Origin of the sequence: Sphingomonas eleionomae (assembly GCF_049889035.1) — a bacterium.
Taxonomy (GTDB): domain Bacteria; phylum Pseudomonadota; class Alphaproteobacteria; order Sphingomonadales; family Sphingomonadaceae; genus Sphingomonas.
The window spans coordinates 1-57,214 of the sequence record NZ_JBLTWP010000005.1 but is presented as its reverse complement, the minus strand read 5'-3'; the positions used below and the strand labels follow the sequence as shown (position 1 = coordinate 57,214).

The following is a 57,214-nucleotide window of genomic DNA, read 5'->3' as shown; positions in this document are numbered from 1 at the left end:
AGCGACACCGGCGCGATCGAGGCGGTGATTGCCGAGGTGCTGGCAAAGAATCCGGGCCAGCTGGAGCAGTATCGCGGCGGCAAGGAGGCATTGTTCGGCTTTTTCGTCGGTCAGACGATGAAGGCGATGGGCGGCAAGGCTAATCCGGCCGTGGTCAACGACCTCCTCAAAAAGGCGCTGGCAGGATGATCGGGCGGCGCGCGCTCCTGATCCTGGCGGCGATGCTGGCCGCGCCTGCCCTGGCGCAGGACGCGCCGGTGGCCCCGGTCGAACCACCGCTGCCCCGCGTCTCCATCGTGACCACGGCAGGTACGATGACGGTCGAGGTCGAGGTGCGGAAGGCGCCGGTCACCGTGGCCAATTTCTTGCGCTATGTCGACCAGAAGAAGCTGGACAGCGTTGGATTTTACCGCGTGGTCAAGGTTCAGAACGCATTAGGTTTCGTCCAGTTCGGCGCGCTGACCGACGTGTCGCGAATCCTGCCGCCGATCAAGCATGAACCGACCAGCCAGACGGGCCTGACCCATATCGACGGCGTGCTGTCCGTCGCGCGGCTGGCGCCGGGCACGGCGCGCGGGGAATTCACGATCATGATCGGCGACCACAGCCACTATATGGATGCGGGCAAGGGATCGCCAGAGGATAATCTGGGCTATGCCGCGTTCGGGCGCGTGGTCGAGGGCCGCGAAGTGCTGCTCAAAATCCTGGAGACGCCCGTCGATCCCGCCAAGACCAGCCAGGGCGCGTTCAAGGGCGAGATGCCCGCGGATCCCGTTCGGATCATCAGCGCGCGGCGGATCGCGCCCGCCGCTGCCCAGGGCCAATGAACACCGTCTGGGATTGGCTGACGCTGATCCTGTTCGCTGTGCTGGCCATGTTGTTTCTTCAGCGGTCGGTGGGTTCGCCACGACCGGGCGACTGCGCCTGGTTCTACCTTCCCCCCGCAATCGGTTGTGCGCTGGCCAATTGGCTGGGCAATGAAGGATGGGGGCTGGCGGCGGGCACTGTGCTGGCGCTGGCGGCGCTGGCGACGGTCCTGATCTGGCGTCCGATCGGCGGCGGCGGGGGGCCTGATCCGGAACAGGGTTAACACTCGTGCAATCATGACAATCCTGTGATAGCGGTCATTCTTGATAATGATTGCGAGTCTGGGCAGCCATGACGATTGATGAACTCCGCACTGCCGAACATCGGTTTCAGCGTAATGCGCTGATCGGCTTCGGCATCGCCTTGCTGATCGCAACACTTGTCTTTTCGCTCGCGCGCGGCACGATGTCGCTGCCCGGCGATGTCGCCGCTGCCTTTACGCCCGCGCCGACGGCCGCCGATGCGGCTCAGCCGTTGGTAACGGGTGGTGGCGGAACCGGCGGCGTGATCGGCGGGGGCGTTGGCGGCCCTGCCCAGGCCGGCCGCAACGCGCTGGCCGGTGCCAATGTCGGAACACCGCCCGCGCTGGGCACGCTGACCACGCCAACGGTGCCCGATGCAGGGGCGCTGGCCGGTGCACCCGCCGACGCGCCGCCGGTAGGTCAGGGATTCCTGCCCGCCGATCCGGGCGTTGGCGGGGGCACGACGCCCGGTGGCGGTATCGCACCCGGCGGCGGCACGCCGGGTTTTGCTGGCGGCACGCCCGGTCTGGGCGGTGGCGGTGGCGCGGGACCGACATCGGAAACGCCGACCGATCCGACGACCCCGACCAACCCAACGACGCCAACCGAACCCACAAATCCGACCAACCCAACGACGCCAACCGAACCCACAAATCCGACCAACCCGACCGATCCGGTCACGCCTGCTCCGGCCGTGCCCGAACCGATGACTTGGATGATGATGATCCTGGGTGTGGCGATTGCCGGTGGCGCGCTGCGCCGGGAACGGGCGCGGTCCGGTCTGGCGATGGGTAAACGGGCGACTGCCTGATCCTGGGGATCAGTGGATCAGCATCCGGTCGCCCTCGATCGTGATCCGCTCCATCCGCTGAAGCGCGCTCTGACCGAGCAGGGAAACGCCAATCCCGTCATCCTCGACGATGGCGACCTCCACATCGCTCAGCCGCCGCCCGCCCATGACCAGCAGGTCCATCTGCGCGAGATCGGCGGCACGTTGGCCGCCCACGGTGCGGAACATCCGCCCGTCGCCTGCCGATGCCCGGATGCCCAGCGCGCGCGCATCCGAACGGGACAGCACGACGATGGACGCGCCCGTATCGACCAAGAACCGGTGTGGGCGATCATTCACCATCGCATCCAAATAGAACATGCCGTCGCCCGCGCGCCGGATTTCGGTGGGTTGACCCGCATCCCGATCCCACCCTTCGTGGCTGTCCGGCGAAGCGGCGGCAGGCGACAGCGGGGCGGTCAGCATGGCCATGGCGCTGTCCCGGCTCAGGTCATGGCATGCATCGAACCACTGCCCCGCCAGCGCCGCAGACGCTGCGAGCAGGAGCGCACCCGTCACGGTGCCGGAGGATAACCGCCAGTGCATGGCCCGGAAATAAGGCCCGGCAACTGAACATCCGGTGCCCGCCATTGGTTAACCCGGCATTGAGCAAGATCGCGTAATGATCGAGTTGTTTCTCGACAAAGCGGTTTCCCGCTCAAATAAACCCGTTCGCACTAAGGAGCCGCTTCAGCGGCGTCTCGAAGTGCCTGGGGCCGTGCTTTGAGACGGGGCTGACGCCCCTCCTCAGCACGAACGGTGTTTCTACCATCACAGGACAGACCTTATGCGGCTGTGGCGGCCGATGGCGTTGTCGCCTTGGCTTCCGGATCCAGCTTGGGGATGCGGCGCGTCTGCCATCGGCCTAGGATGAAGGCGACCAATGCGGCAAACACCAACAGGCTGGCCCCGACCCGATAGGGGAATTGCACGCTGGCGGTGGACCGGCTGAGCAGATAGCGGTCGCGCGCCACGGGCATGCCGTTCGCCCGGTAAACTGCAACGGCGGCACCGGGCACCTGGCCGCGCACGCGCAGCAGCGGGCGGCCCTGTTCCAGGATCGGCGCATCGGCATCGCTCGACAATTCGACGAAATGGCGGATCGGGCCACGATCGCCCGGCTCGATCAGCGGCGCATAGCGCGACTGCCGCCGGAACAGGATCACGCTGCTGGAAACCGTCACGGCGCGGCGGACATCGACCGATCCCGCCAGCGCGCGCGTCCCCGGTGCTGCGCCGTTGCCCCCGATCGTCACCGGGGTGGCGGTACCGGCGATGATCATGCCCCAGATCAGCGTCGCCAGCGCCAGCACGACCAGCACCGCGGCCGTGCCGTCGGCCAGCCGACGGAATCGCAGCGCCTGTTCGCGCCAGCCGGCCACGCTCATCGGCGCGGCCGGTGCCGACTGGCGACGCCGCACGATCAGCCAATAGATCAGCCAGACAGGCGCACTGATCAGCGCGGCCAGCACGGCAAAGGTGATGACGGGCAGCGCATAGCCCAGCCGATCGAACTGCCATTCGTTGATCGCCGCCGAAATCCCGCGATACAGCATGGATTCAACTAGGAAATAGCCAACCCCGATCAGGGTCAGGACAAGCGCCGCCATTCGCCAGCGTTTGCGCCGGGCATCGCCCGATGGCGAAGGGGAAACTGCATCAGCGTTGTCTGTCGTGACGGCCATCGCCCGCATCCCATTCTTGCTAACCGGTTGTCCACCCGTCTATTGCCTTTTTATGGCGCAGAGGGAAGCAACCTCCTTCATGCGATTGGGGGACAACAGGTGCGCGAACTCGCCGCAGTGGCACAGCGCAGGCATTGGGCGATGGCCGACCCCGCCGCCGCCATCGGCGCGGCGGGCGCGCTGGCGGGGATTGCGCTGATGGCGCTGCCCCTGTTGATCGAACAGGCGACCGGGGCATGGCGCACGGATCAGGGCGGGCACGGCCCGTTCCTGCTGCTGCTCGGGCTGTGGCTGCTGGGGCGGCACATGCCGGGTCCGCGCCAGCCGCCCCGCACGGTCTGGCCCGCCGGGGCGGCGCTTGCCGTCACGCTAATCGTCTATCTGCTCGCCCGGCTGGCGGCTATTGAATGGGTGGCATGGGTGGCGATGATCGCGGCGGCGGCGCTGGTCACATGGCTGCTGGGCGGGACTGTCCTGTTGCGTCGCATCGCCTTTCCACTCCTGTTCCTGGCCTTGTTGCTACCCCCGCCGGGCCTAGTCAGCGCGCCGATGATCCTGGCGCTCAGCCTGGCGCTGGCCGATCTGGCGGCGCGCATCTTCTGGCTGGCCGGCGTGGATGCGGCCAGCAGCCAGTCGATGATCTATCTCGGCCCTTATGAGCTTCATGTCGCGGATGCCTGTGCCGGAATGGGATCGCTGGTCGGGCTGTCGGCGATCGGGATGCTCTATCTCCATCTGCGCCATGGCGGCGACTGGCGGCAATGCTGGATCATGGTGCCGGTAATCGTGCCGATCGCGGTCGTCGCCAATCTGCTGAGGATCCTGACACTGATGGTGGTCACGCTGTGGCTGGGCGATTGCGTGGCGCAAAGCTGGGTGCATCCCGCCGCTGGCCTTATCCTGTTCGGTTTTGCCATAGCGATGCTGGTCGCGCTCGACCGACTGATCGTGCGGGACCGCCCGGCATGACCCCGATCGGACGCCGCAGCGTGCTGATCGGCGGCGGGCTGGTCGCGGCGGGGCTGGCGGGCAATCTTTTGCAACCGGCCGCCGCCGCCGATGCGGTGCTGGCCCCCGGTGCGCTGGACGCGCTGATCCCCGACCGGGTGGGGGCGTATCGCGGTGTCGCATCCGATCAGCTAGTGCTGCCCAATGTCGATGCGAAACAGCGCCAATCCTATTCCGATGTGCTGATGCGGCATTATGTCGCGCCGGGGGCGCCGATGGTGATGCTGGTCGCTGCTGCCGGTCCCCGCTCCGGCCCGGTCCTGGGCGTGCACGAACCGCGGCTCTGCTATCTGTCGGCCGGATTTTCCTTCACACTCCAGGCGATGGTCCCCGTTCCGCCGCCTGCGCCACCCGGAGCGGTCGCGCGCACCGCGCTTGCCCTGCGCGCCGATCGCAGCGAGGTGATCTTATACTGGATTCGCATCGGCAACCATTTCGTCACCAGTCCCCTGGAACAGCGCACGACCCAGATCGCCGCCAATCTGCGGGGCGTTCAGCCCGCCGCGCGGCTGATGCGCCTGTCGATGCTGGTCCGATCGGCGGATGAGGTGGAGACGGCGATCCGCCTGCTCGCCGCGTTCAACCGGGCGTTGATGCAGCGCCTGTCGCCAACCGGCCGGGCGCTGGTGATGGGCGGTGCGGCATGATCCGGCGGCTCGCCCTGGTCCCGCTGCTGCTTGCCACCGGCTGCGTCCCGGCGGAACCGGAGGGTCAGGTGCTGGCGACGATCGATGGACAAGAGGTCACCCGGCGCGAAGTGGCGGAACAGGTGCGTGCCACCGGCGGCTCCGTGCTGGATGCCGCGGCCCAGGCGCGCGCGCTGGATCAGGTGATCGACCGCAAGCTGCTCGCACGGGCGGCGCGGGCGGCGCTGGTCGACCGCGATCCCGGCCATCAGATCGCGGTGCGCCGGATGGAAGAGACGATGCTGGTCGATCGTTATCTGCGCCAGGCGATGCCCCCCGCGCCGCCGCCCGTATGGACAGCGATGGCAGCCTATATTCAAGCCCATCCCTGGCGGTATCAGCGCCGATATGCCGCGCTGGTGGCGGGTGATGCCGGGCGCCGGATGATCGACAGCGCGGCATTGACCCCCGACGTCGCCGCGCGGCTGGCGGCGGCGGCACCGGGTGCGTCAATCGAACTGACCGCCGGAGAGACCGTGATGCTGGTCGAACGCCTGCCCCTCACGCTGGCTCCTGTGGATCAACAGCGCGATGCCATGGGCCAGTTGGTCACGGCCCGGCAACAGGCCTTTGCCGCTGCGCTGACCAAGCGGCTGAGGGCAGGCGCGTCGATCCGCCGCTGACGAAGCCGGTCGTCGGCTGCGCTACGGCCGCGCGGCACGCTCTGCGATCGCTTCTTCGGCCAGCGTCGTGATCCGCCCGGCCCAGGCCTGCCAGTTCAGCACGGTTTCATAGCGCGCACGGGCGGCGTGGCACATCGCCAGATGATCGTCCGGCCGGTTCCACAGCGCCAGGATCTGTTCGGCATAGGCCTCTGGCCCCGCCAGCTCGTCCAGCAACAGGCCGGTTCTGCCATGGTCGACGATCGTCGATACGCCGCCCGTTGCCGTGGCAATCGCCGGGCGGCCAAAGGCTGCTGCCTCGCAATAAACGATGCCGTATGCTTCCCGCTCGCTGGGCATGAAGAAGAAATGGGAACGGGCATAAAGCGCGCTCAGGCGGCGATAGTCGCCCTCATCCATCTTGTTCAGCCGCCCGTGCACCGTCACCCCGGCCAGCCCGCGTGCCGACGCGGGATCGGCCCCGACGATATGCAGTTCGGCATTGCCGGTCCGTTCGCGCAGGATGCGCCACGCCGCCAGCACCAGTTCCCCGCGCTTGCGCGCCCAGTTATAGCCGACGAACAACAGTGTCAGCGGCGCGGATCGGTCGACCGGCTGGAAACCGGGGTCCACGTCCAGATTGGCCCCCATCGGCACGATTACCGCCCGGTCGGCGGGCATGCCATAGCGGCGCACGGCATCGTCCATGCCCCATTTGGATGCCATGGCGAACCGATCGACCCGTTCGATCAGGTCATGCTGCGCCGAATTGCCATAACGCAGCTGCAATCCGCTGCGCGCGGAATAATGGCGGTAATAATCGGCCATGCTGGCGAACATGGCATCGGTTGCATAAACCACGGGAAAATCCGGCCGGCTGCGCGCGATCTTGTGCGCGGCGGAAATCGCGACGACGGCGTCGGGCCGGATCGCTGCCAGCTGAGCGTCGATCCGCCGGGCATAGACATTGACCAGCCAGGGGTGTCGCTTGATCGGAAAGCCAAGCCATTCCGCGCGGCGGAACCGTTCGGCCAGCGCATCCAGCCGCGGTGTCGTCACCACCGTGACGTCATGCCCCGCCCCCTGCAATGCGCGCAGCGCATACCATGGGATGCCGCTCCACGAGGAACGGGCATGGGGCGTGGCGATCGAGACAAAGGCGATCCGCATCAACGATCCTGGTGTGATGTCAACGTATGATAGTAGGCGGGGTGCACTGATTCGCTCTTTCCGGCAGAATGTTCGAAAATCGCCATGCCCGCTTCCCTGGTCTCTGTCATCATTCCGGCGCATAATGCCGCGCGTACCCTTGATCAGACCTTAGCATCGGCGCGCGCGCAATCGTATCAATCGCTGGAAATCATCGTGGTGGACGATGGCTCGACCGATGCGACCGCCGAACGGGTGCTGGACCATGCCGCCCGCGATCCCCGCGTCCGGCTGATCCGCCAGGCCAATGCTGGGGTGGCATCGGCGCGCAACCGGGCGATGGCGGATGCCACGGGCGATTACATCGCGCCGCTGGACGCCGATGATCTGTGGCACCCGGAAAAGATCGAGCGTCAGCTGCGCGCGCTCCAGAATGCGGGCGACCGTGCCGCGCTCGCTTATGGCTGGTTCCGCCGGATCGACATGGCCGACCGCGTGATTGCCGGATCGCCCTGTCCCCGGATCGAGGGGCGGGTGCTGCACCGACATCTCGACTGGAACTTTATCTCCAACGGCAGCACGCCGCTGGTCCATGCGTCGGTCGCGCGGGCGGTGGGGTTCGATCCGGTGCTGCACCAGGCGGGCAATCAGGGGTGCGAGGATTATCTGTTCCAGTTGCGGATTGCGCGCGATCACGGCTTTGTCTGCGTGCCGGCCTATCTGACGGGATATCGCATTGCGGACGGTGCCATGTCGGGCAATTCGGCACGGATGATGCGATCGCATGTCCAGGCGCTGGACCTGATGCGACCGGTCGTCGGCCCGGCTGCACGGCGACTGATCGACCGCCGCCGCGCCGCCTATGCCCGGCCGCTGGCCCGGATGGCACTGCGTCAGGGGCGCTGGGGGGACGCCGCCGCTATGGTCGGGCTGTTGCTGCGAGCCGGGCCGGGGGCGCTGCTGCGCCCGCGTAACCGTCCTGTGCCCACTGCCAGCACGACTGACCGGCCATTTGACGATTGGGATGCCGTTGCGGACGACGGCGCGTGGCAAACGGCGCGCAGTGAAGCCTGGATGGCACATCTCGCCCAGTTGGACGCCGCGCTGCCTTGAACCCACCGTGCCAGAGGATCAGGCGCCCAGCCGGACCGGGCCTGGCGCATCCGTGGCCGCCCCTGCCGTCACCTTGTCGCGGAACCAGTCCAGCGTGCGGCTGATCCCTTCTTCATAACTGATATTTGCTTCCCAACCGGGCAGGATTTTGCGGCACAGCGTCAGATCCGGGCGGCGGTTCGTAGGATCCTGCGGGATTGGAGGACAGATTTTCAGCCACGAACCAGGCACCAGCGTGGTGATATAGCGGGCGATGTCGATCACCGGGATTTCACGGTCGTTGCCGACATTGAGCGGGCCGCAATAGTCGATCGCGTCCAGCCAGAAATAACGCGACAGGGCATCGACGATATCATCGACATAGCCCCAGCTGCGCGACTGCATCCCGTCGCCATAGATGGTCAGTTCACCCGTGGTCAGCGCCTGGCTGAGGAAATTGGAGACCGCCCGGCCGTCATCGGGGCGGGTGCGCGGGCCATAGACGTTGAACAGGCGGACGATGCGAATATCGATGCCCCGCGTGCGGTGGCATTCGAACAGCAGCGATTCCGTGCACCGCTTGCTTTCGTCATAGGAGGATCGGGGACCAGTGCAATCGACCGCGCCGCGATAGGATTCGGGCTGCGGCGAGATCAACGGGTCGCCATACACTTCCGATGTCGATGCAAAGCTGATGCGACCGTCCGGAGTCAGCTTGTCGATCAGGTTCAGTGCACCGCCCACATTGGCGTTGATCGTCCGAACCGGTTCCCGCATGTACCAGGGCGGCGATGCGGGGGAGGCGAGATGGATGATCTCGTCAAACCGCTCATGGGTCGAAAAACGCTCGATATCGGTGGTGACCAGCTTCATCCGGGGATCGCTGATATGGGCAAGATTGTCGGCCAGGCCGGTCCAGAAATTGTCGACGACGACCATCTGGTCCATGTCACTGCGCTGAAGCAGGCGATCGACAATGTGCGAGCCGATAAAGCCCGCGCCACCCGAAACAAGTATCCGTTTGCCCACCTGCGTTCGTCCCAGTCCTGACGGTTATCACGCCGTCCACCCGGTCCGGCTTATGCGCGGTTAATTTTTGCACTGCAATATAGGTATTCGGCGCAGCATTTGGCGGATTAGCCCGGATTCGGGACAATTCGACCCAGATCGGCCAGTGCGCGGTCGAACAGTTCGGCCGTTGGCCCTTCGGCGCGGACTGCGCCGTTTTCGATCCAGACGATGTGATCCGCCTCCCGGACCAGGTCCAACCGGTGGGTGATGACCAGCGTGGTGCGCCCCGCCATACGCCGTGCGACCTCGCCCCGGATGCGGTCCTCCAGCTTCTGGTCCAGCGCGCTCATCGCTTCGTCCAGGATCATGAGCTGCGGGTTGCGGAGCAGCGCGCGGGCCAGGCCGATGCGCTGGCGCTGGCCCCCGGAAAAGCGCAGCCCTTCCTGCCCGACCCAGGTGCGATAGCCGCGCGGCAGATCCTCGACGAATTCCGCCACCCCGGCATCGCGCGCCGCAGCGATCACCGCATCGTCGTCCGCGCCCGGATCGGCCATGCGGATATTGTCCAGCACCTGACCCTCGACCAGGTCGACATCCTGTCCCGCGACACCGACCAGGCTCAGCCAATGGGTGCGGTTGATCTGGTCCAGTGGCACGCCATCGACCCGGATCGTGCCCGCATCCGGCGCATAGAGCCGCAGCAGCAGGTTGACGAAGGTCGTCTTGCCCGATCCCGATGCCCCTATCAGCGCGGTCGTCCGCCCGGCGGGCAGCGTGAATGACACCTGGTCCAGCACCGGGCGCGTGCCTTCGGGATAGGTAAAGCTTAATCCTTCGACCCGGATTGCGTCGTGAATGTCGTGGATGGGCTGGCCGATCGGCTCCGGCTTTTGCCGCATCGCCGCTTCCAACACGCGGCGCACGGACTTTAGCTGGGGCTGAAGCTGGGCCAGCAGCAGCAGATTGCCCTCCAGCTGGCGGATATGCGGTTGCAGGCGATAGAGCAGGACGACCGCGCCCAGCGTGACGGCGATATCCGTGCCCCACCAGTCGATGCCGCCGACGATCAGGCTCAGGATCGCCAGATAGCCAAGTTCGGTCAGCGGGGAGAGCCAGGCGGTCATCCGTTGCAGCCGGAATGCCGCGACGCGCGCATGGTCCGATGCATCGGCATAACGATCGCGGTGCACGGGTTCCTGGCCATAGGCGCGGATGGTCCTCATCCCCTGCAGCGTCATCAGCATCTGCTCGCCCAGCCCGCGCTGGATGCCCTGCGTTTCCGATCCGATGGCGCGTGCGCGCTTGGCCAGGCGGCGGGAAACCGCGTTGATGATCAGCGATCCGATCATGGCGACGACAAAGATGCGCCAGGAAAGCGCAAGCAGGCACAGCGTGAACACCGCGATCGAACAGCTGTTGATCATCAGCCGGGTCCAGGCGTTATAGGCCTGGGCGATCACCCAGCTTTCGGTGCCCAGCGTCTCCATCAGATGGGCGATGTCGCGTCGCTGAAACTCCGCATAATCGACGCTCAGATAATGGTCGTGGATGCGGTCCCGCGTCCGCTGGCTGATGCGTTCCCCGATCGACGCGCTGATGATGTTATAGGAACAGGTGATCCCCGCCCGCCCGATCAACAGCAGCAGGACGACCGCGATCAGCGCCTGGGTATTGCCGAACTGCGCGGCCAGCTGGCTGAGCCAGCCGACGACGAACCCGCCCGTCGCCACCATGGACCCGCCGACCGTCAGGTAAAAGAACAAGAGGATCAGCGTGACCCCCGCCGCCTCGGCTAAAGAGGACAGAATGCCGACCAGCAACAAAACCGGCGTCGTCCACCGCGGCTTGCTGACCATCGCCAGCAACAGGCGCATTTCCTCGACGGTGTTCTGGCCCGCCAGCCGGGCGATCAGGCCATACCAGAGCGCGCGCAGCATCAGCGGACCAGCCCGATGGGATAGAGCGAACCCGGCGTCAGCAGCGGCTGCGCGTCGGTGGTTATCAAGGCCGTTCGTTTGGGCCAGATCCGGCCCATGACGGCACCGCGCAGCGCACGGGGAAGATCGACCAGCGCGATCCTGGCCGACATCCCGGCATCGAAGGCGGCGATGGTTTTCAGGATATCGCCCAGCTGGCCGAAACGGCCGGCAAACATCGCCGCCCGCGCCAGCCATGCGGCATAGTTTCGATAGCCCCGCCGCATCAGCGGGATCATGCCTGGATGCCGCATCGCCATTTCATCGAGCACCATGCGCCACGACCTCAGCATCCGCACGACATTTGACGACATCGCACCCGGCAGTCGGCGATACCCCACCAGCGGCGCGGCCACGACGCCGAACCGGCATTCGCCAGCCGCACGCAGATAGAACAGATAATCCTCGCACCCCTGGGCACCGGCATGATGCAGCGCCGGTTCAAAGCCGCCCGTTGCCTCCAGCACCCGGCGGCGGACCAGCGCCGCGCTGCCATTGGCGACGAAATTGCCGCACATCAACCGGTGCAGCACATCGCCCTCCAGCGCTGGCGAGGGGCGGCATTCGATGACACGGCGATCGGCATCAATCAGCGCATAGCCCGCATAGACCAGCCCGACATCCGCTCCCCCAGCCGTCATCACATCCAGTTGCCGCGCCAGCTTGTCCGGCGACCAGACATCGTCGGAATCGATGAACGCGACCAGATCGGCATTCGTACTGCGCCAACCATGATTGCGCGCTGCCGCCACCCCGGCATTTTCCTGTTCGACCTGGCGAACCCGCCGGTCGGATGTGATATGCCGTGCAACCCGCGCTGTGCTGTCGTCCGTCGATCCGTCATCGACGACGATGATCTCCAGATGCGCGTGCGTCTGTGCCCGCACGCTGATCAATGTTTCGTCGATCGTCGCCGCTCCGTTGTAATTCGGGATGACGACCGCGATCAGGGGTTCGGCAGGTCGGCCGGTCATCGCTGATACTCCAGGATCTCGCCCACCCGCCCCATCGTCCAGCCGTCCGCGGCCTGAATGACCGGTAACTGCATCGGATGTCCCGACAGCTGCACATATCCCACGCGATTGGTTAGCATCGCGTTATACCCGCAATCGACGGCCAGCTGCGCCAGACGATCATCGCAACCACTGCGCGGGGCAAGCAATGCGGTCGCTCCGCCCTCCGATCGTCCACGGATCAGGTGCCGGGCCAATGTCGGCGTATCCAGCGTAAAGGGGATGTCCACGGCATCAAGCGCCAGCCCGCGCAATAACGGACCATCGTCCCTGGGCGTAAAGGGGGCATCCACGGGCAGGAATGCCGTGGCGGCGAGTCCGGCCCCATCCAGCATCGCCGCGATCCTTGCCAAGTCATCCGGCCCCCGCGCTTGAAAGGCAAGCGCTACGCCGCGCCGGGGAAAGCGACGCCCGCTGCGCTGATGCGCCGCCACTGCGTCCATCGACAAGGCGGTGGCACCGGATGTTGCAAGCCAGGTCAGGTGGCGCTCCACCGTCTCCAGCGAAAGCGCGTCATCGAACAGGATCAGGGGCAGGTCCCGCCGTGCGCCGCCGGGCACGATCCTCCTTGCGCTTTCCGGGTCCCCGATCGCACCAAGAGCCTGGAGTGCCGCTCCATGATCGTCGGCTGGCGCAGTATTTGGCAGCATCGCCCTGGCGGCGGCATGTTGCCGCCATGCCCGGCCCAATGCACCGCGATCCAGCCAGTTGCCGGACCGTGCCAGCCGCCGCGCGATGGCGGGCAGGGCGGACCAGGACGTGGCCCGTGCCATCAGGTGCGGCAGCGTGTCCGGCGCGATCCCGTCTGCTACCAGCGCGCCGACGCGGCTGGCGGACAGTGACCCCAGCACGCCCAGCAGGATGCGCCCAGCCGGCCGGTCACCCGCGCGGATATCAATCATCAGCCGATCGACGCCCGGACCAACCAGGATCGGGCCGGGCGCATTCCAGGCAAGCGCCACCCGCTGCACATTGTCCAGCGTGACCGGCAACCGCTCGTCCGACGCCGCCCCGACGAGCAGTTCGCGGACCGCATTGCACAGATGCACCGCGCGCTGCGGCGCGCCCCACCCTTGAGCGATGGCCGCCGCCACCTGCTCCACCTCCGCCCGGATATCGTCCCAATCCGCGAACATGGCCGCGCGCACGGCACAGGTCCGCACCTCGATCCCCTGCACGATCGTATCGGCGATCGCGGGCACCCAGTGCGGCTCGCGTTCCAGATGCGCCAGGATCGCCGGGTCCAGCGGGCGCGGATCATTCGGCGTCCATCCGACGACGGCGCACCACAGGGCGAACCAAGCATAGGCTTGATCCGCGGTCTGGCCCATCGAATCGCGCGCGATGCCATCCGCGAACTGGGGCAGGGGGCTGGCGACGCGCGGGTCCGGCTCGAACGCCCGGTCGATCACGCGGCGACCGTCGATCAGCATCTGGCGCGTCCGCCGCGTCAGCGATCCGGGGCTTTGCCGGTAATAGCAGAGCGGCCGGTCGAGCATCACCCAATGCGCGCCCGCCCGCGACAGCCTTTGCCACAGATCCCAGTCCTCGCACGTCACCAGGCTGGTATCGAAGCCCCCGGCATCGGCCACCCGCTGACGGTCCATCAACAGGCAGTGGATGGTGACGACGGCACAGGTTCGGGCAAAGGTTTCGAACGGTGCCTTGGCCAGCGTGTCGTCGATCCGCGCCTCGGTCATGCCGCCGTCCGGCATCACCCGGCGATACCCGCAATAGGCGATGCTGCCCCCCGGTGCCCCGGTCAGCGCGGCCAGCATCCGGGCCAGGAAATCCTCCGCCCACCAGTCATCGGCGTCCAGAAAGGCCAGCCAGCGGCCCGTCGCCTGAAACAGGCCGCGATTGCGCGCCGCCGCTGCGCCCTCGCCCGGACCGTGGATCAACCGGATACGGCGGTCGTCCTGGACCATGGCCGTCACCAGCGCGGCGGTATAGTCGGTCGATCCGTCGTCGATGATGATCAGCTGCCAGTCGGTCACGGTCTGTGCGCGCACACTGTCGATCGCCGCCGCGATCGTGGCGGCGGCATTGCGGGCGGGCATGACGATGCTGACCAGCGGCGGATCAGCCATAGGGCGGCCTTGGCTGGCTCAGGTAAAAGGCGATCCCGGACAGATAGCCGCTGATCTCGCGCCAAAGGAACCGGTCCTCGCGCCGTCGCCTGCCGATCAGGGTGCGGGCGGCCCGGCGCAGATACCAGCGCGGCATCACCACCATCAGCCGCCACAGATTGCCGCGCCGCCCGGTGCGTTCATACTGCACGAGCAGGGCAGCGCTATGCCCGCGCATATAGGCGCGCAGCTGCTTGGCCAGCCCGGCAATGTCGCGCCGGTGATAGTGAAAGGCGGTGGCGGCGGGTTCGTATCGGCACCCGATTCCGACATCCAGCAACCGATACCAATATTCGGAATCGCCGGAACACCCGGCCTGTCCGACGTCCAGCCGATCGTCAAAGCCACCCGCTCGGTCGAACACGCTGCGCCGGAATGCCATGCTGGCCCCCGCGCCGATTTTCCAAGGCGCAAAGCAATGGCGGCCATGATCGGCGGCGGCAAAATCGGCGGGCGTGAAATCAATGCGGCGATAGCCCTGGCCAAAGCTCCATCCCGATTCGAACAGGAACTGCGCTTCGCTGGCCAGTTCGGCGGGCAGGACCAGGCCGGTGACCGCCCCGATCGCCGGGTCGTCGAATGCGCCGACCATCCGTTCCAGCCAGGTGGGATGCAGCATCACGTCATCGTCGGTATAAACCAGGATGTCGCCTGTTGCGGCCTGCCATCCGCTGTTCCTGGCATAATCCAAGCCTGGCCGGTCCTCGCGCACATAGGTGACGCCTGCGGCCAGCGCGGCGGCGCGGGTGCGCTCATCAACCGATGCATTGTCGACGACGATCACCTCGACCGGTGCCAATGTCTGATCGCTCAGCGAGGCAAGGCAGCGCGCAACCTCGTCCGGTCGGTCGCGGGTGCAGATGATGATGCTGGCGCACTCGGCGGGCTGCGCGAACGGTGGATAGGCGATCGCCTCGGCCGGGTCGGCCAGACGCCGGGTGCCATCGGGCAGGATCAGCACATGCCCGATGGCCCTGCCATCCTGCCAGAACACGGTCATGCCAGGCTCCGGCCGCGCCGGTTCGGCATTGCCCGTCCAGGGCCGGTGCCAGACCCCGGTCCGGTCCGGCGGCAGCGCGTGTCCGCTCATCGGGGCGATGTCCTGGCGGTGACGGCGGTCGCGCTGTCGATCAGCCAGCGCGCGGCGGTGAAACACGCTGCCATGACGGCGTTCAGGATCGGCAGCGTCAGGCGGAGCAGTGCCGCATGGAACAGCACCGATCCGATCAGCACCCCGATCAGCAGCACCGCCGATTCGCGCGGCGGCAACAGGGGCAGCAACCAGGGCTGGATCGCCGCCAGCACGATGCCGTGCAGGAACAAGAGCTGCGGGGAATTCTGGCCCAGAAAGCTGAACAGCCGCGCCTGGCGCATCGCCAGCGTGATCTGCGCCAGCCACAGCACGAACATCAACAGCGACAATTCCATGGCGATCAGCATCACGGGTTCCCCGTACAGCCCGTAATACATCCGTGTCGCAAAGCCGAGATCGCAGGACAGGCACGGCCCCTGTGCAAACAGGCCGGGTCGGTTGAACCACCCGATCGCCAGCGACAGGGGCAGGCCGATCACGCCCAGCCAGTGCGGCACCGCCCAATCGCGGGGGATACGCATTCCGATCAGGAAAAACAGCACGGCGGCGGGCACGTTGCGCCATTCCATGAAGTTGTCGACGCCGCTGATCCGCACCCCTGCCCAGATGAACAGCGCATAGGCGGGAATCGCTGGCACGAACCATCGCCAGCCGCGCTCGATCGTCCATGTGATCACCCGCGTCCAGGCAAGCACGATAAAGAACCAGCCGACAAAGCCCGACTGGCCAGTGCCGGTCAGCAGCGGCTTGGCGAACTGGCGCAGGGTGGAGACCCAGCGATAAAAGGGATTGTGAAAGAAATCCCCGGTCCAATAGGCGATCCCGTGAACCGCCGCCGCCAGCGCGATCAGCATCAGGCTGTGGGTCAGCAGCGACGGGAGCGATCGGCGCTTCAACTGGCGCGCACCCATGCCCGATAGCAGAAAGAAACAGGCGACATGGGCCGCCATCAGCTTGATCTGAATGAGCGTGGCAATAGCATCCGTGGGCGACGCCCGCGTGTTGGCATAAAAGAACAGCATGTGCATATACACAATACCGACCATCAGATAGCCGCGGGCAAGGTCCGCGCGCGGGTCCAGCATGATCCTCGGCTTGCCTTATGCTCGGCCGAACGCCAGCACTGCGTTCAACCCGCCAAAGGCAAAGCTGTTCGACAGCGCCGCATCAAAGGCATGCTGACGCGGGCCTTCCGGTACCATGTCGATCCCCAGATCAGTATCGGGATCAATGCAGTTGGCGGTCGGCGGAACGATTTGTTCGGCCAGCGCCATGACGGTGGCCACCGCCTCCATCGCCCCGGCCGCGCCAAGCCCGTGGCCCAGTACCGCCTTTGACGATGAAACTAGCGGTAGCGGATGTCCGTCAAAAATGCTGTGGATCGCCTGGGCCTCGACCCGGTCGTTCATCGTCGTGCCGGTGCCGTGCGCGTTGATATAGCCAATCCGATCGGGGGTCAGCCCCGCGTCCTTGATCGCCAGCGCCATCGCGGCGGCCGCGCCCTCCGGGTCGGGCGAGGTCAGGTCGCCCGCATCGGCATTGGCACCAAAGCCAAGCACTTCGCCCAGGATCGGTGCGCCGCGCGCCACGGCGTGGTCCCAATCCTCAAGCACCAGCATGCCTGACCCCTCGCCCAGCACCAATCCCTGGCGACCCCGGCAAAAGGGACGACAGGTGTCGGTCGCCAGTACACGCAGCGCTTCCCACCCGTGCAGCGTACCTGTGGTAATGCACGCCTCTGTGCCGCCCGCGATTGCGACCTTGACCGCGCCGGATCGGACCAGCTGCGATGCAAGGCCAATGGCGTGGGTGCCGGATGCACAGGCGCTGGCGACGGCATAGGTGATGCCATGCGTGCCCAGCGCCATCGACACCTGGCTGGCAGCGGCGTTGCACATCAGTTTCGGGATGGTCAGCGGATGGGTGCGCGTCTTGTTTTCGGCATAAAGCTGAAAGAAGGCCTCATCCATGGTGATCAGTCCACCGACACCGATCCCGGTGATGACGGCCGCTGCTGTGAATGCGGGGTCGTCCCGGTCCAGGCCCGAATGCGCCACCGCTTCTTCGGCAGCGACCACCGCGAACTGGGCAAAACGGTCCATCATGCCAGCACGCTTGGGCGGCAGAACCGCGCCAGGATCAAAATCGCGCACCTGCGCTGCGATCTTGACCGAAAGCCGATCCGAACGCGAACAATCCAACGGGCCTATCGCACTTCGCCCGGCGCGCACTGCGTCCCACGTTGAGGCAGCGGTCGCTCCGGCAGGGGTTACCGCGCCAAGCCCGGTAATGGCGACGCGGGCCATCCGATTCAGCCCTTGTCCTGAGCGGCGATCGTCTGTTCGATCAGAGCAACCATATCGCCCACGGTCTTCATGCTGGCCGGATCATCGATATTGGCATTGTAATTCACGTCGATGCCGAATTCCTCTTCGATCGCAAAGATCGTTTCAATCACGTCGAGCGACTCATACCCGGCGGCTTCCAGGTCCATGTCCGGCGTGATTTCCGCCACGTCGCGGTTCAACTGCTTGGCGACGATCGGCGCGACGCGATCAAAAACTGTGGTCATGCTTCCCCCCGGGGGTTCTGTGTCAGGCAATGCCCGCGCCTAATGCGCCGCAGCATGTTACACGCGAAACCCATGAGCCAACAGGAATATTTTGCAGTGCAGTATGTACCGGAACGATGCGGTCAGTTTTCACGGAATGCCCGATTGAACTGGTCGAGGAGCGGCTTGGTGAGATAGGACAGGAGCGAACGGCGACCGGTCTGTACGAACGCCTCCACCGGCATGCCGGGCCTGAGTTTCAGATCGCCCAGCCGTGCCAGTTCCTGACGGCTGATCCTGATCCGCACGGGATAGAAGGCGACACCCGACCGCTCGTCGGTCGACCGCTCCGCTGCGATATAATAGACCTCACCGGTCAGTTCGGGGGTGGTTTGCATATTGAATGCGGATAGCCGAACCACGGCGCTTTGCCTCATCCGAAGCTGATCGACATCCGCCGTGTCGATCGACACTTCGACGATTAGGGGTTCATTATCCGGCACCACCTCCATGATCGTCTGCGTCGGCGGTACGACGCCGCCCACAGTGCTGAACTGCAGCTTGTCGATCACGCCGTTATAGGGCGCGCGCAGCAGGGAGCGCTCGCTGGCGTCCGATGCTGCAAGCGACCGGATTTTTTGGTCGCCCATCTGCGCCTGGACATTGGCGAGCTCCTGCGCCGCCACATTGCGCGCATTCTGTTCTGCCTCGACCGCCATCTGTCGCAATTCGCCGATACGGGCGCGTACCTGGGCCATGTTCGATGCATAGGACGCACTGGCACCGCGCAGCTCGGCTGCGGTCCGTTCCATCTGGTTCAGCCGCGTGATCGTCACCAGCTTTCGCGCATAGAGCGACTGCACCGCCTCCAGTTCCGGTTCGATGAGCGCGGTCTGGCGTTCGGCAGAGGCGCGCTGCGCGCTGATCGAGGCGATTTCCTGTTCGGCCTGGTTGATCCGTTCACGCACACTGGCGCGCTCGGCGCTACGAAGCTGCATTCGAACGGAAAACTGGCGCTGGGCCTCTGCCATCGCAGCCTGAGCGCTGGGCGAGGGATTGGTGGTCAGCGCGGCAGGAAAGCTGATCGAACCTGCACCATCGCGTTCCGCCGTCAGCCGGGCTTGCGCCGCGAGCAGCTGTTCAACCGACTGACCCAGTGTATTGGCGCTACCGCCGCTGACCGTATTGTCGAACCGCATGATCGGTTGGCCCTTACGCACCCGGTCGCCCTCTCGAACGAACAGTTCGGCAATCACGCCGCCGGTGGGATGCGCCACCTGTTTCACGCTGCTTTCGACCGACAATTTGCCAGCGCCAATGACCGCTCCGGTTGTCTGGATGAAAAAGGCCATGGCGACCATGGCGACGATGAATGCGCCGATCAGCCACAGCCCGATCTTGAGACTGCGCCCCAGGGCGATCTGGGGATCATCGAACTGGACCGCCTGGTCCGCGGGCAGGAGCTGGGTGGTAAGCTGGTACAAGTGGATTACTCCCTATCCGCATCCGCAATTGACCGGTTCCGGCCATCATCCGTCGGCTCGGTCGCGTCGGTGCCGCCATCCTGGCGCGTGATCCGGCCGCGCTGGCGCTTGATCATCCGTTGCCGCACATCATCCTTTGGCCCGAAATCGACCATGCCGCCCGGCTGCAATACCATGGCAAACTGGGCTATTTCCAGCAGGTTGCTGTCGCCGGTGCTCATCATCACGATCGCGCCTTCGTCTGCGATCCGGGCAATCGCCTGGACGGTCGCCGCCGTGCTTGCCGGGTCGAGATGCGCCGACGGATGGTCGAGCAGCACGAGGAAGGGTGAGCCGTAGACGGCGCGAGCCAGGCCAATCCGCTGGCGCTGCGACATCGCAAGCCGACGCCCGGACAGTCCGACCATCGTTTCATAGCCATCGGCCAGCCGCACGATCAAATCATGCACGCCCGCCCGCTGGGCCGCAGCGATAATCGCCTGAGGATCGGCAGCAGGGTCGAACCGGCAGATATTTTGGGCCACGGTCCCTTCGTGAAGGTCCACCTCCTGCGGCAGATAGCCGATATGGCGCGCCAGATCGTCCGCGTTCCATTGTTCCAGCTTTGAACCGTCGAGCCGGATCGCGCCGGACGCGGGTCGCACCTGACCCGCAAGCACGCGCAGCAGTTCAGAACGGCCAACACCGGACGGGCCGACAATGGCGATGATGTCGCCCGCATTCGATTCGCACGCTACCTTTTGAAGCAGTGCGCGCCGTTCGCCGGGCACCGCGACGACCAGCGATTCGATCGACAGTCGCGCGGTTGGCGGGGGCAGGGTGACCAGCCGGGTCGTGGGGGTCCAGTCGGCCGCCACCGCGCGCATCCGGCGATAAGCCGCTCTGGCCTGGACCAAGGGCAGGGCACCGCGCACAACCGCAAGCGCGGGGAGGCCCATCAGCAGGATCAGAACCAGCGCAGCCGCCAGCGTCCCGGAATCGGCCAGATCCTCGATGATCCGCCATGCTGCCAAGGTGGCGGTGCCGATGACGGCGATGCCAATGATGAACGATAGCGACGCGATCAGCCGCTGCCGCGCCTGTGCGAACGTGCGGCCGTTATCGGCCAATCGCCGATCGATGAGTCCGAGGGTCGCGGTCACGCGGGCGCGCATTCCCAACGCGCCGATCATGCCGCCATTGTCGGCTATACCTGCCAGCAGCCGGTCCCGCTCCTGACGTTGAAGGTCGCCATCCCCCTGAAGCGCGATCAAGCGCCTGACCTGTAGCCACGTCACCAACAGGGCAATGGCCGCGACGATGGCGGGGAACAGGCCGAGCGGCCAGCCAAGCGCTGTGAGCAGGATCAGCCAGATCGGCACCGCCAACAGATCGACCAGCGCCACCGCTGCGCCGGTCGACAGGCCCTCCCGAATCTGGTCCAGCGCGCCAAGGGGCTGTTTGGCGGTGTCACCGTCGTCGATGACGGTGGGGGCAATCCAGTGATCGATCGCCGCTCCGATCGCCGCCAGCGCACGGAAACGTACTGTCGACAGCCCATAGTCAAACGCGACAAGCGCGATCGCCATCGCACCGATGCCGATAATCGTCTCTGTGTTGAAGCTGACCAGTCCGAGATCGAAGAGCAGCAACGCATAGAGCGAATAGCCCGCGCGCACGATCCAGATCAGCAATGACACAAGCGCAAGCGCGGCGACGCCGATGCGAAGCGCCCCGCGCAGCCGCTCGGTCGGGCGGTCATCGGCGACGGGCGCTGAATCGTTCCACATCGGATCAGGTGTCTCGCATTGGGCGTGTCGGAATTGTCATGCCATTAAAGGCGTTAACCGTTCGCCAATGCGGCAAAAAGCATTTTCGACCGGATTTCCGGTCAAATGGATCACGATCGTCCTGTACAAAAAAGGGGCGCCGCGATGAAGCGACGCCCCTTCCTCGAGATATCGTCCTGATCGAGGATCAGGCGGACACTTCGCCACCGGCGGCGGCCTGATAGCCCGCCACGCCGTTGGTGATGTACAGGGTCTGAACCTGGTCGCCGATCTGCATGTGGACCAGCAGAACGCCATTGCTCTGGAAGGTGGTCGTGATGCGGCCGTTCGAATTCTCGACGGCGCTGACCAGACCTTCAAAGCTGCTGATGATGGCCGAATCGCCACCGTCAAACGCGTTCAAGCCATCCGACTCCTGGAACAGGCCATCATAGTCGCCGAACACCAGCGTATCGCCCTGTGAGAAGTCGAGATCGTAAATCCGATCGATGTCGCTGTCGCCTTCGATTTCGCTGCCGAAGAAGCGGAACTGATCGCCGCCGCCACCGCCGTACATTTCGTCATCGCCAGCGCCGCCGACAAGGATGTCAGCCTTCTTGCCGCCGCGGAGAACATCATCTCCAGCGCCCGCATCCAACAGCGAACCAAAGGTGTTTGATGCCTTGATGTCGTTGTCACCAGCGCCAGCGCGCACATAGGTCAGACCAGTAGTCGAAGCCATGTTCATATCCTCCACGTATCAATTCGAGACATTCCGCTCGCCCAGCCGAGTCCCTACTGCCGCGAAGTTTAAAAGTAAATGCGATGTTAAGAGTATTTTACGGGTTGAGGCGTATTGCAGTCCCGTAATGGGATTGGATAAAACGGACAATTAACCAGCGCAATTGTGCAGTGCAAAGCAGCCGATGGTTAATCATATGCTCCTGCCCGCTGCCAGTGCGGGGGGTCCGGAGGCATTTGTTAGCAGGTGCGGAACGACTCTTTCCTTCCGTCCATAGGCCGTCGCCTGTCCGTCCCGCATCAATAGCACCAGATCAACTGCCTCCAGCACTGCGGGCCGATGCGCCACCGTGATGACGATCGCCCGTCGTTCCCTGGCCGATTCGATGGCGCGAACCAGCGCCGCTTCGCCTTCGGCGTCCAGGTTTGAGTTGGGTTCATCCAGCAGGATCAGAAACGGATCGCCATACAGCGCACGGGCAAGTGCGACCCGCTGGCGTTGCCCGGCGGACAGCCGACGGCCCTCTGGCCCGACATTGGTATTATATCCCTCCGGCAGGTGCTGGATCATGTCGTGCACGCCCGCCTGTTCGGCGGCGGCGATCACCTGTTCCGGCGCGCCTTCGGGATCGAAGCGGGCGATGTTCTGGGCAATGGTGCCAGCAATCAGGTCAACATTCTGTGGCAGATAGCCGATGTGACGGCCCAGTTCGTGGCGCGGCCATTGGTCCAGCGTGGCGCCGTCCAGCCGCACGCCGCCGCTGCGCGGATCAATGATGCCGGCGATTCCCCGGATGAGCGTTGATTTGCCGCAGCCGCTTGGGCCAAGCACGGCGACGGATTCGCCAGCATAAATAAGCACGGACACGTCCCGCACCGTCGCGACATTCGCACCCGGCGGCGACAGGCTGAGCGATTCGATCGCCAGCGCGGTCCTGGGGGCGGGCAGCGGCTGGCGGGCCGCGTCTTCGGACAGGCGCGCCATGAACTGCTTCAGTCGCGCCCAGGATTGCCGCGCACCAACCAGCCCGCGCCAATTGCCGATCACCTGTTCCAGTGGAGCAAGGGCGCGCGATGACAGGATCGAGCTGGCGAAGATGACGCCGCCGCTGGCCTCGCCATGGATCACCAGCCACGCGCCGACGCTGAGTACCAGCGATTGCAGCAGCATACGAACCGTCTTGCCCGACGCCGCCAGCACCCCGGCCGTGCCCGACAAGCGGACATTGGCGGAGAGATATCGGCGATTGGTGTTCTGCCAGTGCGTGGCGAAGCGATGCTCCATGCCCATTGCGAACAGCGGTTCTGCATGGTGGCGGCTGACATCGATGACCGATTGCCGCTGACTGGCCAATTGCACCATTTTCGTGGTGTATTCGCGCGTCACCCGGTCTGACAGCAACGTCAAGAGTACCAGGATCACGGCCCCAGCAATCACCGTATAGGCCAGATAGGGGTGCAGCAGGAACAACACCGCGATAAAGAACAGTGCCCAGGGCAGATCAACCAGGGCCGACGGGCCACCACCGGATAGAAAGCCGCGCACCTGATCCAGGTCACGGACCGGCTGGTTCCCGTCAAGCGTCGGGGCCTTTCGGGCCATTTCAGCGACCAGGCGGTGGATAGGCCCTTCCAACGCGAGATCAACGTTGGACGCCAGGTGCACGAGCACACGTCCCCGCACCAGCTCGATCACCCCCTGAAACAGATAGGCCGCAACCACTAGCGCGAGCAGACCCAGCAGGGTGGCTTCGCTCCGGCCCGGAATCACGAGATCATAGACGAGCAGCATGTAGATGGAGCCGGACAGGAGCAGAACGTTCAGCACCGCGCTGAGCACCGCAATCCCGGTCATGGCGGCGCGAACCCGGGGGCGTACTTCCCCAAGCAGGTCAATCTCCGGCTCTTCCCGTTTGCCCGCCATGATTATGCCTTAGCCCCGGCTCCTTATTCCCTCTGCCTCGCATGGCATGGTTAATCAATCGCTACCGCGCGGTACAAAAGACCGGCGGAAGAAAAAGGGGCTGTCCTACACGATCGGAACGAACATAGAACGATCGACCTTGCAAGCTGAGGGAGAAGCACGATGGTCAACCCGTTCGATGATTTCCGGGACAGTCCGACGGCACCCGCGCGGCGTGCCTTTGTGATCGTGCCCAGTGATTCCGATCCCCTACCGTTAGTGACCAAGGCGATCCGTGCCGATGGCAATGGGGTGATCACTCTGCGGCCAGTGGGATCGACGGTGGAAGTTGCTCATCCGGTGCTTGGCGGCGAGCGGATCGACGTGCGCACCAGCCATGTCCGCGCCACGGGCACGACGGGCCAGACCATCATCATCGGATACGCCTGATGTTCGGCCCGGGTCATGCCTATGGCTATGGCGAGCGCCGCCGCGCCCGATCATTCGGCGTGTCTGCTCCGACGCCAACCCCGACGCCCGGGCAGGTGCAATCGGCCAGTGTCGACGCATCCGGCGGTATCCTTGCCCTGGTGATGCGGGATGTCGGCGCCGGAACCTATGCCGACTACGTGCTGGCCCCGAATACCGCCAGCCCCCGCATCGTGCTGGATATAACGACTGCAGGGCATTACCGCAGCGGCGGGCAGGCAGTGGCGGGCAGCGTCTCCCGGCAATTGGTTGCCACCCATGTCGCGCGCAGGACGCCGATCGTGCCAAGCAGTGCAACGACGCCGAACAGCAATGTGATCGACGAGACGGACAATGGCGATGGCACGCGGACCGTTCGCCTTTGGCTGGACAAGTTCGTCTATGCCGGAAGCGCCGCCACCCTTAGCTTGCTAGCCAGATGGCGCATCGGGGCTCCCGCACAAAGCGTGGCTGTTACGAACAATTCGGTGCTCAACCCACCCATGCCGTTCATGCGGTGGATAACGCCGCCGCGTCAGCGGGTCAGCGGGCCGTTTCGCGTGGAGATGATGGCGGGCAGCGTCAATCCGGTCACTCGCGAAGGGCTGGCCGGCATTCGCTTTACCGCGACTGATGGGGTGAACAGCGTGTCGGCATGGGCGACCGCGCTTTCCACGTCGCCAACGGACGGCGTGCGGTGCTGGGGCGCGACGATCGACCCCGCTGGACTGACCGCCGGGTCGATCACGATTCATGCCGAGGTCTGCCCCAGGGTAGGCGCGGCCCGCATCACCGGCAGCGGCCAGACTGCGCCGGTGCTGACGGTATCGGCTGCTGAACAGGGTTTGACGTTTGCCTATGATCCCACTGGCACCCGCTATCCGCCGGCCTATGTGGCCTGCGATCCGGTGAACGGTACGGCTGTCGCTTCGGCGGCGATCGTGCAGGCCAGCATTGCTGCGGCAAGGGCGGTGCCAGCGGCGCATAAGCCTGCCAATGCCATGTGCGCGCTACAGGCCATCTATCTGGCCAATCGCAGCGCCGCCGCCGCCAATGGCCAGGCCGCGATTAGCCGCATGATCGATAATGGTTTCGTCATCATCCCTGCCGGGGTCACGCCGATCGCTGGCAGGTCGGTGACGACGGGCGCAACGACGGGGGAAGGCTATGTCACCTTCATGGGCGATCCCGCCGATCCGGATCCGACGACCAACTGCATCATCCGGTCGATGGACACGACGACGCCCAGCCAGCGGGTTACCGCAACGCGCTTTCAGAATCTGCGGATCGAAACCGGCAATTCTAACCTGATCGGCGGCACCGTCTGGCTGGATCATGTGTCTATCCGGCCAAAGGCTGGCCAGGAATCCAGTGCGTTCTTCATCACCAGTGGCGCCTATTACGCGCAGCAGGTGGACCTGGCGAATACGGCGACCGGCTTTTCGCCGTCCGGTGATCAGCAGCGCCCGCTGATCGTGCGAAGCTGCACCAGCCCGGCCCGCACGATCAGCGCGCCGGTGATCGTCAACTGCAGCGCCCGCGCCGTCGGCGGTTGGCCGCAGATCACCAGTGCGACCGCATCGACCCAGGCGGACTGGGTCTGTGTCGGCAACCGGCTGTATAACGCCGTTGGCCGCCCCGTCAGTTGGCCAAGCTGGAACAGCGGCGATGGCATCACGCAAATGGTGCGGCCGATGTTCGTCAACAACATCACCGAGCGGATCGGCACCAGTCCCGAACCCATCTGGGCGATCGGGGAAAACAGCCGCGACCGCATGTCGGGAGGGATCATCGAAAGCAACACGCTCGTCGGGGAGCGCGCCAATACACTCTATAATGATCCGCCGACGCTGACGGGCACGAACCATCACGTCGATTGCCGCGTGGCCAACAATTATTTCGACTGGTTGCCCACCAAGCACGACGATTTTTACGACGACACCGCGGCGGCGACGAACGGCGGGTCGCCCAATCACGGCTATCGCCCCTGGCTGGTCGAAAGCCTTTGGGTGCAAGCGGGCGTCAATTTCGAGGCCAACGCTCTTGGGCGCCGGATGCCGGCCCAGTTCGAACAGCGCTTTATCGGGCGCGGTTCGGTGGAAAAAGCGACCGTGGCGAACAGCAACTGGGCGCTGTTCGCCAATGACCAGTCGGCGTTGGGCGGGGGCGGCGGCAATGGGGATTACCACCCCGCCGCCGGATCGCCGCTGATTGGCATGTGCCACGCGGCACGGCTCGACGTGGATCAGGCGGGGATAGCACGGGGCGAGCGCTTTGCCGCGGGGGCGCTGGAAGCAGCTTGACCATGCCAGTGCCCCGGTTCGGGGCACAGCCTGCGGGGGCGACCGCTGATGATGCGTTGCACAATCGGCGGTCGCCAGTTAGGTGAGCAGGGCGATCGCGCCTCTGTCCGGGGCGGGGCGCTGGTAAGGCATGGGGACGGGCATGATCGGCATCGCACGTCAGCTTCTTGAGCGGGCCAAGCTGTGGCACTGGCGCCGGGATCAGGCGACGAGCGAGCCGCTCCGCCAATGGTTTCGTCAGCATCAGCGGGTCGATGTCGGCCTGTACAGCTATGGCTGTTTCGATCAGTGGCGAATGCCGGGGCCGCTGATCATCGGCCGCTATTGCTCGATCGCAAAGACGGTCCGTTCGGCCCCGATCAATCATCCGTTTGACGCAATGACCACGCACCCGGCCCTGTATGAACGCAGGTTCGGCGTGGTCGATGCGGACATTCATTATGACGATCCGCAGGTGATCGAGGACGATGTGTGGATCGGCCATAATGCCATGATCCTGCCCTCCTGTCGCCGCGTCGGGCGGGGGTCCGTGATCGGCGCGGGCGCGATCGTGACCAAGGATGTGCCGCGTTACTCGATCGTCGCGGGCAATCCGGCCCGGCTGATCCGCGAACGATTTACGCCCGAATTGCAGGCCGCGCTTGAGGAAAGCCAGTGGTGGACGCTGGACTTGGCCGAACTTCGGACACTTGTGCGCGAACAACCCGATCTGGTGATGAACCCGACGGTCGAGCGGGTGTCGGCATGGACCGCCAGCAAGGCCGCCGGGAAATGACGATACCGGACATTTCCGTCATTATTCCGCACTATAACGACCCGGTGCGGCTCGACCGTTGCCTGGCCAGCCTGGACCAACAGAGCGTCGATCGCTCACGATTCGAAATCATCGTCGCCGATAACCGATCCCCTGTCGGAGAGGCTGTCGTCGCCGCAGCCATTGCGGGGCGCGCGACACTGGTTTTCGCCGATGAAAAGGGCGCGGGTCCGGCACGCAATGCTGCCGTCGCTGCATCGACCGGGCGCATCCTTGCCTTTATCGACGCCGATTGCGTCGCTGATCCCGACTGGCTGGCGGCGGGGGAGGCGGCGTTGTCCCGTCATGACCTGGTTGGCGGGCGGATGATCGTGTTCACCGAAAGCGGCGGTCGTCCGACCCCGGCAGAGGCGTTTGAACTCGTCTTTGCCTTTCAGAACGAGGCCTATGTCCGCGACAAGGGATTTTCCGTCACGGCCAACCTGTTCACCACGCGGGCCGTGTTCGATGCAGTCGGTCCTTTCCGTAACGGCGTGTCAGAGGATGCCGATTGGTGCCACCGCGCCCGCGATCTGGGCTATCGCATCGGTTACGCCGCCGACGCCAGGGTCAGCCATCCCGCACGCACGGACTGGCCGGAGCTGGAGCGCAAGTTTAAGCGGATCAATGCGGAAATGCATCAGCTGTTGATGGGTCGGCCGGGTGGCGGATGGCGATGGGCCGCTCAGTGCGTGATCCTGCCGCTGTCCATTCCCGCCCATGCGGTCCGGGTGCTGCGCGCACCGACCCTGAATGGGGTGGACGAACGCCTGGCAGCGCTGGGCATGCTGGCGCGGATTCGGATGTGGCGGACAACCGACGCGCTGCTCCGCCTGGTTGGTGCGCGCACATGACCCCGGTTGCCGTCTGCATCGTCGGGTTCCGCGACCCGCACGAGATACTCGCCTGCCTGGATGCTCTCAGCCAGAGCGAGCATCAGGACTATGAAGTCGTCATTTGCGAAAATGGCGGGGCGGATGCGGTTGCCGACATGAACCGGCAGATGCCAGCGACGCTGACCGGCGGACAACCGGTCACGGTGATCGACGCTGGCGGCAATCTGGGCTTTGCGGGCGGCGTGAACCGCGCGATGCAGGCGCGGCCCGATGCGCGGGCCTGGTGGGTGCTGAACCCGGATACGCGCCCCGAACCTGCTGCAATGGGTGCGTTGCTCCGCCGGTTGGAACAGGGGGACTGCGCCATGGCGGGCGGCGTCCTCTATCGCCCGATTGGCGAGGTTCAGGGCTATGGCGGCCGCTGGCTGCACTGGGCGGCGCGGCCCGTGTCGCTGGGCAATGGCGAGGCAATGGGTTCGCCTGTCGATACCGCTGCTGTCGAGGCGCAACTGGATTACATCCTGGGTGCTTCCATGATGATATCGCCTGCGCTGGTCGAACGGATCGGGCTGATGCGGGAGGATTATTTCCTCTATGCCGAAGAGGTGGAGTGGGGGCTTCGCGCCAAAAAGGCTGGACTGAAGCTGGGATTCGCGGTCGATGCCAGGGTTTGCCACATGCAGGGGACGACGACGGGATCGAACCTGCGCCTGGATCAGCGGCCGCGGATGCCGATCTATCTGGACGAGCGCAACAAGCTGAACGTCGTGCGCGACACTGCCCCCATGTTCCTGCCGGTCGCCATTCCGATGGCGCTGATCCTGACATTGCTCCGCTTCGCCCGGCGCGGGGCGTGGAAGCAACAGGGCTATGCCGTCAGCGGCTGGCTGGCCGGTATCGCCAACCGGCGCGGCCCGCCGCCTTGGCTGACGATCGGCTGAGGTATTCGGCAGAGCAGCGACCAACGTTTGGCGTTACAGCCGCAACCGAACCCCCAGGCTGGCCGAAAACGCGTCATAATCATAGATATCGAGTTCGGCGTTGCGCTTTTCATAGCCAACATAGGCGCGGAACAGCAGCCGTAGCGACTGGTTGAAATTGAACCCCAGGCCGATTTCGCCAAATTCGTCGTTGGACAGGCGATCCGGCGCGGTCACCGTTTGCAAATCGAAATCGCGCTGTTGATAATTGGCGTTCAGCCGCATGAGCAAACGCTCGGTCAACGCATAGGTCGTGCCGAACCGCACCGTCGAGGTTTCAACGAAATTGGCAGAAAATCCGCCCGCTGGTCCGACCGTCTTGCCCGTGCCCACGCTGAAATTCAGCTTGGGCGTAGCGCGCAGGCTGAGTGCCGCATCCCAGATGATGCCGTCATACTGGCTGTCCGTCAGCCCCTCGACCGTCACCTCGGCATAGCTGACCTGACCGTTGAATTGCAGCCGCGCGCCCAGACGTCGATCCAGCCGTACTCCCGCGGCAAACAGGTCAAACCGGTCCGCACCGAATCCCGGGATGCCGAGATCAATACGGTCCGGAAACTCGACCTCGGTTTTGCTGACGAACGTCGTGACCTGACCGACGGCGGGCGCCGAATATTGCAGACCGCCGCCATAAGTGAAGGTGTTCGCATTCGAAATCTGGCGGCGGACCGAGTTGTTTTCGCTTGTGGCATAACTTGCCAATCCGACTGCGCGAATGCCGACTGCCGCACCGCAGGTCGCAACAACACCGATGCCGCGATTTTCGTTGACGTTGACGGATGACGCCTCCGTATCGCCGGGCACAATGGCCAGATCGCGCTGATCGGTTTGCGCGCGCGAATAATTGCCGTTGAGCATCAACCCGCATGGGCCGATGGCCGTGCCCGCATTGGCGGTCAGCGAAATCCGCTCGCGGTTCAACTGGGTGTTGCGGGCATATAGCTGGTAACCGATGTCACCCGACACCGCCAGCTGAACCGGGCCGACGGGCAGACGAACATTGCCCTCGATCTTTGGGTTCAGTAGGAAATCGCTCTGCACCAGCCCGCGGGCTGTCGCGGTTTCCGATCGTCCGCGCGTGGTGTTGCCGCTATAGATAGCGTCCACGGCCACCCCGACATCAACCTCGCGCTGGAACCCGCCAAAGGTCGATCCCTCCGCCGAAAGGGTCTGCGCCATGGCTGTGCCAGCCCCGCCGGTGATGGCGATGCCCGACATCATGGTGATGGCCGCACAGCGCCAGGTGTTTGCGCCAAACCGCTTCATTCCGACGTCCCCCCTGAATATCCGGGCTATCTCTGCACCAGGCGGCGCACCATGCCAAGAAAATTGGTCGAGTGATCCTTAACCTTACCACGCCGGGCAGCCTGGCTGACATCGGTGCCATGCATGTCCGGTACTGGACGCCCGACTACCCGGCAGGCCGCAGTGCGCGCCACGATCATCCGCTTGCGATTGGCCTGGGCGGGCTGCATCAATTCAACTTCGCCAATGTCCAATGGCTCGGCAATGATCGCACCGGCCTGTTCAGCGCTGGCGAGCAACGCATCCCCGGCGGCGGTGCGCGACTGAATCAGGCTGCGGCCGTCCCGCTCCTCAAATTGGGGATAGCCGCTTTCGCCGCCATACCATGCATCGGCACAGGCCACATCCGCCACGCCGCCAACGGCATCCGGGCAGATCTTGCAGCGAAACTGCACTTCCTTGCTCAAATGGCCGCCCCAGCTTTCGGCATAGCTCATGCTGCCTTCGCGCCCGTCATCGGTTTCCGCAACTGTCAGGCCGGGCCAGCCATTGCCGCGATAGCGGAACCGGACGACCCGGTCGGGCTCCAGCCCCATGGCGCGCACGATGCGGTCGGCACCCGCCGAACTGGGCATCCCGCCGCAATAAAAGGACAGCATCACCGGCACCTGCTGGTTCACCCGCGCATCCACCTGTGACAACTGGCGCAGGGCAGAAATGTCGCAGGGCTTGCCAATCACGGCAAAGCGCCGCCCTTCGTTCAGCGCGGCATCGATAAAGGCGAGCGGTGAGGATGCGGCATAGCGCGATCCGGCCCCGCCAATCACCTCTTCCCTGGTCAAGGACCAGCGCATCCGGTTGCCCATGGGCTGATCCGGGTCCGCTTCGACATGCAGGACACGCTCGACCATGCCGGTTTCCAGCGCATGGATCGCCAGCGCCGAAACAGCGCCGCCCGACGCGCCGGCAAAACGCGTGTCGGGATCGGTCGCCTGCCCCGTGAGGTTTCGGAAATACGGCCCCCAATAGGGATGTCGGTTCGGCGCGGGTGAAGCCCACGCGGCGACCGTAGACCCCGGACAGGCGATGGCGATGGCGCGTTCCGTGGCGTCGTCAACCGGGGCGGTCTGAACCGGGCGGGCATAACCCGGTGCGACCTCCGCCATCTGGACCGCATCACCCGCCACGCCGGCGCACAGGCCGCATCCACTGCACAGGTTGCCCGCCAGCACCCGGTCGAGCGTCGGCGAGCGCTGGTTCACCGTCGGCGCTCCAGCGCTGTCGTGTACAGGTCACGAAGCGTGCCGCGATAGACGTCGAGCAGACCGTTCACGACTGTCATCCCCTTCGCCTCCTTTGCCGCCAGCTCGTCCAGCCGGTCGATCGCCGCCAGCACATAGGCAAGTGCCGCGTCCTCGTCCATGCCGCTGACGGGCAGCATGTCGGGATAGTCCAGCAGGCCGAACAAGCCGCTGAATTTCCGGCTATAGGCCACCGGTATCACCGGCGTCCGCGATGAAAAGGCGCCGATACAGGCATGCATCCGCCCTGCGACCAGCAGGTCCAGGCTGGAGATAAAGGTCTTGGCGGCCGATGCCGTGTCAAAATTCGGCACGCGCTGGGCGCGGGGAAATTCAGCGTGCAGCCGGTCGGCCAGCGCACCATCGTCATCGTCGATCATGGTCTTGCTGGTCGCATGGGGGACCAGGAACAGGTCGACATCGTCCCGCGCGGACAGCGCCGTCAGCAGCGCACGGGTAAAGGCGGCATAGTCATAAGACAGGCCAAATCGGTTGCGTCCTGTTTCCGCCTGATGGAACAACAGGCCGGATGCGTTGACGCCCACCCGAATACGCTTGCCGCCCCGCTCGGACGATCGATCGTCGAAAGGAAGGACGAAAGCGACGTCGACGGCCATTTCGACGCGGGTCTTGGGGGCCATCGACTCCGCGATTTCCCGTGATTTCGGATCGCGGGCGATTACCGCGGTGCTGCGGTTCATGATCCAGGCGGCCGGGATACGATAGGCGGTCTTGGTGAATGGCCCGATCGTCTGGGGCGACAGCAGCAGCGGAATGCCGCGCATGACAGCCATCAGCTTGGTCAGCCATAGGAACATGAAGCGTTTTGGCCCATAAATGTCGGCGAAGCTGTCGCCAGCACCAATATCGAGCACGCAATCCACCGATCCCACATTTTTCCAGAACCCGTCCGGGCTGGTCAGCATCTGGCGGTTGATGCGGACGACCTGCGTATTGGGCAGGTCGATGGTGGCGATGCCGGCGTCGGGCATCTGCATCACGACGAAATGCGGCTCCAGCCCCATTGATTCGGCCACTTGGCGAGCGATCGCGTGGTTAGCCACAGTCAGGGCACCAATCCCCAGATTGCCGGAGCTGAGCGAATGCCAGAGCAGGCCGATTCGAATGACCGGCCGCCCGGCCGGCGCGTTGCTTGTCACCTGTTTACCCCTTCCCGCCATCGGCGGATTATGCGTGTCATGGCCAATGCCTACTCGGCTGAACGCGTTCCATCGACCGCAACCAAATCTGTTTTGCGTTGGTTCATGCTGCAAATGCGACAGGATTGTTCGCACATGCAACATGAATCTGCTTTCATTTGTTAACGAATCGAGCGATGATGGTTCAAACAGAGACTGCGCCCGGATGCCGGTGGTCGCACTCGTCATCTAGCTGGTTTATTGGTGGGGAAGAAACGATGATGGGATCGGCAGCGGCATCGCGCCACACGCACGCCCGGCGCGTTCATGATCGACCAATATGGTCGCGGTTACTTCGAGTTAACCAAAAAATGCCATCTCGAACCACGGGAACCGACAGCGGTGACGGGGCAAGGGAAAGCATGGCCAGCAGGCGACCGATAATCTGCCTGACAGGATCCGGCGGCGGCCATGTGCGGCAGTTGCTCGACCTGGAGCCGCTGTGGCACGATCAGCATTATTTCTTTGTCACCGAAGAGTCGGCACTGACAAAGACGATCGCGGAGAAGCATCCGGCGCATTTCGTCGCTCATGTCGCCCTGGGCCAGGCGCGTCTTGGTGCGCCGATCCGTATGCTGATCGCCGGATTTCGAAACATGGTCCGGTCTTTGCTGATCGTCCTGCGCGAACGACCCGATGTGGTCATCACGACGGGCGCCGGTTCGTGCTTTTTCACGGTTTTCTTTTCGCGGCTGGTCGGTGCGCGGGTGATCGCGATCGATTCCTTCGCCCGTTTCAAGGCACCATCGGCCTTTGCGCGGATCATCACTCCGCTGGCGCATATCAAGATCGCACAGGCACCGGAATCCGCCGCGCGCTGGCCGGGAAGCCATTGCTTCGATCCGTTCCGGCTTGTGGCGGAAGAGCCGCCGCAGAAAGAGCCTTTGATGTTCGCCACGGTCGGCGCGACCTTGCCGTTCGATCGGCTGGTGCGGGTGGTTGACAAGGCCAAGGCCGATGGGCTGATCCCGGAAGACGTCATCCTGCAAACGGGGATCGACGGTGCCACGCCGGAATCTCCAGCGATCACGCACAGCGAAACCCTGCCCTTTAATGACATTCTTGGCATCCTGAAGCGGGCCGATCTGGTTGTCTGTCATGGCGGGACGGGGTCTTTGATTACTGCGCTTCGAGAGGGGTGTCGGGTTATCGCGGTGCCGCGGCGGTTCGAACTGGGCGAACATTATGATGATCACCAGGTCGAGGTGACCCGCGCGTTTGAAGCGCGCGGGCTGTTGTCGGTCGCCGAATGCGACGAAGCCTTTCCGCGCGCGTTGGCTGAGGCGCGGGCGCACACCCCGGTTCGGGCGACAACCGATCAGTCCGAGATGATCAAGTTCCTGCGCGGCGTGCTGGATAACTGGCAGTGGATCGGTCGCCGCCGTCCAGCCCGACCGGCGGGGTCCGACGCTGTCGCCGATTCCGCTCAGTAACCGCGCCGTGATTATCCATCGGCGCTGGCCGTAACGGTTTACTGGCGCCATCGCAGATAAAAATAGGGGGCAAGCGTGCGCTTGCCCCCTTTTTCGTTTTTATGGTTTCTATGGGGTTCAGAGCAGGATGTCGTCCACACTGATTGCACCCAACCCCTTGAGCAGGATCGAGAAATCGGCGATCTTGTCGCCATTCACATCCCCTTGCAACAGCACGCCATCGGCAGTGACGCTGGCCCGCAATTCGCCCGCCTTGCCGGCGAACTTCGCCGATCCGATAAAGGCGAACTTATCGTTGGCAGCCGTCTTGCTGTTCGCATCGATCAGGGCAAGGTTGATCTTGTCGCCCTCGCTGGCCTTGAAGTCGGTGATGACGTCGTTTCCGCGGAAGTCATCGTTGCGATAGTTGAAGCTGTCTGCCCCCGACCCGCCGGTCAGCACATCGTCGCCCAGAGCGCCGCTGAGCGTGTCGTTGCCAGCCCCGCCCAGCAGGATGTCGTTGCCATTGGCTCCGGTCAGCGTGTCATCGCCGTTGTTGCCGGACAGATAGTCATCCCCGTCGCCGCCGTTGATCGCATCATTCCCCTCGCCACCATGAATGGTGTCGTTGCCAGCTAGCCCGATCAACGAGTCATTGCCCGCTTCGCCATAGATGGTGTCGGTGCCGGCACTGCCGGTGATGCGGTTGTCCAGTTCATTGCCGCGCCCTGTCAGGTTGGCAACGGACAGCCGCAGTTCCTCGACATTAGCGGTCAGGGTATAGTCGATCGACGTTGCGACGACGTCCAGCCCCTCATCGGCATTTTCGAAGACGAAATGCTTGGCGCTGGTCACCGTATAGGCGTCGTTGCCAGCGCCGCCTGCCATTTCGGTGATGCCGGTGCCGCCGCCCGAGATATTGTCGTTGCCGTCGCCAGCCTCAATCCGGCTATTCCCAGCCTTGCTCCCGCGCAGCGTATCCTTGCCATCCGTCCCCTTGATCAGGTCGAGCAGGATCGGCTCCGATGAAGGTGCGCCGCCCGTCGGTGCCTGAACGGCAACGGGGTCGACCACCGGAGCCGCGGCGATCGTTGATGGTTCGCTCACCACGTCCGGCAGATCATCGACCAGATCCTGCATCGCGTCATGATAACCGCTGAGATCGCGGTCTTCGGCCCAGGTCTTGATGGCCCAGTCGCCCCCGGCCGCGAGTTCGCCCAGCCAGATGTTGCCTTCGGGCGCAGGCACTTCCTTGCCGCCGATGATGTAGATCTTGGACTGATTGCCTTCCAGCTCCGCATGGGCCTGAACGCGGATCCAGCTCTTCTGGTCGGGATAGGCAGCGACGATGTTGTTGGTCACCAGCAGGTTTTCGGCATTGCTGACCGAAATCCCGTTATACATGCCCCCGCTGATCACGTTGTCGGAAATCAGCACGTTCTTGTAGGGCAGGCCGCCGACCTCGTCCCGCATGAAGATGCCCTGGACAATGCCGCCATCGCCGCGTTCGAACACATTTCCCGAAATCTTGATGTTGCTCGCGCTGGTCGTCGTGTTTGTCGTCCAGAACTGAATGGCGTCGGGATGCGCCCCTTCGGGCGGGTTGAAGTTGGTGAAGAAATTGTTGCTGATCTCGATATTCGATGTGCCGCCGCCGCGCACGCCGTCGGTGCGGATGTCGTGGAAGTAGTTGCCGCTGATCAGCACGTTGTTGCTGTCTATGTGCGACAGCGCATAGGCGGCGTGCTTGAACTCCGAATTGGTGATCGACACGTTCTGGCTGTTGCGGATGGACATCGGGCTGTCTTGATAGCCGCTCGGGCCATCGGCACCGCTGACGACCACTTGGTCGACCTTGATCGAGTGCGAATCCTGGATGTTGAAAGCGGAGCTTGTCGCCGCATCAGACTGTTTCAGGACCAGCTTGGTAAAGGTGATGTTGGACGTGCCGCGGACGTTCACGCCGGTCAGCACCGCTGGATTGTCCGGATCATAGGAGGTGAACACGACTTCGCCGGTCGTCTCGAAGTTGCGGAGCGAGAACGGGCTGTAGGTTCCCGGCTTGAGCGCGATCACGCCGCCACCCGCCGCCTGGCTCAGCGCCTGGGCCAGCTCGGCGGAATTGCTGACGACAAAAATCTTGGCCGGGCTGGTCGCATCCGGTGTGGGTGCCGTGCCAATCGACGAAGTCGGCGCAACGGTTGGCGTAAACAGGCTTTGTGCGGTGATCGTGCCATCCGGCGACTCGACCGTTCGATACTTGGCTTCGCTCGACAAGGACATAACGGGCATCTGGCTTGCTCCGGCAATAAAGGCGGATGCGACCCATGTAACAATAGGCCATCCGATCACCGGTTGAATAATCGCCCAATTATTAAATTGCGGCTGGCCGCTTGAGTAAATTCATCGTTAACCTTGATTTATCTGGCAACTAGAGGATGCAAAGAAGTGAACGAAAATTTAATCAAACCTTATGGCAAACAGTTAAAAATGCCGTATAATTACCTAATTCAGGATAATCCATTATCACGACAATAATGTATAAAGTAATCCAGCGTTGATTACTGTTATTGGACTATATTTTTCTGGAATTGTCTGAAGGTGCAGACGGAGATAGGTCAACGCTGTCGCAAATTGTCGATGTGCAGCCGTGCCATCATGGTGCAGCCGGGGCACCTTGGCGGGATATTTGGTTGCATCTGCGAACAAACCGTGCTGCACCGCCAACGCGCTGGCGTGCAATCATCGTCAGCATCGGTTAAACCAGTCTTCGCCATGGCGAGCGGGTGAGGGGTCGGCCCGGATGCCGACGGATTGCACGGGAGACTGTTGAGATGGCAATGAAATTTTCGGCTCGGTGGGCAGTGATGGTGTTGGCGATCGCCAGCCATACTGCGGCATCGAGTGCGCAACAGGCGAGCGCGCCCGGCATTGGTGGCACGCCTGTCGCGGCGGAGCAGACCGCCCCGGCTGCACCAGCCGATGGCGGTCCACCTGCCAGCTACCGCGTCGGAAAAGGCGATGTCCTGGAAATTGGCGTTATCGGTCGCGACGATTATCGCGCCCGCATTCAGGTGCAGGACGATGGCACGATCCTGTTGCCGCTGGTCAACAGCCTGCGCGTTGAACAGCTGACCCTGCTGGAAATCCGCGATGCCGTGGCCTCTGCGTTGAAGGCTGGTGGCTATTATGTGAACCCGGCAGTCAGTGTGACGGTCGTCAATTACGCCAGCCGGTATATCACTGTGCTGGGCCAGGTACGGACACCTGGCGTCGTGCCGATCGATCGCGACTACCGGCTGTCCGAAGTCATTGCGCGGGCAGGCGGCGTCAACGATCCCAATATCGACGACGTCACGGTGACGCCCAAGGACGGTGAGCCGACCGAATATTCACTGCGCGCGATCGCGACCGGCGGCGCGAGCGTCGATCCGCTGGTCGGCGACGGGGCCAAGGTGTTCATCGCGCCGCCCAAATCCTATTATGTCTATGGCCAGGTCGGCGCGCCGGGTTCGTTCCCCATGGAGTCGAACCTGACGATCCGCATGGCTCTGGCCAAGGCCGGGGGATTGACGGCGATGGGATCGGCCAAGCGGGTCACGATCACGCGTGGTGAGCGAGAATTCAAAAAGGTGGATTTGGACGAAAAACTGGCGCCCGGCGATGTCGTGGTTGTCGGCGAGCGCTTCTTCTAATCCAGCATAGGCAGGCAAGCGATTATGGTTCCGATACAAATCTTGAGAATGATCTGGGCACGACGCCTGATGATCATTGTGGTCGCCGGCGTCTGCCTGTTGCTCGCCACCGTCGTAGCGGCCGTGATCCCGCGGCAATATGAGGCCACGGCGCGGGTCGCGGTCGACCTGGCGCGGGTCGATCCGTCCACGGGACGGGCGATTGCCCCGACCCAGGGCTCGGCCAAGGCGATGGTCCAGGGCCAGATGGCCGTGATCAAGGACTATGTCGTTGCCGGGGCGGTTGTCGACAAGATGGACTGGGTCAACAAGCCCGAGTTGAAGGCCGCCTATGCCGCCCGCCCGCCAAGCGATGACCGGGATATCCGCCGGTTTCTGGCCCAGACAGTGATGGACAACACCACAGTTGAGGTGAACAACGCGATCCCGAACCTGATCGACATCAAATACCGCTCAACCTCGTCAGATGCGGCGCGCCGGATCGTGACGGCGGTGCGCGAGGCCTATATCGAGCAGGTGCTGGCGTTCAAACGGAACGAGGCTGCCAGCGACGCCCGCTGGCTTCGTGTCCAGTCCGAAACGTTGAAAAAGGACCTGGCGGCCGCCGAGGAGCGGCGCAGTGCCTTTGAAAAGCGGCACAACATCATCCTGCCCGATGGCAACACTGATCTGGAAACAGAGCGCCTGCGCGCGCTGTCGGCATCGGCGGCGGTGCCGCAGGTGGCTGCGCCCCAAATCCCGCGCGGCCCGACGCCGTCCCAGGTGCAGTTGGGCCAGGTCGATGCCCAGCTGGCATCGATGGCGGAGACGCTGGGCCCCAACCATCCGCAGGTCCAGGCATTGCAGCGCCAGCGCGCGGCACTGGCCAGCGCTGCCTCGCGCGAGCAGGCGATGGCGGCCACCCCGGCCCAGGGGACCGTCAATGTGCAGGGGATGATCAACGCCCAGGCGCAAAAGGTGCTGTCCCAGCGCGGCCTGATTGGCGAGGCGCAGCGACTGGCCGGGGATGTCGCCATTCTGAAGGATCAGCTGAGCAAGATGTCGACGCGCGCCGCTGAATTCGAGCTGTTGTCCAAGGGGACAGATGCGGGGGTGAGCGCGCTCGGCAATGTCGTGGCGCCGGAATCTCCGCTCTCGCTGCTATGGCTGATCCTGCCGCTTGCCGGAGTGCTGGTCGGCCTGATCATCGGACTGATCGCGGCGGTGGCGATCGAATTGATGTGGCGCCGGGTGCGCGGGGCCGAGGATCTGTCCGCGCTGCCGAACCTGCCGGTGTTGGGGGCGTTGACGGCGCGTCCGGCGCGCCGGGGCATGGGATGGTGGCTGGGCTTTCCCCGGCGGGAACAGGGAATGGCATGATGGTGGACGACGCGATCACGGCTCAGCCAAAGGCTGTCGCACCGACCAAGGCACGGCCGGATGCCTCAACCGACCAGCCGACGCGGTTCCGCATTTCGCGGCACATCGTCTGCCTGGCGGAACCCGATCATCCACGCGCAGAGGCGATTCGCGCGCTGCGCGCCCATCTGCTCGCCGGTCATCTGGCGCATGGCCGCCGGTCGCTGGCGGTCTGTGCCGCGACCCCGGGCGTCGGCAGCACCTATTTGTCGGTCAATCTGGCGGTCGCCTTTGCCCAGGCGGGCATCAACACGTTGCTGGTCGATGCCAATCTGCATGACGGTGCGGGGGTCGAAAGCCTGATCCAGCCGGAAGAGGATGTTCCCGGACTGCGCCAGGTGCTGCAGCAAAACGATCCGAGCATGATGAATGCGATCCAGAACGACGTGCTGCCGAACCTGTCGGTCCTTTATTCGGGCGGCTCAGGGCCGAATGCTCAGGAATTGTTGGCGAGCAAGCAGTTCAAGCTGCTGATTGACGATTGCATGCGCGATCATGAAATCACGATCGTCGATACGCCGGCGGGCAAGGGATCGTCCGACGTACGGCGGATCGCCAAGAGCGTGCGCTACGCTCTGGTCGTCGCCCGGCGCAACCAGACGATGCTGAGCGACCTGCGGACACTGGTCGATGAACTGGATTCCGACCGTGTGAACCTGATCGGCAGTTTCCTGACCGATTTCTGACGGTACGCGGCCCTATGCTTTGAACGATGGGTTCGGTCTTTCGACCCCTTTGGCATGGGCAAGCCGACCCAGTTCCGTTCGCTGAGAGAGCATTTACGCTGGACGCTCAATCAGTTTCGCGGTTTGGCGACCCGTCCGCCCTGCACCGGCGCTTCAAACTGCATACGACATTGCTGAAGCCACAGATAGACGGGCAGTCCTTCGTCGCTGAACATCAGCGCATCGGCCGGATCCTTGGGAATCGCCCTCAAAATGTCATACTCGCCCAACAGCGGTGCAAGACGATCCAGCCCGGGCATCTTTTCGCCGGTCAATTCGTTTTCGCCGCCAGGCATCAGTCGTCCGCCCGACACGATCGCCTGGCGTGCCAGCAAGTCCAGCATCTCCTGATAGCCGGCATCGCGAGCACGCTTTACCTTGTGCAAGGTGTTCGGCGAGATTTGCAGTTCAATTTCTTCGCACGCCTGCAGCACGCCGGTGATAACGTCAGCGATCGCAACCACGGTCTGACGGCGATCCAGTGCGGCGATGCCGGCATGCTGGCTGATCAGGCCGGCCAGATAGGGCAGGCCGTGTGCGACCTTGCAGATCGTCTGAACCGCTGGTTCGGCAAACACCAGGCCGCTGGCGTTTTCGCCGTTGCGGATCAGCTCGACCACTTCTTCCTGGTCCATGATCGGAAGCGGCAGGCCCAGAATGTTGCGGCGGATGGACGGGATTTGCTCGATAATCTCGTTCAGGTTGGACGCAACACCAGCAATAACGATCTGAACGCGGCTGGCGCGATCAGACAGGTTCTTGATGAGTTCGGCGATCATGCGCCGGAAATTCGCGGAACTGGCGCGGTCGAATTCGTCCAGAACGATAAGCACCCGCGTTCCCGACACTTTCGACAGGATGTCGCTGACCAGAGTGACAGTGAGCGGCGCGTCGCCGATCAGGCTGGCAAAAGTCAGCCCTTCCTCAATCTCGTCGGCGGTCGGTTCGTAATTGGCGTGGAACAACAGCGGGATATCATCCAGGATCGCGCGGAACAGCTCGTCAAACTGCGTTTCCTCTCCGCACGAGGAATATCGGACGACATAGCGCGCCTCGCGGGCGATCCGGCACAGGATATGGAGCGTCGATGTCTTGCCGATGCCGCGCGCACCGAACAGGACGACGTGCATATGCTGATCCTCGATCGAACGGATCAGCTTTCGCAGCAACGCGGTGCGGCCCGCGAACATGGTCGGTGTAACGACCGGGCGTGACGGGGTGAAGGCGGACCGGAGGCGAAAGCGGATCTGGTCCACCCGGCTGTTTCCGCCCGGCCGCACCTTGTCGCCGGCCGTCCCCTTGAAGCGCGGCAAGGCCTTGTGCTGGGCATCGGCCGTATCCGCCTGGGCGAAATGGGCGGTGCCAGAAGCTTCGGAAAATGGCTCATTAACCGGGTGCCGCGAAAACAGTTTCGACAACCAGGACATAGCGTATCTGCCTTTTCGTTCGACCATCACCGACAAGCCGCACCCTTGTCCACAACGTCCATTAACATATTGGCCATGCAGGCGGTAAGCCGTCACGGTCAGTGAGCCAAAGCCCTTTTTCCACGGATCAATTGCACAGCCCTGCCGAGCCATTTGACGGGGATTTACTTGTTTCTTCGACGGCTGCCCTACTGCTTGCCGATTTCGCCGTAAATCCGTGTGAAGAAATCCACCATCGCGGGCAGGCTGTGTTTCGTCCGGGCCACATGCAAACCCTCCCGCCCCATTTGTTCCCGTAGACCGGGATCATTGCCCATCCGCACCAGCGCGTCGGCAATGCCGTCCACGAACGCAGCCTCGCTCGTCACCGGTGCCTTGATCCCGAAACCCGGCAGGACATGGGTGGCCGGGCCACCATAGTCGGCGGTGATGATCGGGACGCCCCAGCTCATCGCCTCAAAGATCACGGCGCCGCTGGGTTCACGGATGGTGGGAAACAGCAGGATATCGGCCTGTGTGTAAAAGGCGTCCAGCTCGATCCGCTTTCGGTGGCCATGAAAGGTGATGCGATCCGCGATGCCCAGCGATTGCGCCAACCCCTCAAGCACCGGCCTGTAATAGCCGTCGCCCGCGATATCCAGCCGCCATTCCGGTAGCTGCGGCGATGCCTGGGCCAACGCCCGCAAGGCGTAATGCACGCCCTTGCTGTGGATCAGCCGCCCCGCGATCAGCAGGCGCAGGGGACCGGACGAATTTCGCCGCGCGGTGATGACCGGTTCCACGTCCACGGGCGCTGGCTGTGCAACCCGCTGGGAATGCGTTTCAAAGCGCCGGAGCGGAATGTCGTGCAGGACGTCGCGGACATAATCGCCCACCCCGACCAACGCACCGGCATTGGCATAGCTGGACCGTAGCATTGGATCATGCCGGAACCGCAGGCCGTCCAGATCGCGCAGCTTGTAATACCACGGATCCTTGCGCTCCCCCACATCCAGCCCCGGCGGCAGCGGCAGGCTGCCACCCAGGGGGCCGATGACATAGGGGACGCCCCAGTTTCGAAGCGGCGTCGGATAGCGCATACCCAATGGCCCGAACTGATGGCCACACGTAATCGATGCCTTGTCGATCCGGTGGCGCAGGACATGGGCGGCATGTTGATAAAAGCGGATAAAGCCCGGCTTGATCAGCGCGCGCATGCGCCGGTTCAACCAGTTGAACGTCCAGCCGTCGATTTCGAACACTTGGGAAGTTGGGAACAATTCGCTGATGCTCGCCTTGGCGATCAGCGGCTTTTGGCTGATGACGACGGTTTCGACCCGGTCTGCAATGCCCTTTGCCAGATCATAGCACCAACGCGGCTCACCAACCGATTCGGGGTCCATAAAGGCGCTGATCAACACAACTCTCATGCCGTCCTCTTTCCCCTGGTGCGGCCGATCCTGCCTTCCTGCCAACATAGGCCGGTCCCGTCAGTAACGACCGGCACTACATCGACTATAAGCCGTTTGTTGCAATGCAACGAAAGCGTTCGTTGAATGGCGACCTTGTGTCAACCCAGGAATGCCGCGAGCGTGTCAAAGCGGGGCGGGTGCGACATCAACACTCTGTTATCCGTTGAACTTCGCGCTGGCCAATCGGGTGCGGAACTGCGTAAAAGCCTTCGCAACAGCAGCATAAGGTGCGGTCAACGGTTGTGAACGGCAAGACATCGGTCGATTTGCCCGGTATTGGCGCCGGACCCGCGGCGCGCCGTGCCGCGCGGCCAGCCGTGCTGCGTCCCGCCGCTGGCGGTGCTGCCCCACGACAGCCGAAGATGGTGATGCGCCACGGCAAGCTGGTTCGCGCCGATGCACCGCGCATCCGGGACGATCAGCCGACGACGATCGCGGATACCGCGAGCGATCATGACGCGCTGCCGGCTGCCAAGCCGCTGGGCGGATTTGCCAAGGCGTCGATTGTCATGATGGTGCTGTCCATCCTGATTCCCAATGTCGCCTATCTGGGTTCGGTCAAGCTGACCGCCTATACCCTTCTGCTCGTGCTTGCCTTTCCATGGGCGTTCGTCACCTGGTTATCGGGCACGAGCATTAAGCGGTTGCTGCCCGATTATCTGATGCTCGGTTTCACGATCTGGGCCGCGCTGGCGCTGACCGTGAATGCAGGCATGTTGCCCATCGAAACGGTTGGTCTGCATTTCGTCCAGACATTCGGTGCCTATCTGATCGGCCGATTGCTGATCCGCGACATGCGGTCCATGCAATTGTTCGTCATCACCGCAGCGATTGCCAGCATCCTGTTGCTGCCTTTTGTCGTTTATGAAGCGGCCACCGGCACACAGGTGCTGCTGCGCTTTGCCGGGATGGCCGGGCAGGCGCATGGCGACCTTGATCTCGGTACGCGAAACGGCATCCACCGGTCGCAGGGGATATTCGAACACCCCATTTTGATGGGTGTGTTCAGCGCCGGATTACTATCCCTGTTCGTTTACGGGATGGACGGGCGCAGCCGGTTGCTGCGCTGGCTGTCGATTGTGGCGGCGCCGGTTTCCGCCGTCTGTTCAATGTCCACCGCCGCGCTCTTGTCGCTGAACGTCCAGTTTGGATTGATGCTCTGGGGCCGGTTGTTCCGGACCGTCAAAAAACACTGGACGATCCTGACCTGTCTGCTGATCACGCTGTATGTCATCGTCGACCTGTTATCGACAAAGACGCCGTTCCACGTGTTCGTGAACTATGCGACGTTCAGCGCCCAGTCGTCCTATAACCGCATCCTGATCTGGCAGTTCGGCACGGCCGAGGTGGCGCGCCATCCGATCTTTGGCATCGGCATGGGGGAATGGGAACGCCCCCGCTACATGAGCGACAGCATGGACAATTTCTGGCTTGTCCAGGCCGTCCGCTTTGGTTTGCCGGGCCTGATGCTGCTGCTCGGATCCTTTTATGTCATCCTGAAACGGATCAGCCGCCTGCATGGTCCGACGGTCGAGATCGACCATCTGCGCCGCGGCGTCATCTTCAGCGTGCTGGCCACGATGATCACCATTTTCAGCGTCCACCTGTGGAATGCCAGCTATGTCTGGCTGATGCTGGTGTTGGGGGCGACCACTTGGCTGACGATGCCGGTTGGTACAGCGGCCGCCGACGATCCCCATTTGCAGAAAACATGATTTAGCGCTGCCGCTCCAAAGGCAGCATTCCTTTTCCAATATTGATCAGGTGAGACATGCGAAGTTTCTATTACAAGCTGAATAAGAACTTTGGCGATCACATGAATGCGTGGATGTGGCCACAGCTGTTCCCCGAACAAATGTCGGGTCGGCAGGACGATGTTTTGGTCGGCATCGGCACCCTGATCAAGGAAAGCCTGAATGAGCTGCCCGGTCGCAAGATCGTGTTTGGCGCGGGGACAGGCTATGGCGACGCCCTTAGCCGGCAGCGGCTGGAAAATTGGCTTTTCTATTTTGTTCGGGGACCGCTGACCGCCGCGGCCCTTGGCCTGCCGGAGGAAAAGGGCATTGTCGACGCAGCCTGGTTGGTCGATCAGCTGCCGGACGTCTGCTACAAGCCGGATACGGTGCGTTCCGGCACGGTCTTTGTCCCCCACTGGACAAGCGACGTCTATGCCAACTGGAAACAGCCATGCGACCTGGCCGGCATTCGCTATGTCAGCCCGCTTGATCCCGACCCAGTGCTGCCCGCCATCGCCCATGCGGAACTGGCGATCGTGGAGTCCCTGCACGGTGCGATCATGGCCGATTATTACCGTGTGCCGTGGATTCCGGTTGCGACCAACAACCGCATCCTGGAGTTCAAGTGGCGCGATTTCAGCGCGTCGCTGGACCTGAATTTCCAGCCGCATTTCCTGCCGGTCACCGATATCGTCGAACGGTTGTTCACGCGCACCTGGGGCGAGGGTGGTCATTCCGCCCCGGCCGGGGATACGCTACAGGCGGGGACCGGCATCCAGTTCCGCGCGCCCAAGCCGCAGCCGCGCCGGGCCAGCTGGCGCGCGACGGCGCGGACGATCCGCGACAAGGGGCTGAACGCCGTGGCGGGCCTGCGCCAGTCGTCAATCTATCGCAGCATCAACGCCGCCCGGTCCGAGCAGCTGGCCGAATTGCTGAGGGATATCGCGACCAAGCCCGTCCAGCTGAGCACCGATGCCAACCGCCAGCGCAAGCTCGATCAGCTGGCAGTGATGAGCGATCAGTTCCGCAAGGATTTCCCAGAAGGCTGAGGTCAGGCGGTCCGGGCTGGGCCGGAGATCCGGTCAGTCGGACCCGCCAAAGATCCTTTGGCGCAGGTCCAGGTACAGATCGTCAAGCTGAGCAGGGGGGCAGGCAATCAGGTCGGGCGCTGCCCGCGCCGCCCGTTTCGCGCCGATGTACCGATCCCGGCCAAAGCCCTTGCGCGCGCTCAGCGCAAACGTCGCGACCTTGTAGCCGTTCCAGCGGCGGATCGCATCCGCGACCGCCGCCGACACCACGGGTTGTGGCGACGGATTGGCTGGATCGGGATCGGCCGCCCGCAACGTCACATAGGTGTGGTTCAGGATGGTCATGGCCCCCATCGCCACGCCATTGGTCCGCCGCGAGGGCACCTTGTGGTGATAGATCAGCGCGTTTCGGGCAGCGATGATGTAATGCGACCGCATGGCGCCAAAGCCTGCGTCCACATCCTCGCTCAGCGCATAACGCCCCAGTTTCTCGTTGAACCCGTATTTGCGGATAACCGATGTGCGAAACGACATCCTGAACCCGGGCATCCGCGGCACGACGACTGCATTTTCCTCATCGAGCCATGCGGGTGCCGGGGGCAGCCTTGCCCATAATTCCTCGGCAATCTTCTGATAGGGATCGGTGAAATAGCGCTGCTCCAGAACGTGCCGACGCCAGGCGATCCGTGCCAGCATCTTGTCCTTGAACGACTTTTCATAGGCTGTGGTGGTATCAAGCGATCCCGGCGGCGGGACCAGGCTTTCCTGGCTGCAGACGGCACCGACCACGCCGTCTGTGTCCCGGTCGTAAATCCGCATCATGTTGTGCAAGGCATTGGGAAAGCACAGGCTGTCGTCGTCCGGGAACAGCACAACCTCTGTCTTGACCTGCTCAAGGCCGATGTTTCGTTGCAGCGAGCTTCCGGCGGCAGACTCGATCAGCGTCACCGGGATCGGCGATATGCCAGCGATGCGGTCGATCAGCGAGCGGATCGGCGGGCGATCGTCGGAGCTGTCCACGACGATGATCGCCGCTGGCGGGCGCTGCTGCGCGATCAGCAAGGGCAGGGACAAAGCCAGCGCGTCATGGCGATTTCGCGTTGCAACAACAGCTGTGTATTCGTTGGTCATTGTCAAAGCCCCCTTCGGCGCCGCGATCGCGATCGTCCGCCGACAACCCCGAAATTCAACTGCTGGTGCAGTAATCCCAAAGCGACGATTCATCGAGTGTTATTCGCCGGTTCCGCATAACGGTCGATCCAATTCTGGACGTTGCCCCAATAGAAAGCGATGGACAGTCCAGCCCCGCTTCAATATGCCGCAGCGCAATATTACAGGGTGAAGGACGGGTATAAGCGCTTGGAATCCACCCATCATCTGGAATGGCGCGGCGGGGGCTGGCAAGATTGCCGGTGAATACGCTTCCCTTCCCGATCATGCGGGTTGCTGTCATGCGAACTGTGAAAAAGGGCCTGCTGCTATTTTCGGCCCAGATCACCGATACCGTGCTGATCCTGCTGCGGAACATGATTCTGGCGCGGCTGTTGAGCGTCGAGCAATTCGGCGTTGCTGCGACGTTCACGATCCTGATGACCCTGATCGACGCCACGCAGAATGCGGGTCTGAACCGCATGATCATCCAGGCAAAGGACGGCGATAGCGAGCGCGTTCAGAACAGCCTGCATGCCGCTCAGTTCATCCTCGGCCTGCTGTCGTCCGCCATCATTCTGGTCATCAGCCTTCCTTATTCCGTCCTGATGCGGACGCCGGACTTGTTCTGGGCCTATCTGGTCTTTTCCCTGATGCCACTCGTCCGGTCGCTGGGGCATCTGGACACGTTCCGACTTCAGCGTCGCGAACGGTTCGGTCCCTCTATCGTCCGGCTGCTCGTGCCCCAGGTCACCAGCCTGTTGCTGATCTGGCCAATGCATTTCTTCTTCAGCGACTATCGCCTCGCACTGGTCTCGCTCGTGTCATATCATGTGCTGACGATGCTGATGAGCCATTTGGGCGCAGAAAGGCGGTATCGATTTGAATTCGACCGCGACGTGCTGATGCGGGCGCGCAGTTTCGGGTGGCCGATCCTGATCAACGGATCGCTGATGTTCGTGTTGATGAACGGCGACCGGATTATCGTATCCAATCAGTTCGGCGCGTTCGTGCTGGGCGGATTCAGCGCAGCATTCCTGATCGCGATGATGCCGCCGACGATCCTGAGCAGGACATTGCTGTCGATGTTCCTGCCCAAGCTGGCGCGCGATCAGGGTGATGATGCGCGGTTCACCGCGATGTACGAATATACAGTCTATTTCACTACGTTCCTGGCCGTCGGGCTGGTCGCGGGCGCGGGCATTTTCGGCGAACTTGCCATGACCCTGATCTTTGGTGCGAAATATCAGGATGCGTCCGCCTACCTGGCGCTGATCGTGGTCATGCAATCGCTTCGGTTGATCCGGGCTGCACCAACCGTTGCGGCCATGGCCAAGGCGGAAACGCGCAACCCGCTTTATTCCAATCTGGTCAGGATCGTCTTTATTCCGCTGTCCTTTCTGGCCGCAGTCATGCTGGACAATATCTGGATCATGCTGGCCGTCGGCGTTGTCGGAGAGGTGGTTGCGGCAATCGCTGTATCCGCTTTTGCGCGCAAGTCCATCGGATTGGAGCAGCGCGCCTATCTGCTGTCGCTGATCGGATCATTGGCGGCCATGGGTTCGGTCATGCTGTTCACGCTGGCCGGCTGGCACTGGGCGATCATGCTGCCTGGGCACGCCTTGTTTGTGTTGACCATCTGGCCCGGCGTGCGGATTGTTGCTGATCGCGGCATGCAAACCATCCGTCGTCGGGTGGGCCGTCCTTTGCCTTGACATGGCCTAGCCACGCTGGCCTATCGGGGGCGAGCGCATGAAGACGGAGCCGACACCATGAAGCGATGGCACGTCCTGTTGATCCCTGTCGTTCTGACCCCGGTCGGCCTTACCGGACATTCAGTGGTCAGCGAGTTGTGGAGCGATGCCGCGATGGCAGCGCAAACGGCGGATGTGACGCCGGATACGCTCCAGCATCAGTTGACGGGTGCCAGGGCTGGCCACACCCTGCGGCTGGCACCGGGGGTCTATCCCCGCCTGGCACTGAACGGCCGTTCCGTTGCCGACGGCATTACGATCGAATCCGCCAACCGCAGCAACCCGGCCCGCATCGGGCAGGTGGACATCAGCAAGGTTCGTGGGCTGACGCTGCGCGGGGTGATGGTGGAGGGTGCCCTGGCGCCTGCCGATGCCACTGCCTTGATTTCGGTGCGTCAGGCGAATGACGTCACGATCGAGGACGTCGGGCTGATGGGATCACCGGACGGCGCAGCACCGCGAATGATCAACGGCATCTTCCTGCAGGGCGTCCAGAATGTGCGACTGGAGCGCAATCAGGTTCGTCGGTTGCGCTTTGGTTTTGCCTATCTCGCTTCGCGCGGGCTTGCGATCCGTCACAATGAAATCTGTGACATGGCGACCGACGGGATGCGGGGCGGCGGCACCGACGACCTGCTGATCGAGGGCAATGTGATCGGCGGCTTCACGCCGCGACCCGGCGCGCACCCCGACGGCATTCAGGTTTGGACTGCGAACCAGAAGGCGCCAGCACGCAATATCCTGATCCGCGATAATCTGGTCGTGCGCGACGGCGGCAATGTGGTGCAGGGCATTTTCGTGCGGGATAACACGATGAGCTTTCCGTTCGAAGCGTTGCAGATCACCGGCAACCTGATCGTGGGCGGGATGTATAACGGCATCGCGGTTCAGGGTGGGCGGGACGTGACGATCACGGACAACCATGTCGTCGCCTATAACGACATGAAGTCGTGGATCCGCGTGCAGGGCGCGCAGCAGTTGACGCTGACCGGGAACAGCGCCGCCCAGCTGTTGCTGACCAAGAATGGCAAGGTTGATCAGCAGCGGAACCGCCGCGACAAGGTGCGTCGGCCCGGCGATTTGAGCGCCCTGACGCCGTGGCTGGCGGCCCGACCCCAGCTTGTGCGGCGACCGGGCGGCTATCTTGAGCGACTGGCGGCAGCGGCACCGGGCGAACGGGGTAACGCTGGCAACTGTCCGGCGGTTCGCTGAACGTGTATCCGGTCGAGCAAAAGGACGCCCAGGGCAAAGCATGACCAGCATCCTGAATGGGCGGCGCGGATGGCTGATCGAACAGCTGTACAGGCGGCATCAGACGCACTGGATCGCCCGGTATCTGCTGAAGCGTTATGATGGCGGCGAAATCCATTCGCGTGGATGGCGGGCGCTGCTCAAACGCTATCAGGGCGTCGAAATCGGCCCCTATTCCTATGGACCGATCCTTTATCGGAACCAGGTGCCGTGGGGCACGGTGGTCGGCAATTATTGCTCCGTCGGGCGGTGGCTGGTCGTCCGGCGACGCGATCATCCCATCGATCGGGTGACCCAGCACCCGCTGATGTATAGTCGGCGATTGCGCTTTGTCGAAAGTGACACCATCCCGAGTGATCAGGACAATCCGCTGACCATCGGCCATGACGTGTGGATCGGCGACCGGGTGACCATCCTCAGCGGTTGTCGCACGGTCGGCAACGGAGCTGTCATCGCCGCTGGTGCGGTCGTGACACGCGACGTGCCACCCTATGCAATCGTTGGCGGCGTTCCGGCAAAAATGCTGCGTGAGCGGTTCGACCCGGGGGTTCAGGCGCTTCTGGAGCGATCCCGGTGGTGGGAATTGGCCGCTGAACAGGTGCAAGCGCTAGGGCCGATCATGCTGACTTCGGTCACGCTGGAAAGCGCAGCGGCTCTGTGCGCTGCCTGCGAACAATTGCGGTGTGAGCGAAGCGGATCGCCAGGAGGCGATGGCGATCCAGTTCATTGAGACGCTCAATGAATCTAGGGTCGAAGGCTGCGGTCGGTCGTCTGAGCCACGGGTGTAGCCTCAGGCGGCCCTTCCGACATCATCGGTATCCGGCGACCAGGCGGTCAGCGTGATGTTTGGCTGGTCAGCGGGCGTTGGCGATCCCACCCTGATCGGCTGGCTGACGATGCTTGCCTATTTCGGCACGGCAGTGCTGTGCATTCGCGCGTCGGGGAACAGGCCGTCGACGGCCGGTCGGTGGAGCGTCTGGCACCTGCTTTTCGTCATCCTGCTGCTGCTGGGAATCAACAAGCAACTGGATGTGCAGACACTGTTGACCGGGATGGGACGACAGATTGCGCGCGACGGCGGCTGGTATCGTCAGCGCGGTCCGATCCAGCTGGCCTTTATCTCTGGAATTGCCGTAGCGGCAGCGGTGGCCATCGCGTTGCTGTTTGCGTTGATCGACCGGGCGGACAGACATGCGCGGTCGGCGCTGGCCGGGCTGGTCGTGCTGCTGGCATTCGTGGTGATGCGGGCCACGTCCTTTCATGATGCGGACGTGTTTCTGCGGCTGAACGTTTCGGCCTTCCGGCTTTATCACGTGCTTGAACTTGGTGGGATTTGCCTGATCGCGATTCCTGCTTTGCGTGCGGGGAACCGACGTCCGGGTGTGGGGGCGGCCTAGCCCATGGTCGTTCAGGGGATGAACGTGCCTGGGTCAGGGAGCGACGGGCCGTTCCCTGCTGACCGCAAATCCAGCGATCACGGCGCGCGTGCCGGCCGATGTCGCGCCGTTCGCCGTCGGCCGCGTGGTCGATACGGTGCATGACAGGCGATGGGCGCCGTCGCTTAGGCCGGTAAAGCTCAACTGGTGAAGCAGGAACAGGCCGGGACCGACGAATTTCCCGTCATACAAGGTGATCGGTCGCGCCGTATTGTTATCCACCCGGCAGTCCATGCTGCCCGTGTCCCGCCCGATCCCATAGGCAAAGCCGATGCTGGTGCCAGTGAAATCGACGGTAAAGCTGTTGCCGCCCTGACAGGTCATTGCCTGGGCAAACAAGCGATAGCTGTTCTGCGAGGACTGATTGCCGATCGTGCATCCGGTCGCGGTTGCCGCGCTGGCCGGCAGCAGGCGCGCGTCCTGAAGATTGGACTGGGCGATATAGCTCGTCGTCGTCGGACCTGACCGTGCGACCGGCAGATATGCGGCCAGTCCGTCGCGCACCGCGCCGAAATACAGGTTCGATCCGGCCTCGTTCGGGTGGATACCGTCAGGCAGATACGTGAATACCGATCCGCCGGACGTGCGGACCTGATCCCACAACGGTATACCCGCATCGACGAAATGGGCGCTGTTTCGCTGAACGACATCGCGGATCTGGCGGATATGGGCGGGCGTGCCGCCGGTCAGCCGCGTCGTGCCGTCCAGCGCATTGGCGGCTGCGACATAGACGATGACGACATTGGGATTTGCGCGCCTGAGCTTGTAGATCAGCGCGTCGGTATAGGCGATGCGGAACGCCTCGCTCTCCGGGAAATCGTTCACGGCAAATTCGACCAGCGCCAGATCGGGGACGAAGCTGCCCAGGTCACCCTCGATCCGATAGGTGCCGAATTGCGAGTTGGTCGAACTGAGCGCCAGGTCGCGCACTTCCACGCCGCGATATTGCGCGCGCAGCCAGGCTGCGGTTTGTGACGACCAGAGCCAGCTATTCCCCTCTGCCCCTTGCGTGATCGACGCGCCGACAAATGCAACGCGGATCGACGCGCTATAGGGCAGCACGCCTGCGGGCGACGGTGTCGGCGTAGGGGTGGGCGACGGCGTGACGGTAGGCGACGGGGTGGGTGTGCCTCCGCTGACAGTTCCGCCACCACTGCTCCCGCCCCCGCAACCCGGCATCAGCAGGGCAGCCAGCATGGCCGTCGAGGATAGTGCAACCCGTTTCATGTGTTCACCGCCAGTTGAGCCGTGCGCGCTTCTGGCAGGACTATTCACGAACGGATGAGCGGACGCCACCAGTTTTCGTTTGCCAGATACCAGGCCAGCGTTTCGGCAAAGCCCTCTGCAAAGTCACGGCGCGGGGCATAGCCAAGCTCGCCCCTGATTTTGGTCTCGTCGATCGCATAGCGGCGGTCATGCCCCTTGCGATCGATGACGAATGTCTTGAGCGTATCCGTCGGCGCGCCGCGTGCAGCCGGTGCGTCGGGAAAGCGCGCCGCCAGCGACGGATCGGCGGCAAAGGCGCGGTCGACGGTCCGGCAGATCTCGGCGATCACCTCAAGGTTCGGCAATTCCTGCCCACCGCCGACATTATAGGTCTCTCCGATCCGGCCATTCAGAAGGATGCGTTCGATACCGTTGCAATGATCCTCGACATGCAACCAGTCGCGGACATTCATGCCGTCGCCGTAAATCGGCAGCGGGCGACCGTGCAGCGCGTTGAGCAGGAACAGCGGGATCAGCTTTTCCGGAAATTGAAACGGACCGTAATTGTTCGAACAATTGCTGGTCGTCACCTGCAGCCCATAGGTGTGGTGATAGGCGCGGACGAGATGGTCCGACGCCGCCTTTGACGCTGAATATGGCGAATTTGGCGCATAGGGCGTGGTTTCGGAAAAGGCCGCGTCATCCGGGCCAAGCGAGCCGTACACCTCGTCCGTCGAGACATGGTGGAAGCGGTGGGGCTTGCCGGTGCCGCTGTCCAGCCAGGCCTTGCGCGCCGCCTTGAGCAGGCTGTGCGTGCCGATGACGTTGGTGGTGACGAAGGCGTCGGGGCCAGTGATCGAGCGATCGACATGGCTTTCGGCGGCGAAATGCACAATCGTACCAATGCCGCGATCGACCAGCAGTCGTTCGACCAGATCGGTGTCGCAAATGTCGCCGACCACCAGTTCGACTTGATCCAGGCCGTCGAGATTGGCGCGATTCCCGGCATAGGTCAGCGCATCCAGCACGACGATGCTGTCACCCGGATGATGCTGACGCCAATAATACACGAAATTGGCACCGATAAATCCGGCACCCCCGGTGACGAGCAGTTCAGCCATGATCGCGCAGTTCCTTCAGCATGGATCGCAGGTTGACGCGCCAGTGCGGCGCGCGGCGTCCCAACGCGGCCCACGTCGCTTCCTTGTCCAGCACGGAATAGGCGGGGCGACGGGCGGGGGTGGGAAAGGCGGTGGTGGGGATCGGGTGTACGGGTACGGCGCGGTCAAGCAGGCCGATCGCCAGCGCCTCTTCCTGAATGGCGACGGCGAAATCATACCAGCTGGCAACGCCGCTGTCGGTATAATGATAGACACCGGTTGCGCCCGCCGCCGCCAGATCCCACAAGGCTGCGGCAATTCCGGGAGCATGGCTGGGTGTGCCAATCTGGTCAGTGACCACGTTCACCTGGTCCCGCTCGCGCATCAGCCGCAGCATGGTATGAACGAAATTATGGCCCGTGGCGCCGTAAACCCATGCGGTGCGGACGATCAGCGCATCGGCCCGCGCCGCCGCGATCTCCCCCGCCAGCTTGGTCCGGCCATAGGCCGATAGCGGCGCATGGGGGGCGTCCGGGGAATAGGGACTGCTCGCCGTGCCGTCGAAGACGAAATCGGTGGACACATGGACCAGCCGGGCACCGACTGCCCGCGCCGCATCGGCCAGATGGCCGACCGCCTCCCCGTTGATCGCCATGGCCTGCGCCACCTCGCTCTCCGCCCGGTCCACCGCCGTATAGGCAGCGGCGTTCAGGATCACGGTAGGGCGCTGTGTCGTGACAAAGGTAGCAACGGCTGCGCCGTCACTGATGTCCAGGCTTGCGCGATCGACCCCAATCGCCTCGACACCCTGTGGCGCGTTCGCGATCAGGGCGCGCCCAAGCTGGCCGCCCGCGCCGGTGATCAGGGCCTTCATGGATAAACGACAGCCTGGGCGAGGGGGCGGGCGGCCTGATCCTTGGCCGACAGGACGGGATCGATCCCGTCCAGCGGCCATTCGATGCCGATCGCCGGGTCGTTCCACAACAGGCTATGTTCATTGGCCGGCTCGTAATAGCCGACGCATTTGTAGAGGAAATCCGTCCCGTCTTCCAGGCAGAGGAACCCGTGCGCCATGCCGGGCGGCACCCACAGCATCCGGCGATTGGCGGCGCTCAGTTCGACACCGACCCAGTTGCCGAAGGTCGGGGAACTGCGCCGCAGGTCGACCGCAACGTCGAACACCCGGCCAGCCGTGACCCGCACCAGCTTTCCCTGCGGTGCCGGCTCCTGATAATGCAGGCCGCGCAGCACGCCGCGCGACGAGCGGCTGTGATTGTCCTGAACGAAATCGAGGTCGAGACCGAGCGCGGCGAACGTGCGCCGGTTCCAGCTTTCCATGAAAAAGCCGCGATCATCGCCGTGAACCTTTGGCTCGACGATATGGACGCCATCGATCCGGGTGGGGATCAGTTCCATTGCGTGTCGCGCTCCATCAGTTCGAGCAGATAGGCGCCATAGCCGGACTTGCGCAGCGGTTCCGCAATCCGGCGCAGTTCCTCGTCCGAGATGAAGCCCTTGCGCCACGCAATCTCTTCGGGACAGCAGATCTTCAGGCCCTGACGTTCTTCGGTCACGCGGACGAACTGCGCCGCATCCAGCAGGGAATTGTGCGTGCCGGTGTCGAGCCAGGCATAGCCCCGACCCATGATCTCCACCGTCAGGTCGCCCTGTTCCAGATAAAGCCGGTTGAGGTCGGTGATTTCCAGCTCGCCGCGCGGCGACGGCTTCAGCCCGGCGGCAAGTTCGACGGCGCGGGCGTCATAGAAATAAAGGCCGGTCACGGCGTAATTGGATTTGGGCTGAGGGGGCTTTTCCTCGATCGTCTCGGCCCGGCCGGATGCGTCGAACGAGACGACGCCATAGGCCTTGGGATCGCTGACATAATAGCCGAACACCGTGGCGCCGCTTTCCCGCTTGGTGGCGTTATCCAGCAGCTGGGTCAGGCCATGGCCATAAAAGATGTTGTCGCCCAGGACGAGCGCCGAGGGATTGTCGCCGACAAAATCGGCCCCGATGTGATAGGCCTGCGCCAGACCCGCCGGTTCCGGCTGGACCGCATAGGACAGATTGACGCCAAAGCTGGATCCGTCGCCCAGCAGGTGCTGGAATGCGGCCTGATCCTGCGGCGTGGTGATGATCAGGATGTCGCGAATATCGGCAAGGATCAGCGTCGACAGCGGATAATAGATCATCGGCTTGTCATAGACGGGCATCAGCTGCTTCGAAGCGGCTCGCGTCAACGGGTACAGCCGGGTGCCCGAACCACCGGCGAGAATGATTCCCTTGCGCATCTGTTCAATCCTTCGATCTTGATGCTGTTCCATCCGCCAGCGCCCGATTTCGTGGCCCCGCCTAGCCAGCATCATGCTGCAGGTGCAACCTTAATTTCCGCGCGCTTGGGACAGTCGGTCACGGCTCGTCGCGCAATCGGCTCGCCTTCGGGTGCCCGTTGAAGAATGCAGCCGCCGCCCGGATGGCGGCTCGCCAGCGCCCCCTCGGGACCGGTTTTGCTGCATTGCACTGTAAAATCAGGAGCATGGCCATGGTCGGGCTAGCGGAAAATTAACGACTGTCGGGCAGGGTCGCTGCGAATTGACCGACAGGAGTTTCGTTCGTGGGCCTTTCCGCTACCCTAAGCGTGCTTGATCGTTCCCCGCGCCGCGATCTCAATGTCGCAGCGACCATGCGGGTGGACCAGCAGCCCGTCGATGTCGAGGTTCTGAACATGTCGGCTACGGGGTTCAAAGCCCGGTGCGCTGTCGAACTGAGCGCTGATGCCACGGTGATGATCGGCGTGGCAGGCATGGGGCGCCGCGTCGCCTCCGTCGTCTGGGCCGAAGCGCCCTTTTACGGATTTCAATTCGAACAGCCGCTCGATTCGCAAACGCTGGAGTCGCTGCGCCAGACGACCAATGTCGTGCCGCTGCCTGTGACGACCGAGCCCAGCGGCGCGGTTGGTCCGTCGGACATGGCCGATCACCGCTCGATGCCGCTTGTCGTCGGCTCGGTGCTGTCGCTTTCCATGGCGGTCGGGTTTACCGTCAAGGCGATCTGGGACGGAATGGTCGCGCGCAAGCGGCGCAAATAACCGGCGACCATCCATAGGCCACGGCCTGCCCCATCCAAGGACAGCAATCCCGACCGGAGGGATTGCGGTGTGCTGCGTTGCAATATAATCGCCAGCCGATGATTTTCGGCACGAATGGCACGGATCGCTGCTGCCCATGGGCGGGCAGGGGCCAGGCCGGGGCGGTCCATCCTCACGCTCAAGGAAACGTCGCATGAAGCTGGTGATGATAGGTTCGGGTTATGTGGGGTTGGTGTCTGGTGCGTGTTTTGCGGATTTCGGGCATGACGTGGTGTGCGTGGACAAGGATGCGGGCAAGGTAGAGTTGCTGCGTTCTGGCGGCATTCCGATTTTCGAGCCTGGTCTGGACACGCTGGTTGCGAAGAATGTGGCGGCGGGGCGGTTGTCGTTCACGACCGATCTGGCGGGTCCGGTGGGCGAGGCG

Annotated in this window: 51 protein-coding genes and 1 pseudogene (1 of these 52 cut by a window edge); 25 read left to right on the top strand and 27 right to left on the bottom strand. The window is 63.6% G+C overall.

The features are described from left to right. From gatB to ACNI3Q_RS13945, 4 genes are all read left to right on the top strand, one after another. Positions 1 to 189, top strand: partial view of an Asp-tRNA(Asn)/Glu-tRNA(Gln) amidotransferase subunit GatB gene (gene gatB / locus ACNI3Q_RS13960; protein ID WP_426277709.1) — the final stretch only. It extends 1,377 nt beyond the left edge of the window; only the last 189 of its 1,566 coding nucleotides appear in the window; its start codon lies off the left edge, out of view; the stop codon is at positions 187 to 189. After that, the gene (locus tag ACNI3Q_RS13955) at positions 186 to 827 is read left to right on the top strand and encodes a peptidylprolyl isomerase (RefSeq protein ID WP_426277707.1); all 642 of its coding nucleotides are present in this window, start codon (positions 186 to 188) and stop codon (positions 825 to 827) included. Before gatB ends, ACNI3Q_RS13955 begins: the two co-directional genes overlap by 4 nt. Next, positions 824 to 1,090, top strand: coding sequence for an XrtV sorting system accessory protein (locus ACNI3Q_RS13950; protein ID WP_426277705.1), 267 nt, complete (start codon positions 824 to 826; stop codon positions 1,088 to 1,090). Before ACNI3Q_RS13955 ends, ACNI3Q_RS13950 begins: the two co-directional genes overlap by 4 nt. A 68-nt stretch (positions 1,091 to 1,158) precedes the next feature. Next, entirely contained in the window at positions 1,159 to 1,920 is a 762-nt protein-coding gene (locus ACNI3Q_RS13945; protein WP_426277703.1) for a PEPxxWA-CTERM sorting domain-containing protein, read from the top strand. A 9-nt stretch (positions 1,921 to 1,929) separates the two neighbouring features. On the opposite strand, the gene ACNI3Q_RS13940 is transcribed toward ACNI3Q_RS13945, so the two are convergent. Both ACNI3Q_RS13940 and ACNI3Q_RS13935 read right to left on the bottom strand, forming a co-directional pair. Further along, entirely contained in the window at positions 1,930 to 2,457 is a 528-nt protein-coding gene (locus ACNI3Q_RS13940) for a retropepsin-like aspartic protease family protein (protein WP_426277701.1), read from the bottom strand. Between the two features lie 266 nt (positions 2,458 to 2,723). Further along, positions 2,724 to 3,623 (bottom strand): hypothetical protein, encoded by a 900-nt coding sequence (locus tag ACNI3Q_RS13935; RefSeq protein ID WP_426277699.1) that lies wholly within the window; start codon positions 3,621 to 3,623, stop codon positions 2,724 to 2,726. 99 nt (positions 3,624 to 3,722) lie between these two features. On the opposite strand from ACNI3Q_RS13935, the gene xrt reads away from it, so the two are divergent. The 3 genes from xrt to ACNI3Q_RS13920 are packed head-to-tail and all read left to right on the top strand — an operon-like array spanning position 3,723 to position 5,940. After that, a complete protein-coding gene (gene xrt / locus ACNI3Q_RS13930; RefSeq protein ID WP_426277697.1) occupies positions 3,723 to 4,592 on the top strand; it encodes an exosortase in 870 nt (289 codons plus the stop codon). Then, positions 4,589 to 5,278 carry an exosortase C-terminal domain/associated protein EpsI gene (locus ACNI3Q_RS13925; protein WP_426277695.1) on the top strand — a complete coding sequence of 230 codons (690 nt, stop codon included), beginning with the start codon at positions 4,589 to 4,591 and terminating at the stop codon, positions 5,276 to 5,278. Before xrt ends, ACNI3Q_RS13925 begins: the two co-directional genes overlap by 4 nt. Continuing rightward, a complete protein-coding gene (locus tag ACNI3Q_RS13920; protein ID WP_426277693.1) occupies positions 5,275 to 5,940 on the top strand; it encodes a hypothetical protein in 666 nt (221 codons plus the stop codon). Before ACNI3Q_RS13925 ends, ACNI3Q_RS13920 begins: the two co-directional genes overlap by 4 nt. 21 nt (positions 5,941 to 5,961) lie before the next feature. Here the strand turns inward: ACNI3Q_RS13920 and ACNI3Q_RS13915 are convergent, their stop codons facing one another. Continuing rightward, a complete protein-coding gene (locus ACNI3Q_RS13915) occupies positions 5,962 to 7,089 on the bottom strand; it encodes a glycosyltransferase family 4 protein (protein WP_426277691.1) in 1,128 nt (375 codons plus the stop codon). Between the two features lie 84 nt (positions 7,090 to 7,173). On the opposite strand from ACNI3Q_RS13915, the gene ACNI3Q_RS13910 reads away from it, so the two are divergent. Next, positions 7,174 to 8,181 (top strand): glycosyltransferase family 2 protein, encoded by a 1,008-nt coding sequence (locus ACNI3Q_RS13910; RefSeq protein WP_426277689.1) that lies wholly within the window; start codon positions 7,174 to 7,176, stop codon positions 8,179 to 8,181. Between the two features lie 18 nt (positions 8,182 to 8,199). Here the strand turns inward: ACNI3Q_RS13910 and ACNI3Q_RS13905 are convergent, their stop codons facing one another. The 12 genes from ACNI3Q_RS13905 to ACNI3Q_RS13850 form a co-directional block, all read right to left on the bottom strand. Next, the gene (locus ACNI3Q_RS13905) at positions 8,200 to 9,189 is read right to left on the bottom strand and encodes an NAD-dependent epimerase/dehydratase family protein (RefSeq protein WP_426277687.1); all 990 of its coding nucleotides are present in this window, start codon (positions 9,187 to 9,189) and stop codon (positions 8,200 to 8,202) included. A 107-nt stretch (positions 9,190 to 9,296) separates the two neighbouring features. Further along, positions 9,297 to 11,108 (bottom strand): ABC transporter ATP-binding protein, encoded by a 1,812-nt coding sequence (locus tag ACNI3Q_RS13900; protein ID WP_426277685.1) that lies wholly within the window; start codon positions 11,106 to 11,108, stop codon positions 9,297 to 9,299. Continuing rightward, complete coding sequence (locus ACNI3Q_RS13895; RefSeq protein WP_426277683.1) at positions 11,108 to 12,121, bottom strand: glycosyltransferase; 1,014 nt, start codon at positions 12,119 to 12,121, stop codon at positions 11,108 to 11,110. The genes ACNI3Q_RS13900 and ACNI3Q_RS13895 overlap by 1 nt, the downstream gene beginning before the upstream one ends. Further along, complete coding sequence (locus ACNI3Q_RS13890; RefSeq protein ID WP_426277681.1) at positions 12,118 to 14,250, bottom strand: glycosyltransferase family 2 protein; 2,133 nt, start codon at positions 14,248 to 14,250, stop codon at positions 12,118 to 12,120. Before ACNI3Q_RS13890 ends, ACNI3Q_RS13895 begins: the two co-directional genes overlap by 4 nt. After that, complete coding sequence (locus ACNI3Q_RS13885) at positions 14,243 to 15,379, bottom strand: glycosyltransferase family 2 protein (protein ID WP_426277679.1); 1,137 nt, start codon at positions 15,377 to 15,379, stop codon at positions 14,243 to 14,245. Before ACNI3Q_RS13885 ends, ACNI3Q_RS13890 begins: the two co-directional genes overlap by 8 nt. Beyond that, the gene (locus tag ACNI3Q_RS13880; RefSeq protein ID WP_426277677.1) at positions 15,376 to 16,467 is read right to left on the bottom strand and encodes an acyltransferase family protein; all 1,092 of its coding nucleotides are present in this window, start codon (positions 16,465 to 16,467) and stop codon (positions 15,376 to 15,378) included. The genes ACNI3Q_RS13885 and ACNI3Q_RS13880 overlap by 4 nt, the downstream gene beginning before the upstream one ends. 15 nt (positions 16,468 to 16,482) lie before the next feature. Next, positions 16,483 to 17,688: a beta-ketoacyl-[acyl-carrier-protein] synthase family protein gene (locus ACNI3Q_RS13875; protein WP_426277675.1), complete on the bottom strand. Its 1,206-nt coding sequence runs from the start codon at positions 17,686 to 17,688 to the stop codon at positions 16,483 to 16,485. A 5-nt stretch (positions 17,689 to 17,693) separates the two neighbouring features. After that, positions 17,694 to 17,954, bottom strand: a complete 261-nt coding sequence (locus ACNI3Q_RS13870) for an acyl carrier protein (protein WP_426277673.1) — start codon at positions 17,952 to 17,954, stop codon at positions 17,694 to 17,696. A 122-nt stretch (positions 17,955 to 18,076) separates the two neighbouring features. After that, positions 18,077 to 19,417, bottom strand: coding sequence for an HlyD family type I secretion periplasmic adaptor subunit (locus ACNI3Q_RS13865; protein WP_426277671.1), 1,341 nt, complete (start codon positions 19,415 to 19,417; stop codon positions 18,077 to 18,079). 5 nt (positions 19,418 to 19,422) lie between these two features. Continuing rightward, the gene (locus tag ACNI3Q_RS13860; RefSeq protein WP_426277669.1) at positions 19,423 to 21,186 is read right to left on the bottom strand and encodes an ATP-binding cassette domain-containing protein; all 1,764 of its coding nucleotides are present in this window, start codon (positions 21,184 to 21,186) and stop codon (positions 19,423 to 19,425) included. Between the two features lie 187 nt (positions 21,187 to 21,373). Continuing rightward, positions 21,374 to 21,913 carry a calcium-binding protein gene (locus ACNI3Q_RS13855; protein WP_426277900.1) on the bottom strand — a complete coding sequence of 180 codons (540 nt, stop codon included), beginning with the start codon at positions 21,911 to 21,913 and terminating at the stop codon, positions 21,374 to 21,376. A 186-nt stretch (positions 21,914 to 22,099) separates the two neighbouring features. Next, positions 22,100 to 23,830: a type I secretion system permease/ATPase gene (locus tag ACNI3Q_RS13850; protein WP_426277667.1), complete on the bottom strand. Its 1,731-nt coding sequence runs from the start codon at positions 23,828 to 23,830 to the stop codon at positions 22,100 to 22,102. 162 nt (positions 23,831 to 23,992) lie between these two features. Between ACNI3Q_RS13850 and ACNI3Q_RS13845 the strand changes: the two genes are divergently transcribed. The 5 genes from ACNI3Q_RS13845 (at position 23,993) to ACNI3Q_RS13825 (ending at position 29,150) form a co-directional block, all read left to right on the top strand. Continuing rightward, complete coding sequence (locus ACNI3Q_RS13845) at positions 23,993 to 24,259, top strand: spike base protein, RCAP_Rcc01079 family (protein WP_426277665.1); 267 nt, start codon at positions 23,993 to 23,995, stop codon at positions 24,257 to 24,259. Beyond that, the gene (locus ACNI3Q_RS13840) at positions 24,259 to 26,580 is read left to right on the top strand and encodes a hypothetical protein (protein WP_426277663.1); all 2,322 of its coding nucleotides are present in this window, start codon (positions 24,259 to 24,261) and stop codon (positions 26,578 to 26,580) included. Before ACNI3Q_RS13845 ends, ACNI3Q_RS13840 begins: the two co-directional genes overlap by 1 nt. A 142-nt stretch (positions 26,581 to 26,722) precedes the next feature. Continuing rightward, positions 26,723 to 27,355 (top strand): CatB-related O-acetyltransferase, encoded by a 633-nt coding sequence (locus tag ACNI3Q_RS13835; RefSeq protein ID WP_426277661.1) that lies wholly within the window; start codon positions 26,723 to 26,725, stop codon positions 27,353 to 27,355. Next, positions 27,325 to 28,227: a glycosyltransferase family 2 protein gene (locus ACNI3Q_RS13830; protein WP_426277659.1), complete on the top strand. Its 903-nt coding sequence runs from the start codon at positions 27,325 to 27,327 to the stop codon at positions 28,225 to 28,227. The genes ACNI3Q_RS13835 and ACNI3Q_RS13830 overlap by 31 nt, the downstream gene beginning before the upstream one ends. Next, positions 28,224 to 29,150, top strand: coding sequence for a glycosyltransferase family 2 protein (locus ACNI3Q_RS13825; protein ID WP_426277657.1), 927 nt, complete (start codon positions 28,224 to 28,226; stop codon positions 29,148 to 29,150). The genes ACNI3Q_RS13830 and ACNI3Q_RS13825 overlap by 4 nt, the downstream gene beginning before the upstream one ends. A gap of 33 nt (positions 29,151 to 29,183) precedes the next feature. Here the strand turns inward: ACNI3Q_RS13825 and ACNI3Q_RS13820 are convergent, their stop codons facing one another. The 3 genes from ACNI3Q_RS13820 to ACNI3Q_RS13810 are packed head-to-tail and all read right to left on the bottom strand — an operon-like array spanning position 29,184 to position 32,895. Beyond that, a complete protein-coding gene (locus ACNI3Q_RS13820) occupies positions 29,184 to 30,455 on the bottom strand; it encodes an outer membrane beta-barrel protein (protein WP_426277655.1) in 1,272 nt (423 codons plus the stop codon). Between the two features lie 26 nt (positions 30,456 to 30,481). Next, a complete protein-coding gene (locus ACNI3Q_RS13815) occupies positions 30,482 to 31,696 on the bottom strand; it encodes a Coenzyme F420 hydrogenase/dehydrogenase, beta subunit C-terminal domain (protein WP_426277653.1) in 1,215 nt (404 codons plus the stop codon). Beyond that, a complete protein-coding gene (locus ACNI3Q_RS13810; protein WP_426277651.1) occupies positions 31,693 to 32,895 on the bottom strand; it encodes a polysaccharide pyruvyl transferase family protein in 1,203 nt (400 codons plus the stop codon). The genes ACNI3Q_RS13815 and ACNI3Q_RS13810 overlap by 4 nt, the downstream gene beginning before the upstream one ends. Before the next feature lie 257 nt (positions 32,896 to 33,152). On the opposite strand from ACNI3Q_RS13810, the gene welK reads away from it, so the two are divergent. After that, positions 33,153 to 34,367, top strand: coding sequence for a beta-1,4-glucuronosyltransferase WelK (welK, locus tag ACNI3Q_RS13805; RefSeq protein ID WP_426277649.1), 1,215 nt, complete (start codon positions 33,153 to 33,155; stop codon positions 34,365 to 34,367). Between the two features lie 117 nt (positions 34,368 to 34,484). On the opposite strand, the gene ACNI3Q_RS13800 is transcribed toward welK, so the two are convergent. After that, a complete protein-coding gene (locus tag ACNI3Q_RS13800) occupies positions 34,485 to 36,638 on the bottom strand; it encodes a right-handed parallel beta-helix repeat-containing protein (RefSeq protein WP_426277647.1) in 2,154 nt (717 codons plus the stop codon). Positions 36,639 to 37,186: 548 nt separating this feature from the next. Here ACNI3Q_RS13800 and ACNI3Q_RS13795 point away from each other — a divergent pair. Genes ACNI3Q_RS13795 through ACNI3Q_RS13785 form a run of 3 tightly spaced genes read left to right on the top strand, consistent with a single transcriptional unit; the run spans position 37,187 to position 40,125 of the window. Continuing rightward, positions 37,187 to 38,041, top strand: a complete 855-nt coding sequence (locus ACNI3Q_RS13795) for an SLBB domain-containing protein (RefSeq protein ID WP_426277645.1) — start codon at positions 37,187 to 37,189, stop codon at positions 38,039 to 38,041. Positions 38,042 to 38,089: 48 nt separating this feature from the next. Further along, positions 38,090 to 39,400 carry a GumC family protein gene (locus ACNI3Q_RS13790; protein ID WP_426277643.1) on the top strand — a complete coding sequence of 437 codons (1,311 nt, stop codon included), beginning with the start codon at positions 38,090 to 38,092 and terminating at the stop codon, positions 39,398 to 39,400. 2 nt (positions 39,401 to 39,402) lie between these two features. Continuing rightward, positions 39,403 to 40,125 carry a CpsD/CapB family tyrosine-protein kinase gene (locus ACNI3Q_RS13785; protein WP_426277641.1) on the top strand — a complete coding sequence of 241 codons (723 nt, stop codon included), beginning with the start codon at positions 39,403 to 39,405 and terminating at the stop codon, positions 40,123 to 40,125. 110 nt (positions 40,126 to 40,235) lie between these two features. Here the strand turns inward: ACNI3Q_RS13785 and ACNI3Q_RS13780 are convergent, their stop codons facing one another. Further along, positions 40,236 to 41,591 carry an ATP-binding protein gene (locus ACNI3Q_RS13780; RefSeq protein WP_426277639.1) on the bottom strand — a complete coding sequence of 452 codons (1,356 nt, stop codon included), beginning with the start codon at positions 41,589 to 41,591 and terminating at the stop codon, positions 40,236 to 40,238. 188 nt (positions 41,592 to 41,779) lie between these two features. Beyond that, positions 41,780 to 43,000: a glycosyltransferase family 4 protein gene (locus tag ACNI3Q_RS13775; RefSeq protein ID WP_426277637.1), complete on the bottom strand. Its 1,221-nt coding sequence runs from the start codon at positions 42,998 to 43,000 to the stop codon at positions 41,780 to 41,782. Positions 43,001 to 43,269: 269 nt separating this feature from the next. On the opposite strand from ACNI3Q_RS13775, the gene ACNI3Q_RS13770 reads away from it, so the two are divergent. Then, the gene (locus ACNI3Q_RS13770) at positions 43,270 to 44,757 is read left to right on the top strand and encodes an O-antigen ligase family protein (protein WP_426277635.1); all 1,488 of its coding nucleotides are present in this window, start codon (positions 43,270 to 43,272) and stop codon (positions 44,755 to 44,757) included. Between the two features lie 56 nt (positions 44,758 to 44,813). Beyond that, a complete protein-coding gene (locus ACNI3Q_RS13765) occupies positions 44,814 to 45,827 on the top strand; it encodes a polysaccharide pyruvyl transferase family protein (protein ID WP_426277633.1) in 1,014 nt (337 codons plus the stop codon). 33 nt (positions 45,828 to 45,860) lie between these two features. On the opposite strand, the gene ACNI3Q_RS13760 is transcribed toward ACNI3Q_RS13765, so the two are convergent. Next, the gene (locus ACNI3Q_RS13760; RefSeq protein WP_426277631.1) at positions 45,861 to 46,937 is read right to left on the bottom strand and encodes a glycosyltransferase family 2 protein; all 1,077 of its coding nucleotides are present in this window, start codon (positions 46,935 to 46,937) and stop codon (positions 45,861 to 45,863) included. 320 nt (positions 46,938 to 47,257) lie between these two features. Between ACNI3Q_RS13760 and ACNI3Q_RS13755 the strand changes: the two genes are divergently transcribed. The 4 genes from ACNI3Q_RS13755 to ACNI3Q_RS13740 all read left to right on the top strand — a co-directional run bounded on the left by ACNI3Q_RS13755 (position 47,258) and on the right by ACNI3Q_RS13740 (position 51,357). Beyond that, positions 47,258 to 48,670 (top strand): oligosaccharide flippase family protein, encoded by a 1,413-nt coding sequence (locus ACNI3Q_RS13755; protein ID WP_426277629.1) that lies wholly within the window; start codon positions 47,258 to 47,260, stop codon positions 48,668 to 48,670. Positions 48,671 to 48,727: 57 nt separating this feature from the next. Further along, a complete protein-coding gene (locus tag ACNI3Q_RS13750) occupies positions 48,728 to 49,921 on the top strand; it encodes a right-handed parallel beta-helix repeat-containing protein (protein ID WP_426277627.1) in 1,194 nt (397 codons plus the stop codon). Between the two features lie 40 nt (positions 49,922 to 49,961). Continuing rightward, positions 49,962 to 50,690: a CatB-related O-acetyltransferase gene (locus ACNI3Q_RS13745; RefSeq protein ID WP_426277625.1), complete on the top strand. Its 729-nt coding sequence runs from the start codon at positions 49,962 to 49,964 to the stop codon at positions 50,688 to 50,690. A 112-nt stretch (positions 50,691 to 50,802) separates the two neighbouring features. Next, positions 50,803 to 51,357, top strand: coding sequence for a hypothetical protein (locus tag ACNI3Q_RS13740; RefSeq protein ID WP_426277623.1), 555 nt, complete (start codon positions 50,803 to 50,805; stop codon positions 51,355 to 51,357). A gap of 33 nt (positions 51,358 to 51,390) precedes the next feature. Here ACNI3Q_RS13740 and ACNI3Q_RS13735 read toward each other — a convergent pair whose 3' ends face one another. From ACNI3Q_RS13735 to rfbA, 5 genes are all read right to left on the bottom strand, one after another. Further along, complete coding sequence (locus ACNI3Q_RS13735) at positions 51,391 to 52,458, bottom strand: SGNH/GDSL hydrolase family protein (RefSeq protein ID WP_426277621.1); 1,068 nt, start codon at positions 52,456 to 52,458, stop codon at positions 51,391 to 51,393. 209 nt (positions 52,459 to 52,667) lie between these two features. Then, on the bottom strand, positions 52,668 to 53,723 hold the full coding sequence (rfbB, locus tag ACNI3Q_RS13730; protein ID WP_426277619.1) for a dTDP-glucose 4,6-dehydratase: 1,056 nt from the start codon (positions 53,721 to 53,723) through the stop codon (positions 52,668 to 52,670). Next, positions 53,716 to 54,576: a dTDP-4-dehydrorhamnose reductase gene (gene rfbD, locus ACNI3Q_RS13725; RefSeq protein ID WP_426277617.1), complete on the bottom strand. Its 861-nt coding sequence runs from the start codon at positions 54,574 to 54,576 to the stop codon at positions 53,716 to 53,718. Before rfbD ends, rfbB begins: the two co-directional genes overlap by 8 nt. Further along, positions 54,573 to 55,118: a dTDP-4-dehydrorhamnose 3,5-epimerase gene (rfbC, locus tag ACNI3Q_RS13720; RefSeq protein WP_426277615.1), complete on the bottom strand. Its 546-nt coding sequence runs from the start codon at positions 55,116 to 55,118 to the stop codon at positions 54,573 to 54,575. The genes rfbD and rfbC overlap by 4 nt, the downstream gene beginning before the upstream one ends. After that, entirely contained in the window at positions 55,109 to 55,993 is an 885-nt protein-coding gene (rfbA, locus tag ACNI3Q_RS13715; RefSeq protein WP_426277613.1) for a glucose-1-phosphate thymidylyltransferase RfbA, read from the bottom strand. Before rfbA ends, rfbC begins: the two co-directional genes overlap by 10 nt. A gap of 347 nt (positions 55,994 to 56,340) precedes the next feature. On the opposite strand from rfbA, the gene ACNI3Q_RS13710 reads away from it, so the two are divergent. Continuing rightward, positions 56,341 to 56,790, top strand: coding sequence for a PilZ domain-containing protein (locus ACNI3Q_RS13710; RefSeq protein ID WP_426277610.1), 450 nt, complete (start codon positions 56,341 to 56,343; stop codon positions 56,788 to 56,790). Between the two features lie 193 nt (positions 56,791 to 56,983). Continuing rightward, positions 56,984 to 57,214: pseudogene (locus tag ACNI3Q_RS13705) on the top strand (UDP-glucose 6-dehydrogenase); the annotation flags it as partial.

Coding starts and splice junctions, on each gene's coding strand:
- rfbD (WP_426277617.1), bottom strand. CDS start 54,576: ATGAAGGCCCTGATCACCGGCGCGGGCGGCCAGCTTGGGCGCGCCCTG.
- welK (WP_426277649.1), top strand. CDS start 33,153: ATGATGGGATCGGCAGCGGCATCGCGCCACACGCACGCCCGGCGCGTT.
- ACNI3Q_RS13750 (WP_426277627.1), top strand. CDS start 48,728: ATGAAGCGATGGCACGTCCTGTTGATCCCTGTCGTTCTGACCCCGGTC.
- ACNI3Q_RS13890 (WP_426277681.1), bottom strand. CDS start 14,250: ATGGCTGATCCGCCGCTGGTCAGCATCGTCATGCCCGCCCGCAATGCC.
- ACNI3Q_RS13765 (WP_426277633.1), top strand. CDS start 44,814: ATGCGAAGTTTCTATTACAAGCTGAATAAGAACTTTGGCGATCACATG.
- ACNI3Q_RS13800 (WP_426277647.1), bottom strand. CDS start 36,638: ATGCCCGTTATGTCCTTGTCGAGCGAAGCCAAGTATCGAACGGTCGAG.
- ACNI3Q_RS13925 (WP_426277695.1), top strand. CDS start 4,589: ATGACCCCGATCGGACGCCGCAGCGTGCTGATCGGCGGCGGGCTGGTC.
- ACNI3Q_RS13910 (WP_426277689.1), top strand. CDS start 7,174: ATGCCCGCTTCCCTGGTCTCTGTCATCATTCCGGCGCATAATGCCGCG.
- ACNI3Q_RS13790 (WP_426277643.1), top strand. CDS start 38,090: ATGATCTGGGCACGACGCCTGATGATCATTGTGGTCGCCGGCGTCTGC.
- rfbA (WP_426277613.1), bottom strand. CDS start 55,993: ATGCGCAAGGGAATCATTCTCGCCGGTGGTTCGGGCACCCGGCTGTAC.
- ACNI3Q_RS13825 (WP_426277657.1), top strand. CDS start 28,224: ATGACCCCGGTTGCCGTCTGCATCGTCGGGTTCCGCGACCCGCACGAG.
- ACNI3Q_RS13775 (WP_426277637.1), bottom strand. CDS start 43,000: ATGAGAGTTGTGTTGATCAGCGCCTTTATGGACCCCGAATCGGTTGGT.
- ACNI3Q_RS13760 (WP_426277631.1), bottom strand. CDS start 46,937: ATGACCAACGAATACACAGCTGTTGTTGCAACGCGAAATCGCCATGAC.
- ACNI3Q_RS13845 (WP_426277665.1), top strand. CDS start 23,993: ATGGTCAACCCGTTCGATGATTTCCGGGACAGTCCGACGGCACCCGCG.
- ACNI3Q_RS13915 (WP_426277691.1), bottom strand. CDS start 7,089: ATGCGGATCGCCTTTGTCTCGATCGCCACGCCCCATGCCCGTTCCTCG.
- ACNI3Q_RS13900 (WP_426277685.1), bottom strand. CDS start 11,108: ATGCTGCGCGCGCTCTGGTATGGCCTGATCGCCCGGCTGGCGGGCCAG.
- ACNI3Q_RS13820 (WP_426277655.1), bottom strand. CDS start 30,455: ATGAAGCGGTTTGGCGCAAACACCTGGCGCTGTGCGGCCATCACCATG.
- ACNI3Q_RS13885 (WP_426277679.1), bottom strand. CDS start 15,379: ATGAGCGGACACGCGCTGCCGCCGGACCGGACCGGGGTCTGGCACCGG.
- ACNI3Q_RS13895 (WP_426277683.1), bottom strand. CDS start 12,121: ATGACCGGCCGACCTGCCGAACCCCTGATCGCGGTCGTCATCCCGAAT.
- ACNI3Q_RS13755 (WP_426277629.1), top strand. CDS start 47,258: ATGCGAACTGTGAAAAAGGGCCTGCTGCTATTTTCGGCCCAGATCACC.
- ACNI3Q_RS13860 (WP_426277669.1), bottom strand. CDS start 21,186: ATGTGGAACGATTCAGCGCCCGTCGCCGATGACCGCCCGACCGAGCGG.
- ACNI3Q_RS13875 (WP_426277675.1), bottom strand. CDS start 17,688: ATGGCCCGCGTCGCCATTACCGGGCTTGGCGCGGTAACCCCTGCCGGA.
- ACNI3Q_RS13855 (WP_426277900.1), bottom strand. CDS start 21,913: ATGAACATGGCTTCGACTACTGGTCTGACCTATGTGCGCGCTGGCGCT.
- ACNI3Q_RS13830 (WP_426277659.1), top strand. CDS start 27,325: ATGGACCGCCAGCAAGGCCGCCGGGAAATGACGATACCGGACATTTCC.
- ACNI3Q_RS13835 (WP_426277661.1), top strand. CDS start 26,723: ATGATCGGCATCGCACGTCAGCTTCTTGAGCGGGCCAAGCTGTGGCAC.
- ACNI3Q_RS13745 (WP_426277625.1), top strand. CDS start 49,962: ATGACCAGCATCCTGAATGGGCGGCGCGGATGGCTGATCGAACAGCTG.
- rfbC (WP_426277615.1), bottom strand. CDS start 55,118: ATGGAACTGATCCCCACCCGGATCGATGGCGTCCATATCGTCGAGCCA.
- ACNI3Q_RS13740 (WP_426277623.1), top strand. CDS start 50,803: ATGTTTGGCTGGTCAGCGGGCGTTGGCGATCCCACCCTGATCGGCTGG.
- ACNI3Q_RS13880 (WP_426277677.1), bottom strand. CDS start 16,467: ATGCTGGACCCGCGCGCGGACCTTGCCCGCGGCTATCTGATGGTCGGT.
- ACNI3Q_RS13950 (WP_426277705.1), top strand. CDS start 824: ATGAACACCGTCTGGGATTGGCTGACGCTGATCCTGTTCGCTGTGCTG.
- ACNI3Q_RS13955 (WP_426277707.1), top strand. CDS start 186: ATGATCGGGCGGCGCGCGCTCCTGATCCTGGCGGCGATGCTGGCCGCG.
- ACNI3Q_RS13935 (WP_426277699.1), bottom strand. CDS start 3,623: ATGGCCGTCACGACAGACAACGCTGATGCAGTTTCCCCTTCGCCATCG.
- ACNI3Q_RS13780 (WP_426277639.1), bottom strand. CDS start 41,591: ATGTCCTGGTTGTCGAAACTGTTTTCGCGGCACCCGGTTAATGAGCCA.
- ACNI3Q_RS13840 (WP_426277663.1), top strand. CDS start 24,259: ATGTTCGGCCCGGGTCATGCCTATGGCTATGGCGAGCGCCGCCGCGCC.
- ACNI3Q_RS13850 (WP_426277667.1), bottom strand. CDS start 23,830: ATGGCGGGCAAACGGGAAGAGCCGGAGATTGACCTGCTTGGGGAAGTA.
- ACNI3Q_RS13920 (WP_426277693.1), top strand. CDS start 5,275: ATGATCCGGCGGCTCGCCCTGGTCCCGCTGCTGCTTGCCACCGGCTGC.
- rfbB (WP_426277619.1), bottom strand. CDS start 53,723: ATGGCTGAACTGCTCGTCACCGGGGGTGCCGGATTTATCGGTGCCAAT.
- ACNI3Q_RS13945 (WP_426277703.1), top strand. CDS start 1,159: ATGACGATTGATGAACTCCGCACTGCCGAACATCGGTTTCAGCGTAAT.
- ACNI3Q_RS13795 (WP_426277645.1), top strand. CDS start 37,187: ATGAAATTTTCGGCTCGGTGGGCAGTGATGGTGTTGGCGATCGCCAGC.
- ACNI3Q_RS13870 (WP_426277673.1), bottom strand. CDS start 17,954: ATGACCACAGTTTTTGATCGCGTCGCGCCGATCGTCGCCAAGCAGTTG.